General features: G+C 65.1%; 47 protein-coding genes and 1 pseudogene (2 of these 48 only partly in view). 33 read left to right on the top strand and 15 right to left on the bottom strand.

Annotation, left to right across the window (positions count from 1 at the left end):
- Positions 1-398: the start of an AAA family ATPase gene (locus tag P3T42_RS17390; RefSeq protein ID WP_074295535.1), read on the bottom strand. 859 nt of this gene lie to the left of the window's left edge; only the first 398 of its 1,257 coding nucleotides appear in the window; its start codon is at positions 396-398; its stop codon lies beyond the left edge, outside the window.
- A 362-nt stretch (positions 399-760) separates the two neighbouring features.
- On the opposite strand from P3T42_RS17390, the gene P3T42_RS17395 reads away from it, so the two are divergent.
- The 12 genes from P3T42_RS17395 (at position 761) to P3T42_RS17450 (ending at position 13,950) form a co-directional block, all read left to right on the top strand.
- Positions 761-1,867 (top strand): porin, encoded by a 1,107-nt coding sequence (locus P3T42_RS17395; protein ID WP_429306743.1) that lies wholly within the window; start codon positions 761-763, stop codon positions 1,865-1,867.
- Positions 1,868-2,014: 147 nt separating this feature from the next.
- Positions 2,015-3,121, top strand: coding sequence for an NAD(P)/FAD-dependent oxidoreductase (locus P3T42_RS17400; RefSeq protein WP_429306744.1), 1,107 nt, complete (start codon positions 2,015-2,017; stop codon positions 3,119-3,121).
- A 261-nt stretch (positions 3,122-3,382) separates the two neighbouring features.
- Positions 3,383-5,269: an allophanate hydrolase gene (gene atzF, locus P3T42_RS17405; protein WP_429306745.1), complete on the top strand. Its 1,887-nt coding sequence runs from the start codon at positions 3,383-3,385 to the stop codon at positions 5,267-5,269.
- A 28-nt stretch (positions 5,270-5,297) separates the two neighbouring features.
- Positions 5,298-6,395 (top strand): BMP family ABC transporter substrate-binding protein, encoded by a 1,098-nt coding sequence (locus P3T42_RS17410; RefSeq protein ID WP_074295531.1) that lies wholly within the window; start codon positions 5,298-5,300, stop codon positions 6,393-6,395.
- A 36-nt stretch (positions 6,396-6,431) separates the two neighbouring features.
- A complete protein-coding gene (locus tag P3T42_RS17415; protein ID WP_429306746.1) occupies positions 6,432-7,547 on the top strand; it encodes an ABC transporter permease in 1,116 nt (371 codons plus the stop codon).
- The gene (locus tag P3T42_RS17420; RefSeq protein WP_429306747.1) at positions 7,540-8,466 is read left to right on the top strand and encodes an ABC transporter permease; all 927 of its coding nucleotides are present in this window, start codon (positions 7,540-7,542) and stop codon (positions 8,464-8,466) included. Before P3T42_RS17415 ends, P3T42_RS17420 begins: the two co-directional genes overlap by 8 nt.
- A 36-nt stretch (positions 8,467-8,502) precedes the next feature.
- Entirely contained in the window at positions 8,503-9,195 is a 693-nt protein-coding gene (gene biuH, locus P3T42_RS17425; protein ID WP_074295528.1) for a biuret amidohydrolase, read from the top strand.
- A gap of 6 nt (positions 9,196-9,201) precedes the next feature.
- Entirely contained in the window at positions 9,202-10,824 is a 1,623-nt protein-coding gene (locus P3T42_RS17430; RefSeq protein WP_429306748.1) for an ABC transporter ATP-binding protein, read from the top strand.
- A 2-nt stretch (positions 10,825-10,826) separates the two neighbouring features.
- Positions 10,827-11,489, top strand: coding sequence for a cysteine hydrolase family protein (locus P3T42_RS17435; RefSeq protein ID WP_429306790.1), 663 nt, complete (start codon positions 10,827-10,829; stop codon positions 11,487-11,489).
- 2 nt (positions 11,490-11,491) lie between these two features.
- Complete coding sequence (gene hpxZ, locus P3T42_RS17440) at positions 11,492-11,890, top strand: oxalurate catabolism protein HpxZ (RefSeq protein ID WP_429306749.1); 399 nt, start codon at positions 11,492-11,494, stop codon at positions 11,888-11,890.
- Between the two features lie 63 nt (positions 11,891-11,953).
- Positions 11,954-12,691: a GntR family transcriptional regulator gene (locus P3T42_RS17445; RefSeq protein ID WP_429306750.1), complete on the top strand. Its 738-nt coding sequence runs from the start codon at positions 11,954-11,956 to the stop codon at positions 12,689-12,691.
- Positions 12,692-12,990: 299 nt separating this feature from the next.
- Positions 12,991-13,950 (top strand): carboxypeptidase-like regulatory domain-containing protein, encoded by a 960-nt coding sequence (locus P3T42_RS17450; RefSeq protein WP_429306751.1) that lies wholly within the window; start codon positions 12,991-12,993, stop codon positions 13,948-13,950.
- Between the two features lie 49 nt (positions 13,951-13,999).
- Here P3T42_RS17450 and P3T42_RS17455 read toward each other — a convergent pair whose 3' ends face one another.
- Positions 14,000-14,287, bottom strand: coding sequence for a hypothetical protein (locus P3T42_RS17455; protein WP_429306752.1), 288 nt, complete (start codon positions 14,285-14,287; stop codon positions 14,000-14,002).
- Between the two features lie 430 nt (positions 14,288-14,717).
- On the opposite strand from P3T42_RS17455, the pseudogene P3T42_RS17460 reads away from it, so the two are divergent.
- Positions 14,718-14,921 (top strand): annotated as a pseudogene (locus P3T42_RS17460) (hypothetical protein); the annotation flags it as partial.
- A gap of 123 nt (positions 14,922-15,044) precedes the next feature.
- Here the strand turns inward: P3T42_RS17460 and P3T42_RS17465 are convergent.
- Together P3T42_RS17465 and P3T42_RS17470 are read right to left on the bottom strand one after the other, a co-directional pair.
- Entirely contained in the window at positions 15,045-16,988 is a 1,944-nt protein-coding gene (locus tag P3T42_RS17465; RefSeq protein ID WP_429306753.1) for a putative bifunctional diguanylate cyclase/phosphodiesterase, read from the bottom strand.
- 194 nt (positions 16,989-17,182) lie between these two features.
- The gene (locus P3T42_RS17470) at positions 17,183-19,012 is read right to left on the bottom strand and encodes an ABC transporter ATP-binding protein (protein WP_429306754.1); all 1,830 of its coding nucleotides are present in this window, start codon (positions 19,010-19,012) and stop codon (positions 17,183-17,185) included.
- 263 nt (positions 19,013-19,275) lie between these two features.
- On the opposite strand from P3T42_RS17470, the gene P3T42_RS17475 reads away from it, so the two are divergent.
- Positions 19,276-20,250 carry a J domain-containing protein gene (locus tag P3T42_RS17475; protein WP_074295518.1) on the top strand — a complete coding sequence of 325 codons (975 nt, stop codon included), beginning with the start codon at positions 19,276-19,278 and terminating at the stop codon, positions 20,248-20,250.
- A 78-nt stretch (positions 20,251-20,328) separates the two neighbouring features.
- On the opposite strand, the gene P3T42_RS17480 is transcribed toward P3T42_RS17475, so the two are convergent.
- From P3T42_RS17480 to P3T42_RS17490, 3 genes are all read right to left on the bottom strand, one after another.
- A complete protein-coding gene (locus P3T42_RS17480; protein WP_429306755.1) occupies positions 20,329-21,411 on the bottom strand; it encodes a lipocalin-like domain-containing protein in 1,083 nt (360 codons plus the stop codon).
- 152 nt (positions 21,412-21,563) lie between these two features.
- Positions 21,564-24,131, bottom strand: a complete 2,568-nt coding sequence (locus tag P3T42_RS17485) for an FtsX-like permease family protein (RefSeq protein ID WP_429306756.1) — start codon at positions 24,129-24,131, stop codon at positions 21,564-21,566.
- On the bottom strand, positions 24,124-24,840 hold the full coding sequence (locus P3T42_RS17490) for an ABC transporter ATP-binding protein (protein ID WP_074295515.1): 717 nt from the start codon (positions 24,838-24,840) through the stop codon (positions 24,124-24,126). Before P3T42_RS17490 ends, P3T42_RS17485 begins: the two co-directional genes overlap by 8 nt.
- 195 nt (positions 24,841-25,035) lie before the next feature.
- Here P3T42_RS17490 and P3T42_RS17495 point away from each other — a divergent pair, with 195 nt between their 5' ends.
- Entirely contained in the window at positions 25,036-25,479 is a 444-nt protein-coding gene (locus tag P3T42_RS17495) for a PRC-barrel domain-containing protein (RefSeq protein ID WP_429306757.1), read from the top strand.
- Positions 25,480-25,497: 18 nt separating this feature from the next.
- On the opposite strand, the gene P3T42_RS17500 is transcribed toward P3T42_RS17495, so the two are convergent.
- From P3T42_RS17500 to P3T42_RS17510, 3 genes are all read right to left on the bottom strand, one after another.
- Positions 25,498-26,262 (bottom strand): flagellar brake protein, encoded by a 765-nt coding sequence (locus P3T42_RS17500; RefSeq protein ID WP_429306758.1) that lies wholly within the window; start codon positions 26,260-26,262, stop codon positions 25,498-25,500.
- 356 nt (positions 26,263-26,618) lie between these two features.
- Entirely contained in the window at positions 26,619-27,926 is a 1,308-nt protein-coding gene (locus P3T42_RS17505; RefSeq protein WP_429306759.1) for an MFS transporter, read from the bottom strand.
- 127 nt (positions 27,927-28,053) lie between these two features.
- Positions 28,054-28,980, bottom strand: a complete 927-nt coding sequence (locus tag P3T42_RS17510; RefSeq protein ID WP_429306760.1) for a LysR family transcriptional regulator — start codon at positions 28,978-28,980, stop codon at positions 28,054-28,056.
- A gap of 236 nt (positions 28,981-29,216) precedes the next feature.
- Here P3T42_RS17510 and P3T42_RS17515 point away from each other — a divergent pair, with 236 nt between their 5' ends.
- Both P3T42_RS17515 and P3T42_RS17520 read left to right on the top strand, forming a co-directional pair.
- The gene (locus tag P3T42_RS17515) at positions 29,217-29,426 is read left to right on the top strand and encodes a hypothetical protein (RefSeq protein ID WP_074295511.1); all 210 of its coding nucleotides are present in this window, start codon (positions 29,217-29,219) and stop codon (positions 29,424-29,426) included.
- A 324-nt stretch (positions 29,427-29,750) separates the two neighbouring features.
- Complete coding sequence (locus P3T42_RS17520; protein WP_429306761.1) at positions 29,751-30,176, top strand: organic hydroperoxide resistance protein; 426 nt, start codon at positions 29,751-29,753, stop codon at positions 30,174-30,176.
- A gap of 146 nt (positions 30,177-30,322) precedes the next feature.
- Here the strand turns inward: P3T42_RS17520 and P3T42_RS17525 are convergent, their stop codons facing one another.
- The 3 genes from P3T42_RS17525 to P3T42_RS17535 form a co-directional block, all read right to left on the bottom strand.
- Positions 30,323-30,559: a tautomerase family protein gene (locus P3T42_RS17525; RefSeq protein ID WP_074295509.1), complete on the bottom strand. Its 237-nt coding sequence runs from the start codon at positions 30,557-30,559 to the stop codon at positions 30,323-30,325.
- A gap of 66 nt (positions 30,560-30,625) precedes the next feature.
- Positions 30,626-31,336, bottom strand: coding sequence for an SDR family NAD(P)-dependent oxidoreductase (locus P3T42_RS17530; RefSeq protein WP_074295508.1), 711 nt, complete (start codon positions 31,334-31,336; stop codon positions 30,626-30,628).
- A 154-nt stretch (positions 31,337-31,490) separates the two neighbouring features.
- The gene (locus P3T42_RS17535; RefSeq protein WP_074295507.1) at positions 31,491-32,432 is read right to left on the bottom strand and encodes a LysR family transcriptional regulator; all 942 of its coding nucleotides are present in this window, start codon (positions 32,430-32,432) and stop codon (positions 31,491-31,493) included.
- Positions 32,433-32,540: 108 nt separating this feature from the next.
- Here P3T42_RS17535 and P3T42_RS17540 point away from each other — a divergent pair, with 108 nt between their 5' ends.
- The 11 genes from P3T42_RS17540 (at position 32,541) to P3T42_RS17590 (ending at position 48,987) form a co-directional block, all read left to right on the top strand.
- Positions 32,541-34,052, top strand: coding sequence for a CoA-acylating methylmalonate-semialdehyde dehydrogenase (locus P3T42_RS17540; protein ID WP_429306762.1), 1,512 nt, complete (start codon positions 32,541-32,543; stop codon positions 34,050-34,052).
- A gap of 23 nt (positions 34,053-34,075) precedes the next feature.
- The gene (locus P3T42_RS17545; RefSeq protein ID WP_429306763.1) at positions 34,076-35,176 is read left to right on the top strand and encodes an NAD(P)H-dependent flavin oxidoreductase; all 1,101 of its coding nucleotides are present in this window, start codon (positions 34,076-34,078) and stop codon (positions 35,174-35,176) included.
- A 157-nt stretch (positions 35,177-35,333) separates the two neighbouring features.
- Entirely contained in the window at positions 35,334-37,055 is a 1,722-nt protein-coding gene (gene poxB, locus P3T42_RS17550) for a ubiquinone-dependent pyruvate dehydrogenase (RefSeq protein ID WP_074295504.1), read from the top strand.
- A gap of 59 nt (positions 37,056-37,114) precedes the next feature.
- Positions 37,115-37,345 carry a YtcA family lipoprotein gene (locus P3T42_RS17555; RefSeq protein WP_074295503.1) on the top strand — a complete coding sequence of 77 codons (231 nt, stop codon included), beginning with the start codon at positions 37,115-37,117 and terminating at the stop codon, positions 37,343-37,345.
- A 26-nt stretch (positions 37,346-37,371) separates the two neighbouring features.
- Positions 37,372-38,445 carry a multidrug transporter subunit MdtN gene (gene mdtN / locus P3T42_RS17560; RefSeq protein WP_429306764.1) on the top strand — a complete coding sequence of 358 codons (1,074 nt, stop codon included), beginning with the start codon at positions 37,372-37,374 and terminating at the stop codon, positions 38,443-38,445.
- The gene (locus P3T42_RS17565) at positions 38,442-40,604 is read left to right on the top strand and encodes an FUSC family protein (protein ID WP_429306765.1); all 2,163 of its coding nucleotides are present in this window, start codon (positions 38,442-38,444) and stop codon (positions 40,602-40,604) included. Before mdtN ends, P3T42_RS17565 begins: the two co-directional genes overlap by 4 nt.
- Entirely contained in the window at positions 40,604-42,145 is a 1,542-nt protein-coding gene (locus tag P3T42_RS17570) for an MdtP family multidrug efflux transporter outer membrane subunit (RefSeq protein ID WP_429306766.1), read from the top strand. The genes P3T42_RS17565 and P3T42_RS17570 overlap by 1 nt, the downstream gene beginning before the upstream one ends.
- A 166-nt stretch (positions 42,146-42,311) precedes the next feature.
- Positions 42,312-42,725, top strand: a complete 414-nt coding sequence (locus P3T42_RS17575; RefSeq protein ID WP_429306767.1) for a MucR family transcriptional regulator — start codon at positions 42,312-42,314, stop codon at positions 42,723-42,725.
- Between the two features lie 165 nt (positions 42,726-42,890).
- Positions 42,891-43,946, top strand: a complete 1,056-nt coding sequence (locus P3T42_RS17580; protein WP_429306768.1) for a helix-turn-helix domain-containing protein — start codon at positions 42,891-42,893, stop codon at positions 43,944-43,946.
- Positions 43,947-44,236: 290 nt separating this feature from the next.
- Positions 44,237-45,874 carry a LuxR C-terminal-related transcriptional regulator gene (locus P3T42_RS17585; protein ID WP_429306769.1) on the top strand — a complete coding sequence of 546 codons (1,638 nt, stop codon included), beginning with the start codon at positions 44,237-44,239 and terminating at the stop codon, positions 45,872-45,874.
- Positions 45,871-48,987, top strand: coding sequence for an ATP-binding protein (locus tag P3T42_RS17590; RefSeq protein ID WP_429306770.1), 3,117 nt, complete (start codon positions 45,871-45,873; stop codon positions 48,985-48,987). The genes P3T42_RS17585 and P3T42_RS17590 overlap by 4 nt, the downstream gene beginning before the upstream one ends.
- 15 nt (positions 48,988-49,002) lie before the next feature.
- Here P3T42_RS17590 and P3T42_RS17595 read toward each other — a convergent pair whose 3' ends face one another.
- Positions 49,003-52,062 (bottom strand): ATP-binding protein, encoded by a 3,060-nt coding sequence (locus P3T42_RS17595; protein WP_429306771.1) that lies wholly within the window; start codon positions 52,060-52,062, stop codon positions 49,003-49,005.
- 210 nt (positions 52,063-52,272) lie between these two features.
- On the opposite strand from P3T42_RS17595, the gene P3T42_RS17600 reads away from it, so the two are divergent.
- The 3 genes from P3T42_RS17600 to P3T42_RS17610 all read left to right on the top strand — a co-directional run bounded on the left by P3T42_RS17600 (position 52,273) and on the right by P3T42_RS17610 (position 54,701).
- The gene (locus P3T42_RS17600; protein WP_429306772.1) at positions 52,273-53,073 is read left to right on the top strand and encodes an acetoacetate decarboxylase family protein; all 801 of its coding nucleotides are present in this window, start codon (positions 52,273-52,275) and stop codon (positions 53,071-53,073) included.
- A gap of 96 nt (positions 53,074-53,169) precedes the next feature.
- Positions 53,170-53,544 (top strand): tautomerase family protein, encoded by a 375-nt coding sequence (locus tag P3T42_RS17605; protein WP_429306773.1) that lies wholly within the window; start codon positions 53,170-53,172, stop codon positions 53,542-53,544.
- Between the two features lie 455 nt (positions 53,545-53,999).
- A complete protein-coding gene (locus tag P3T42_RS17610; RefSeq protein ID WP_074295495.1) occupies positions 54,000-54,701 on the top strand; it encodes an AIM24 family protein in 702 nt (233 codons plus the stop codon).
- Between the two features lie 76 nt (positions 54,702-54,777).
- Here P3T42_RS17610 and P3T42_RS17615 read toward each other — a convergent pair whose 3' ends face one another.
- The gene (locus tag P3T42_RS17615; protein ID WP_074295494.1) at positions 54,778-55,470 is read right to left on the bottom strand and encodes a GntR family transcriptional regulator; all 693 of its coding nucleotides are present in this window, start codon (positions 55,468-55,470) and stop codon (positions 54,778-54,780) included.
- A gap of 318 nt (positions 55,471-55,788) precedes the next feature.
- Between P3T42_RS17615 and P3T42_RS17620 the strand changes: the two genes are divergently transcribed.
- Together P3T42_RS17620 and P3T42_RS17625 are read left to right on the top strand one after the other, a co-directional pair.
- Positions 55,789-56,850, top strand: a complete 1,062-nt coding sequence (locus P3T42_RS17620; RefSeq protein WP_429306774.1) for a proline racemase family protein — start codon at positions 55,789-55,791, stop codon at positions 56,848-56,850.
- A 46-nt stretch (positions 56,851-56,896) separates the two neighbouring features.
- Positions 56,897-57,671 carry the 5' portion of a dihydrodipicolinate synthase family protein gene (locus P3T42_RS17625; protein ID WP_429306791.1) on the top strand. The gene runs 140 nt beyond the window's last position, so the window shows 775 of its 915 coding nt (coding positions 1-775); it begins with the start codon at positions 56,897-56,899; its stop codon lies beyond the right edge, outside the window.

Raw genomic sequence — 57,671 nt, forward strand, 5'->3', positions numbered from 1 at the left:
ATGCGGACTGAGTGGCCGGTTGGCGCGGAGGCGGCATCGGTCGGGCTAGCGCCGAATGCTTCGCCCGCGCTCCCAGCATTGCGCCGCGCTGCCGCCGCGCGTTGCAACGCCGGCATGAACGCGGCACGCTGCTGGGCATCGGCTTGCGGCGACGCGCCGCGCGCCTCGAACACAAAGCCTTCGCGATGCCATTTCTTCAGCTTCGCAAGCAGGTTCTCTTCATCCACCACCAGATCGATATCGACCGACGCGTTGCCTTGTGCGGTTTCGACGCCGTGTTCCAGGCGATAGGTTTGTGGCCGATCCGCCACGGTGACGCGCCACCATTCGGCGCCGGTGTCGGTGTTGCGCAGGTACAGGCCAAGGCGTTCGTCTTCGGTCAGTTCAGGGGCGTTCATCGGGGCGAGTCGTCAGGTTCAGCCATGCCGGCTGGGAGCAAGCATCTATCTTATCGCGGACACCTGGCGCGACGCCTGCCGGCCGGCAGGTCGGCCATTCACGAAGAGGGAGCATGCGTCGAGATCGCCAGAGACAAATGACATTTGCGTCAAACGAAATATACTGTCAAAGACGATTCACCTATAGTGCGAGCGCGCGTTTCCCCGGCTTTCTGGACGCGGTCCGGCGTCATGGTTTCGCTTCACTTAAGCAATTCGAACAATTCAGGCATTGATCCGGTGCTTTCCACCATTCTCTGTGTCCAGTGTCGCGACTGATGGCCCATGCGGGACGAAACCACGATATGGCATAAGGCAAAACAATGAGACTACGCACACAACTGATGGCCACTTTGCTGGTGGCAAGCCCGCTCGCGCATGCACAAAGCAGTGTCATTCTGTATGGACGGCTGGATGCCGGCGTTCAGTATCTGAATCACGTGAGCAACGGCAACGGCGGCACGGCCAATAGCTGGAGCGCCGAAGGGGGCGACTGGGGCACCAGCATGCTGGGCCTCAAGGGCAATGAGGACCTGGGTGGCGGGCTCAACGCCATCTTCACGTTGGAAACCGGCTTGCAGGTGATGAACGGCACGACGAGCGGCGGCCGGCTGTTTTCGCGCCGCGCCTTTGTGGGCCTGAAGAGCGACGAGTGGGGCACGCTGCAGGCGGGCCGCAACCTGTTTATCGACAGCGACGGCGTCTGGGAATTCGATCCGATGGTCCAGCAGGCGTTTTCGTCCGCCTCACTCGTGCGCGGCCGCAACTGGCAGCAGACCAGCAACAACATCGAATATCACAGTCCGGTGTTCGCCGGTTTCGACGTGCAAGGCCAGTATGCGTTCGGCAATCAGCCGAACGGTTTCAACAACGGCGCAGCGGGTGAGTTCGGACGCTCGGACGGCATCATGCTGTCGTATCACTCGACGCTATTCGACGTACGCGGCATCTACGACGAACTGCGCGACAACAACGGCCAGTTCACGAATATCTTCACGAGCTCGCGCGAGTTCTTCGTGGGCGCGAACGTGCACTTCGACTCGATCAAGATCCAGGGCGCCTATACCCACTACGCCGCGCCGGACACGCCGGACGGCCTCGCGGACAGCGCCAATTACTACTGGCTGGGTGCGACGTACAACGTGAACACGGCCTGGGCCCTGACGGCAGCGGGCTTCTATGTGGACGTGGGCGACGGCGGCGGCGACGCGCTGCACGATCCGTCCGGTCACGCGACGATGTACACGCTCGGCACGACCTACAACCTGACCAAGCGGACCTTCCTGTACGGCACGGTAGCTTACGTGGACAACAGCAAGCAGGCCAATTTCTCGCTGCTCGCCAATCCGCGCGAAGGCACCTCGAGCACGAGTCCGCTGCAAGGCGAATCGCAGACGGGCGCCTACGTCGGCATCATGCATCAATTCTAAGGGCAACACGCGGTGCGGACGGCGCTGTCCACACCGCGCGTGGTGTCTTCGTTGCCGGGATGCGGTTGAGTCTGTATGGTGGATGAGCTTGTGCGGGCTGACGCACCTTCATGCACGCTTAGGCCTGCTCAACACCAGGGACAACGAATGACTTCCAACGCTGCTTTGCCCGATGCACCGAATGCATCCGCTGCACCACCGGCATCGCAAACATCGCCTGCCTCGCAGCACGCGGTCCGCACCGATGTCCTGATTGTCGGCGCCGGTCCCGTTGGACTGTTCGCCGCGTTCGAGGCCGGCGTGATCGGGCTGTCATGCCAGATCGTCGACGCGCTCGGCGAGGTAGGCGGTCAATGCATCGAGCTGTATCCGGACAAGCCGATCTACGACATCCCCGCCATTCCGTCGTGCACCGCCCGCGAACTGGTCGAGCGTCTGCTGGAGCAATGCCGTCCCTTCGATGTGCCGATTCATCTCGGTCAACGCGTCGAGTCGGTCGAGCAACGCGCCGACGGCCGCTGGACGGTCAAGACAGGCGAGGGCCTCGAATTCGACGCGGCGGCCATCCTTCTCGCCGCGGGCAATGGCGCGTTTGCCCCGCAGCGGCTTGCGCTGGAAGAGGCCGTGCCGCTGGAAGGGCGTCATGTGCATTACAGCGTGCGCAATCTCGCGGACTTCGCCGGTAAGAACGTGGTGGTGGCAGGGGGCGGCGATTCCGCACTCGATTGGGCGCTGGCCCTGCGTTCGGTGGCGGGCAAGCTGACGCTGGTGCATCGGCGCAACGGCTTCAGTGCGGTGGATTCGAGCGTCGAGAAGATGCGCCGCGCGGTGGAGGCGGGGGAGATGACGTTTATGGTCGGAGCCATAGCCGGGCTGAATGCTCCCAACGGCACGCTCGAATCGCTCGAGATCCGCCAGGTGGGCGGCGCCACACAGATCGAGGCGGAGCACGTCGTCGCGCTATATGGACTCGTCGCGGACCTCGGGCCCATCGCGAACTGGGGCTTGAGCCTGCATGCCGGGCGGATCGACGTCGATACTTCCAATTATGAAAGCTCACGGCCGGGCATCTTCGCGGTGGGCGATATCGCCAACTATCCGAACAAGCAAAAGCTGATTCTGTCCGGCTTCCATGAGGCGTCGCTGGCCTTGCGCAAGGCTTATACATATGCGTATCCGGAGCAGAAGCGCGTGCATGTGCATTCGAGCTACGACGCCAAGCTCGCGGCACGGGTGGCGACGAGCGCGGAGTAGGGGCAAGGGGGGCTTGCGGCGTGCAGCGTCGAGCTCCCCAACGATCCGTCGCGGTTCACGATCGCCCCGTTGTGGGGAATGACGCACAAACATAGGCCTCGCCTCATAGCGCCAAACGGGCGCCGGCGCATGGTCTGACGCACCAGCCACCCGTCGCAAATGCCCGCTGCATAAGCCTTTGCGCCTTCGAGCGCACGCTACCAAGGTCAATTGGCATGAGACCTGCTATTTGAGTTCAAACTTGTATTCAAGATTGAACTCATGACTACCACAGGTACCGCCCGCACCGTCTGTTCGATTAGCCAGCTAGCCGCGCGCTATGCGTCGGGCAGGTTCACGCCCAGCCAGTGCGTCGAGGAAACGCTGCAGCGGATCGACGCAGTGGATCGCCCCGAAGTCTGGATCCACCGTGTCAGTGCCGAGGCGCTCTACGCCCGCGCCGCGCAACTCGAAGCGCTGCAGGCCGAAGCGGGCGCGGCGTTGTTTGAGCGGGCGCCGCTGTTCGGCGTGCCGTTCGCGGTGAAGGACAACATCGACGTGGCGGGCATGCCCACCACGGCCGCCTGTCCCGCGTTCGCCTATACGCCGGCGGAATCGGCGTTTGTCGTGCAGCGTTTGCTGGAGGCGGGCGCCATCCTGATCGGCAAGACCAATCTGGATCAGTTCGCGACCGGCCTCGTCGGGGTGCGCTCGCCGTACGGCGCCGTGCGTCAGGTCGAGTTTCCCGAACGGGTCTCGGGCGGTTCCAGTTCGGGCTCGGCGGTCGCCGTCGCGGCGGGCTGCGTGGCGTTTTCGCTAGGCACGGACACTGCCGGCTCCGGCCGCGTTCCTGCCGGCTTCAATGAACTGGTCGGCCTGAAGCCATCGGTCGGGCTGGTCAGCAAGCGCGGCGTGGTGCCGGCTTGCCAGAGTCTCGATTGCGTGTCGATCTTCGCGCACGACGTGGCCGACGCCTGGGCCGTACTGAGCCAGTTGGCGGGCTTCGACCCGCTGGATAGCTACTCGCGCCGCGTCCCGCCCCTGGGCTTGAGCACGGCGCCGTTGCGTATCGGCGTGCCGGCCCGCGCCGAGTTCTACGGCGACGCGTTCGCCGCCGACGCGTTCCACACCACGCTCGATACGCTGCGCAAGCATCTCGCCCCTTCACCGGCGCTGATCGACCTCGCGCCGTTCACTCAAGTCTCTGCGCTGCTCTACGACGGCCCGTGGGTCGCCGAACGCCGTGCCGCGGTGGGCGAGTTCTTCGACACGCAGCGCGACGCGATCGACCCGGTGGTCGGCGGCGTGATCGGGAAGGCCGACCACTACAGCGCGGTCGACGCCTTCGCTGCGCAATACCGTCTCGCCGCGCTCAAGCGCGCGGCCGAGGCGGTCTTCGACGACATCGACGTCCTGATCGTGCCCACCACGCCGACGCATCCGACCATCGCCGCCGTCAAGGCCAATCCGGTCGAGCTGAACAGCCAGCTCGGCTACTACACGAACTTCGTCAACCTGCTCGATCTGTGTGCGCTGGCGGTGCCGTGCGCAAGACGCAGCGACGGCCTGCCGGCCGGCGTCACGCTGATCGCGCCGGCGGGCGCGGATCATCGGCTGGCGGTGTTGGGCGCGCAGATCCAGAAGCTCTTCTTCGACGACGTGCACGCGCCCGACCTGCCACAGCGCCCGTTGCCGACCGACGAACCGTCCATCACGCTCGCCGTGGTCGGCGCGCATCTGCGTGGCCAACCGTTGAATGGGCAACTGCTCGAAGCAGGGGCGCGCTTTATCGAGGCCACCGAGACCACGCCCGACTATCGGCTATTCGCGCTGGCCGGCACGACGCCGCCCAAGCCCGCACTGGTTAGGATGCCGGATCATCCAGTCGACGCCGACGCCAGCGCCAGCGCAAAAAATCCCACGCAACCCATCGCCGTCGAACTCTGGCAGGTGCCGCTGCGCCTGTTCGGCGCGCTGGTCGCGCAGGTGCCGGCGCCGCTGGGCATCGGCACGGTGCAACTGGCGAACGGCTTGAGCGTCAAGGGTTTTATCTGCGAACCCGCAGCCATTACGGCGGCAACTGGCGCACGCGACATCACGCACTTCGGCGGCTGGCTGGCCTATCTCGCGAGCCTTGCCGCCTCTCCCTCCGTTGCTGTTTCTTCCTAACCGTCAACCCCACGAGACCGGATCCGTCATGAGCAATCGTCGTCACTTTCTTAAGAATGCCAGCCTGCTGACGCTTGGTGCGGTGCTGCCGTTCGAATCGGTATTCGCCGCCGGCAAACTGACCGTCGGGGTGATCTACGTCGGCGCGCGCGGCGACTATGGCTATAACCAGGCCCAAGCCCAGGCCGCCAACGTCATCAAGTCGCTCCCCAACGTCAAGGTGGTCGAAGAAGAGAACGTGCCGGAGACCATCGCGGTGCAGAAGTCCATGGAAGCGATGATCGAGCAGGACGGCGCAACCCTGATCTTCGCCACCTCGTTCGGCTATTTCGATCCGCACGTGCTGAAGATGGCCGCCAAATATCCGAACGTGCGCTTCGCGCATTGCGGCGGCCTGTGGAAGCAGGGCAACCCGTCGAACATCACCAGCTACTTCGGTTATATCGACGAATGCCAGTACCTGAACGGCGTCGTGGCCGGCCACATGAGCAAGAGCAAGAAGCTCGGCTTCGTCGCCGCCAAACCGATCCCGCAGGTGCTGCGCAACATCAATGCGTTCACGCTCGGCGCGCAGTCGGTCGATCCGTCGATCACCACGCACGTGATTTTCACGGGCGACTGGTCGATGCCGGTCAAGGAAGCGGAATCGGCCAACAGCCTCGTCGATCAGGGCTGCGATGTGCTGACCTGTCACGTGGATGGTCCGAAGGTCGTGATCGAAACGGCCGAGAAGCGCGGCGCGATGAGCTGCGGCTATCACGCGAGCCAGGCCGCGCTGGCGCCCAAGGGTTATCTGACCGGTGCGGAATGGGACTGGGCCACGCCTTACAAGGAACTGGTGGCGGGTGCGCAAACCGGCAAGCCGCAACCGAACGTGCTGCGCGGCGGCCTGAAGGAGGGCTTCGTGAAGATGTCGGCGTATGGCGCGAAGGTGACGCCCGACGCGCGCCAGAACGCGGACGGCGTGAAAGCCAGGATGATGTCGGGCGAATTCGTGATCTTCAAAGGCCCGATCAAGGACAACAAGGGCGGCGTGGTGGTCGCGGACGGCACCACGCACGTGCAGACCGACTACACGCTCGAAAGCATGAACTACCTGGTCTCGGGTGTGGTGGGCCAGATCTGATGCACTCGCGGTCCGATCATTTCTCAAGGAGCGGCCATGCGTCCTAATGCGAGTTCTGCCCGGCTGATGCTCGGCGCGCTGCCAGCGTTGCCCACGCTGTGTGCGCTGGCGGGCACGCTGTTGCTGTTCTGGCTGTTCCTGCTGGTGCAGGGCGCGCCGGCGCTCGATGCGATCGGGTTGATTTTTCAGGGCGCGTTCGGTTCCTCGTTCGCGTGGCAAAGCACGCTGCTGCGCGCGTCGCCGCTGATGTTGACGGCGCTGTGCGTGGCGCTGCCGGCTCAGGTTGGGTTGATCGTGATTGGTGGCGAAGGCGCGCTGGCGCTCGGCGGGCTGGCGGCCGCGGTGGTGCCGCAGTGCGTGCCGGCCGGCACGCCGTGGCTCATCGCCACGCCGTTGATGGCGGTGGCCGGCATGCTTGCGGGCGGCGTCTGGATCGGCGCGATCGGCGCGTTGCGGCAATGGCGCGGCGTCAACGAGACGATCAGCAGCCTGCTGATGTCGTATATCGCGATTGCCTTGTTCAAACATCTGGTGGAGGGACCGCTGCGCGATCCGGCGAGCCTGAACAAGCCTTCGACGCTACCAGTGCCCGACGCCATGACCATCGGCTCGCTGCCGGGGCTGGAGGTGCACTGGGGGCTGCTATGGGGCGTGCTGGCCTGTATCGCGGCGTGGGTGTTCGTCAGGCACAGCACGAAAGGCTTCGCCATGCGGGTGGTCGGCGGCAGCAATCGGGCCGCGCGGTTGGTGGGGTTGCCGGTCGGGATGCTGGCGCTGGCGGCCTGTTCGATGGGCGGCGCCGCAGCCGGTCTCGCGGGGATGTTCGAAGTCGCGGCGGTGCAGGGCAGCGCGAATGCATCGCTGCTGGCGGGCTATGGCTACAGCGGCATTCTGGTGGCCTTCGCCGCGCGGCAAAACCCGTTGGCCATCGTATTGTGCGCAGTCCTGATTGGTGGCATCGAGGCAAGCGGCAGTCTGCTGCAACGGCGTCTGGATCTGCCCGATGCGACCACGCTCGTGCTGCAGGGCCTGCTGTTCGCCAACCTGCTCGCGTGGGAAGCGCTGGGTGGCCGCATCGTGGCATGGCGCGTGAAACTGCAGGCGCTGGCCGTCACCGAAGTGCCGGTGCAACTGGAGAAGACTCATGCCTGATATGCACTCGCCTGTCGTGATCCTGCTGCTCTCCTTGCTGGCCGGCGCGATTCGCGTCAGCACGCCGTATCTGTTCGTGAGTCTCGGCGAATGCCTGACGGAGAAGGGCGGCCGCGTGAATCTCGGTCTCGAAGGCATTCTCGTCTCCGGTGCGATGAGCGGTTATGCCGCTTCCTATCTGAGCGGTTCGCCGTGGCTCGGCGTGCTGGCGGCGGGCATCGTGGGCCTGCTGTTCGGCTGTCTGCATGGGCTCGTGTGCTCGCTGCCGCGCGTCTCCGACATCGCCTTCGGCATTGCCCTGATGCTGCTCGGCACCGGCCTCGCGTTCTATCTCGGCAAGCCGTTCATCCAGCCGCAAGCGCCGATGCTGCCGTCGATCGACCTCGGCAGTTGGGCCGTCTCGCCGCAATTGCGCAACGCGCTGCATATCAGCCCGCTGTTCGTGATCGGCATCGTGCTGGCGTTTCTGCTGCAGTGGGGCTTGCGCAGCACACGCTGGGGCATGACGCTGCGCCTCGTCGGCGATCACGCGGAGACCGCGCGGGCGATGGGCTATCCGCTGACGCGCATTCGCATTGCCGCAACGGCCGTTGGCGGATTTTTTGCGGGCGTGGGCGGCGCGTATCTGTCGCTGGTCTACCCGGGGAGCTGGAACGAGGGCCTCTCCAGCGGCCAGGGCTTGATGGCCGTCGCGCTGGTGATTTTCGCGCGCTGGCAGCCGCTGCGCTGTCTGTTTGCCGCGCTGCTGTTCGGTGCGGCCGGCGCGCTCGGCCCCGCCTTGCAGGGCATCGGCGTGACGAGCGGCTACTACCTGTACAACGCCGCGCCTTACGTGCTGACGCTCGCGATCATGATCGTCAATTGCCGTCCCGACCGGACGCTCGCCGGTGCGCCGGGCGAACTCAGCCTCACGCGCTGACGCGCATGTCGATGCCAACCTGAAGAGTCCACCACCATGAACCGATTCATCGAAGCGAAGCCTTACCCGTGGCCCTATGACGGCAACCTGCGGCCGGACAACACGGCGCTGGTCATCATCGACATGCAGACCGACTTCTGCGGTCACGGCGGCTACGTCGACAAGATGGGCTACGACCTGTCGCTCACGCGCGCTCCGATCGAGCCGATCAGCAACGTGCTCGCGCTGATGCGCACCCAGGGCTTCACGATCATTCATACGCGTGAAGGGCATCGTCCGGACCTGTCCGATCTGCCGGCCAACAAGCGTTGGCGCAGCCGCCGCGCGGGCACCGAGGGGGTGGGCATCGGCGACGACGGCCCGTGCGGCAGGATCCTCGTGCGCGGCGAAGTGGGCTGGGAGATCATCGACGAACTCGCGCCGTTCCCCGGCGAAATCATCATCGACAAACCGGGCAAGGGCTCGTTCTGCGCGACCGATCTGGAGCTGGTCCTGCGCACGCGCGGTATCGTCAACCTGGTGCTGACCGGCATCACGACCGATGTCTGCGTCCACACCACCATGCGCGAAGCGAACGATCGCGGCTTCGAATGCACGGTGCTGGCCGACTGCTGCGGCGCGACCGACAAGAGCAACCACGACGCCGCGCTGCACATGATCACGATGCAAGGCGGCGTGTTCGGCACGGTGTCCGATTCGCGCGCGCTGCTCGCCACTCTCGGACGCTGACCGATCATGTCGACTCCCGCTCCCTACAACCAGCCGCAAGACGCGGCCACGCATGCGCTGGGTGTCGAAGTCCTCGGCGCCACGAAATCGTTCGGCTCGTTTCGCGCGCTCGACAAGGTGTCGATCAAGGTCGCGCCCGGCACCATCCACGCGCTGCTCGGCGAGAACGGCGCGGGCAAGAGCACGCTGGTGAAGGGGCTCGTCGGCTATGGCCTGCTCGACGAAGGACAGATCACCGCAGACGGACGCGAAGTGAAGATCGCCTCGCCGCGCGATGCCCAGGCGCTCGGCATTGGCATGGTGTATCAGCATTTCACGCTGGCAACCGGTCTGTCCGTCGAAGAAAACCTGCTGCTGGCGCGCGGGCGTTTGTCCTGGCGAATCGACTGGAAGCGCGAGCGCGCCGCGTTGACGGAGTTCATGACGCGCATGCCGTTCAGGCTGCCGCTCGACGCGCCGGTCGCGGGACTTGCCGCCGGCGAAAAGCAGAAGCTGGAAATCCTCAAGCAGCTCTATCTGCGCCAGCGCTTTCTGATTCTCGACGAACCGACCTCGGTGCTCACGCCGCAGGAAGCGGACGAGGTGCTCGGCCTGATGCGCGATCTGACGACGCGCGGCGAACTGACGGTGCTGATGATCACGCACAAGTTTCGCGAGGTGATGGCCTATGCCGACGACGTCACAGTCCTGCGCAAAGGACGCCAGGTCGGCACGACGGCGGTCGCGCAGACCGACCGCGAACAACTCGCGAACTGGATGATGGGCACGAGCTCGATCGTGCAGGCCGAGGCCTCGCGCGAAGAAGCGCCGGTATTGGCGGAGATCCGCGTCGAGCGGGCCGCGCGCAAACCGGTCGATCCCGAGGCGGCAATCCGGCTCGAACTGCGCGACCTTTCGGTGCAGGACGACCGCGGCCACACGGCCGTGCGGCATGCGACGCTGGCCGTACGCGCGGGTGAGATTCTCGGTCTCGCGGGTGTGTCGGGCAACGGCCAGAAGGAACTGGTCGAGGCGCTGGTGGGCCAGCGGCGCCCCGTGGCAGGCGAGATGCAGATCGCCGGTGCGCCGTATCGCGCCACACGTGAGGAGATGACCACGCGGCGCGTCTTCTCGATTCCCGAAGAGCCGCTCAAGAACGCCTGTGTGGCCGGCATGAGCGTCGCGGAAAACCTGGCACTCCGAGATTTCGACCGCACGCCGGTCTGCCGCAGCGGCTGGCGGCTCGATCGCAAGGCGATGCGCGAGCGCGCCACGGAGTTGATCCGCGACTTCAACGTGCGTCCGCCCGTGCCGGACCGGATGATCGGCACGCTCTCCGGCGGCAACGTGCAGCGTGCGGTGCTGGCGCGCGAACTGGGCCAGCCGGTGGATGTGCTGATCGTCGCGAATCCGGTGTTCGGTCTCGATTTCGCGTCGGTGGCGGATATTCACGCGCGGCTGATCGCGGCGCGCGATGCGGGCGCGGCCGTGCTGCTTGTCAGCGAAGATCTGGATGAGTTGCTGGAACTGGCCGACCGTATCGCCGTGATGGCGGAAGGCAGACTGGTCTACGAAACGCCGGCGGCAGGCGCGGAGCGCGCCGTGCTGGGACGGCACATGGCGGGGCATATGGACGAGGCGTTCCACTAATGATGAGCATCGAAGTTAAGGCGTTACCTTCGCCGTTCGTATTCGAGCCGCAGCACACCGCGCTCGTGATCATCGACATGCAGCGCGATTTCATCGAGCCAGGCGGCTTCGGCGAGTCGCTCGGCAACGATGTCTCGTTGCTCGCGGAGATCGTGCCGAGCGTCGCCGAACTGCTGGCGCTCGCCCGTCGCACGGGCTTGCTGGTGGTCCACACGCGCGAATCGCATGCACCGGACCTGTCCGACTGTCCACCGGCGAAGCGCTTGCGCGGCGCACCGCAGATGCGCATTGGCGAGCCTGGACCGATGGGCCGGATTCTGGTGCGCGGCGAACCCGGCAATGCGATTATCGACGCGCTGGCGCCCGTGGAGGGCGAACTGGTGATCGACAAGCCCGGCAAAGGTGCGTTTTACGCCACGCGCTTAAGCGAAGCGTTGAGCGCACGCGGCATCACGCATCTGCTGTTCGCCGGCGTCACGACCGAGGTCTGCGTGCAGACCTCGATGCGCGAGGCCAACGACCGCGGCTATGAATGCCTGCTGATCGAAGATGCCACCGCCAGCTACTTCCCCGCGTTCAAGCAGGCGAGTCTGGAGATGATTCGTTCGCAGGGCGGCATCGTGGGCTGGACCGCACCGTTGGCCGCATTGAAAAAAGGACTGTGAGGATGGAAGTCAACAAGCCGGAAATCGTCGCCGAAGTGACGGCGGCATTTGTCGAATACGAACGGGCGCTGGTCGCCAACGAAGTGGACACGATGAACGCGCTGTTCTGGCATACACCCGAAACCGTGCGCTACGGGATTGCCGAAGTGCAGCACGGCGGCGACGCGATACGCGCGTGGCGCGCGTCGTGCGAACCGGTGCCTGCGTCGCGGCGGCTGTATCGCACCGTGGTCACCACCTTCGGCGCCGACTACGCCACCGTCAGCACCGAGTTCACCAGCGACGCCACCGCGTTGCTCGGCCGCCAGATGCAGAGCTGGGCACGCGTGGGAGCCGCGAGCGAGGCGCACCACGGTTGGAAAATCGTCGCCGCCCATGTGAGTCTTATCGCTGCGCCATGAATGGGCGCCCCGGTGTGCTCTTGAGCAACGCATAATAAGAACATGGCAAGGAGAGGGTGCGAGATGAGTGAAAACGAAACGGGCGACGTGAAGCTGGCAAGCGCGCCGTTTGCGGCCAATGCGCCCAACCCGCTGGCCGAGCAGGTGTACCAGCAACTGAAGAGCGACATCTTCAGTTTCCGGCTGTTCCCCGGCGACCGCTTCTCCGAAAGCGACATCGCCCAGCACTACGGCGTATCGCGCACGCCGATGCGCGATGGCCTGTTTCGCCTGCAACGCGAGGGCTATCTGGAGGTGGGTTTTCGGCGCGGCTGGAAAGTTTCGCAGATCAACTTCGAGCAACTGGATCAGCTCTACGATCTGCGCATCGTGCTCGAACTGGCCTCGCTCGAGCGGTTGACCTCGGGTAATTCACCGCACGCGGCCATCGACCCGCTCAAGGCAATCTGGTGCGTCGCGCCCGAACTGCGCGAGAGCGATCCGGTGACCATGTTCGGCATGGACGAGAATTTCCACCGTCAACTGGTGGCCGCGACCGGCAATGGAGAAATGCTTCGGGTGCACAACGAGGTCACCGAGCGCATCCGCATTGTGCGGCGGCTGGATTTTCTCAAGCCGCATCGGACCAGCGCGACCTATGACGAGCACTCGACCATGCTGCACCTGATCGAGCGCAACCGCTTGCCGGAAGCCAGCATTCTGCTGCGTGCGCACATCACGCAGAGCAAACTCGAGGTGCGCAAGATCACGGTATCGATGCTTGCTGCGGCACGCGATCAGAAGCTGCCGTTTGTGTCTTAGGGGCGTCGTCGCCGAATAAGGGGCGCAACGTCAGTTGACGCGTCTTGCGAAGTCGCAGCGCCAATGCACCGGTTCGGTTCAATCGCGCTGGAACATGGCGGAGATCGACTACTCCGGGTGGCTCGCAGGGCACAGCGGATTGCTACACTGCGATTGGGTTTCGCTCCGGCTCCGCCCGCAATTTCTCCCCGCAAGACCACGCCTGCCGCTGTTGCTCGTCGTTAGTTAAGCGAAGCGCTCGAAGACGCCCCCGAATCGACCCAACGTTGCGCGCCCGCAGCGTGTCCCGGAGGTAACACATGTCCACGCTCTGTTCCGGCTTGCCGCAAATCGTCCGGTGGGCGCTCGTGTGTGGCGTGGCCGCGCTGGCCTTGAATGCGCATGGGCAACGTTCGGCGGGTGGGTCCGAGGCCGTGCCCTCGCAACTGCTCAGCGACGACGAGCGAATTGATTTCTGCACACAAATGCACCATGCGTCGACGCCGCAGGAGCGCAGCGCGGTGGCCGCGCGGATGCGCGATACCTTGACGCCGCGCGCCAAAGGGCAGGGTGTCGCGCTGCCGCCGTGGGTGCTCGCGGGACGGCCTGCCAGCGAGGGCAGCGACATACCGGGTCTGAGTTGCCAGGCCGGCGCCGCGCGGCCGCGGATGCCCACGGCCGTGCCCGCACCGGTGCCTGCACCCGCGCCGGTTCGCGAGGTGCCTGAACGCAAGCCGCCGCAGCACGAAGTGGCTACGCGCGAACCGTCCGGCCGTTCGCCTGCGAGCCGCGAACCGTCGACTCACGCGTTGGCGGCGAATCAATCCGCCGCGCAGAGCATGCCGGCTACGGCTACGGCCACGCCTGCGACTCCGGCAATGCCACCCCCCGACACCTCGGCGCGCAATACCTCGCCCAACGACATACCGGTCGCTCACGACAACCACGGCATCGCTTATGTCACCGGCGGCGTAGGCCAGGACGAAGTCGCGGCGTTTCGCGGACTCGCCTCCGGCTACAACATGCGGGCGACCTTCATGACGGGGTCCGGCGAGTATCTGTCGGGGGTGGCGGTGCAGGTGGCGAGATCGGACGGCACGGTGGTGTTCAACGCGACCTCGGATGGGCCGTATCTGTTCGCCCGGCTTCCGCAGGGACACTACCGTTTGACGGCCATGCTGGATGGCGCGCCGCGCAGTCGCGAACTGTATGTGCCGGCGCGTGGCGGCGTCAGATTGACGTTGGTGTGGCCGATGCTGCACGCAAGCTCGACCAACTAGATCGACGCAACGCGCCGGGCGGTCCGGCGCGCTGCGCGCAAGCGCTAGCTCAACTGCCGTTGTAGACAGTCCGGTTGAGCATCTTGATCTGGCCGTCGGTTTCGGCCTGGTACAACTCGCGCTTCACTTCCTGGCGCGTGAGGCCGGCCGGCGAGCCGGCGGCGGTCTGGCCGCTGGTGTCCATGCCGACGCCGCTGTTGGCGGTGCCGTTGACATTGGCGTCGCCGTTGCCGACGGTCGCTGCCGGTTGAGCGGCGGTGGGGGCATCCTGCGCAAACACGGGCGCGGCGCAAGCAATGGCGGAAACAGCAACTGCAACATAAGCGATTCGGAACATATTCGACTCCTGGAGGAAGGACGTTAGGACTTCGGCTTATTTCTTGAAACACTGCCGAATTCGGGTCTCCACAACGCCAAACCAGTCTACGGCTGCGCTCGGGTCGTCATGCTGACGCCTGGATGGCAAATTGGTCAGATATAAAACCGTTGAATGAAAGGCCGAAAATAGCCGTGCAAGGCGGATGAAAGGGCCAACTCATATTCGGCCTGCCGCTGCGGACGGCTCGTTAGACGCCGCGCTGGAATAAATGCTGAATGGGTAAATCTTTAAATCGCTGCCGGTGGTCCCCTTATTTTTTAAAAACTGAGACGCACGGACAAGTTTTGTCCTTTGAAACGATCAGACTGGCAAAAAGAGAGAAACAGATGGCCATAAAACACAAAGGTCGATTTGCAACGGCTTGGTGTGATATTTCCGGGGACCCATAATGAATCACCATCAGCTTGAAAAAGATATTGAACATCTTGAGCACCTGCTGCCGCGAATCGCCACGGCGGACCGTCCGTTGCCGCTGAGTTACTGGCGGGATCGGGTGGACGGTTTGTCCGGCGTGGTCCAGGTGCCCTCGCAGGTCAGCCGGGTCAACCGGCTCAAGGAAGCGCTGCGGGCACTCGAAGCGTGCCAGCAGGCGTTGCCGCACGCGCAGAGGGAGAGAGGCGGTGCAACTGGCGTGCGTTGCACTTTGCAAGGCGGAACGGGGTAGGGGGCCGCGCAGCGTCACGCCTCGCGTGCGTCGATTCGACCGGCGCTGCGCCTAAACGGCATTGAGCTGAAACGCGAGCATCGCGTCAGCCGGCATCGGCTTGCCGAACAGATAGCCCTGCATCACGCGGCCGCCTAGCGAGGTTAATATTTCGCACTGCGATTCGGTTTCGACACCTTCCACCACGCATTCCAGGCCGAGGTTGCGGCACAGATCCATCACCGAGCGGATGATTTTTGCGGAAGCGACGTCTGTATCGACCTCGGCCACGAAGCTGCGATCGATCTTGATCGTATCGAAGGGCAGCCGGTGGACATAGCTCAGGCTCGAGTAGCCGGTGCCGAAATCGTCGAGCGACACATGGCAGCCCACCTGCTTGATCAGCGACAGCGAGGCGCGCGCCTGCCTGAAGTCGCGCGTCACGGCGGTTTCGGTGATTTCGAAATGCACCCGCTCGGCATCGGTCGGGCTTTCCTGCACGATATCCAGCAGCCGGCGCGCGCGCGGCACCGACGAGATGTCGAGTGCCGAAAGGTTGAACGACAGATACATGTGGGCCGGCCAATGGGAGGCTTCGGCCAGCGCCTTGCGCAGCAGCACCTCGGTGACCACGCGGATCAGATCGGTCCGCTCGGCGATGCGGATAAATTCTTCCGGTCTGACCTGGCCAAGCTTCGGACTGCGCCAGCGGCCCAGGGCTTCGAAGCCCACCACGCTGTGCGCGCCGACGTCGTAGATGGGCTGGAACTCCAGATAGAGCTCGGCGTCGAGGCTTGCGGCCTTGAGCTCCTGAGCGACCAGACTGGCGCGCCGCACGCGGTGCTCGTGCTCGGCGGAAAACACCACGGCAGTGCCGCGACGGCTCTCCTTGCCGACGTAGAGCGCCGCATCCGCGCGCTCGAAGATATCGGAGACGCTGACGCTCGGCGGCGGCAAGCCGGCCCAGCCGATCGTGCCCGACAACTCCGCCGTGTTGCCGCCTATCGTGTAAGGGCGGCTTAACCGCTCGCACAGCGTCTGACCGAGGCGGTCGAGTTCGTCTTCCGTGAGGCGCCGTTGAATAATGATGCCGAATTCGTCGCCGCCCAGCCGCGCAAAAAAGATCGCCGGGTCCGCCAGCTCCAGAAGCCGTGCACCGACTTCCTTGAGCACGAGGTCGCCGCTCGAGTGCCCGTAGATATCGTTCACCTGCTTGAAACCGTCGAGGTCGATCAGGCCCATGTGGAAGGTGGCCGTTTCGCCCGTGCCTTGCTCGGCCAGCGCATTCAGCGACGAAAAGAAACTGCGCCGGTTGGGCAGGCCCGTGAGGCTGTCGATATTCGCGAGGCGGAAGTTATCGTCGCTGAGTTTCTGCGTGACGGCCTGGCTGGCCAGCAGTTCGCGCTTCGAAGACTCCAGGCTGGAGAAGTTTCGATAGTAGAGGTGGACGATCAGGGCGAGCGTAATGCCGACGAACAACATGTCGACCGCCATCGCGACAAACACCGGACGCCCCGCCGCGAACAGGACGATCGTGAACGAGCCGATCACGATGCTCAGCAGCAGGAACGCGGCGGCGCGCAGATGCATCAGGCAGAACACGCATCCCACCACCGTGGTCGCCATGTAGAACGCCACCTGAGCCTGTTCGTAGGCAGGGCCGTAGTGGAACAGCAGCGCGGCCCACGTCGTGAAAGTGACGCCCATCACGCCGGCGAGCCACAAGGTCTTGCGCAATTCCGGCAACGCCTGCTCATGCGTGAGCGTCCGTTGCCGGAAGAACCACCATCGCACGCAGCGAATCAGGCAGAAGGCGCAGAGGGCAAGCGGGGTGTAGACGGCGAGCCAGGCGGGCGCGCAGCCGACGTGCGTGATCGCCACCGCCATGGTGTTGATCACCAGCATGAAATAGAGCAGCGGGATTTGCCGGCCGAAGGCCTGCATCTGCGAGCGCACTAGTTCCGGATCGGTGCCGTCGACCGTGAACGCCCCCCGTATTCGAGCTACCGAAACCATCAGTGCCCCTAACCTGGATTTAGATGTAACACCGTATATCGGCATTTCCCTCCAGGTTCTTCAGCGTTTCTTCGCTGTGCGACGCAAATAGGCGGGGTATTTTTTCAGGGGCGGGCACGCAAACGTTGTCGTGCTGGTGCGGGGAGTTTGCGGCGCCGGTTTGGCGGGTTCTGCCGGTCCAGGCTTTCAGAGGCTTACGCTAGCTCAGATGGCGTGGTTCGCTTGCGCTGACGCATCAGCGTGTCGCGATAGATGCCCGGCTGCTGCGCCAGTTCCGCCGGTGAGCCGTCCTGGGTGACGCGGCCGCGGTTGATCACGAGGATGCGGTCGAAGCTCTGCAGCGTGGACAGACGGTGGGCAATAGCGACTACCGTGCGGTTTTGCATGAGCCGTTCGAGGGCGGTTTGAATCGCTGCTTCGGAGGCCGAATCGAGCGAGGAGGTGGCTTCGTCGAGCAGGAGAATCGGCGAATCCCTGAGGATGGCGCGCGCAATGGCGATGCGCTGCCGTTGGCCGCCTGAAAGCCGCGTGCCGCGATCGCCGGCGATGGTGTTGAGCCCATCGGGCATGGCGGCGATGAAGTCGAGGCAGTTAGCGTCCTCGCAGGCACGCCGTACCTCCGGCTCGGAGGCTTTCGGCACGCCGTAGCGGATGTTCTCGAGCAGCGAGCGGTGAAACAGCGAGGCATCCTGCGGGACCACCGAAATCGCCGCCTGCAGGCTGTCGAGGCTCACCTTTGCGATGTCCTGGTCCGAGATGGCGACACTGCCGCCCGCCGGTTCGTAGAAGTGCTGGATCAGGGCGAGGATGGTCGATTTACCCGCGCCCGATGGACCGATCAGCCCGACCCGCTCGCCGGCCCGGATCTGCAGATTCAGGCCGTTCAACACCGGCCGTCGCCCGGGGTAGGCGAAGGTCACGTCCCTGAACTCGATGGTGGCTTCCCGCACCTGCAGAGGCGGCGCGTCGTGGTGCTCCGGCATGTCGTGCGGCGTCAGCAGGATCGACGAGGCTTCGCCGAGGCGGGCCACGTGTTGCGTAAGATCGACGAAAGCCACCGCCAGATCGCGCGTACCGTGCAGGATCGCAAAGCCGAGCGAGCTGATCAGCACCACGTCGCCGGTGGTTGCGCGATTCATGCTCCAGAGCCATAAGGTCCAGCCGAGCATGGCGGCCGACAGCAGCGCGGTAGCCAGCGCATGCAGCAGGCGCAGTTTCTCCAGGTAAAGCAGGCTGCGGGTGCGCGCCTGAGTTTCCGTGGACAGATGCGCGTCGAAGCGGCGCCGCTCGGATCGCACGGCGCCGAACGCCCGCACCAGCCCCATGTTGCCGATGATGTCGACCAGTTCGCCGTCCACCGACGCCGCTCGCGCCGCGAACGCCTGGTGCCGCGAGGTGCCTTTCTTCGCCAGCACGAAGACCGCGAAGGCGAGCGTGGCGGAGATCGCCACCAGCGCAGCGCTCATCGGCACGCTGACGGTCGCGACCATCGCAATGGCGCCGACCACCGTCAGGCAGGGCGGCAGCGCGGTCCATGAGACGGTGTTTTCGAGCACGTATACGGCATTGGCCGTCGCCGAGATGCGGCTCGACAGGACACCCGGCGGTTTGTCCGCGAAGAACGCGGGTGGATGCGCGGTCAGATAGGCGAACATCTCGCGGCGGATGTCGCCGGTCACGGTCACAAAGACGCGCGCCGCGATCCAGCCGCCGACGCGCCAGAACAGGTTGTCCGCGAGAATCAGCCCGACGAGTATGACGAATGCCCGCATCACGACGGCCGGATGCGCGCGCCCGGACGGCAGGGCGTCAATGAGATTCTTGATGCCGTACTGCGAGGCCAGCGCGCAGCCGACTGCGGCGAGCACACTCGTCAGCACGATCAGATGCGACACTTTGCGCCGGGCAAGGTAACGCCAGAGGAGGCGCAGCGGCTTGCCGGCATAGCGCGACATTTCCCGCGAGCGCGCACGCCGGCGTGCATGGCGGATGTGACGCCGGCGGGTGGGTTCGGGAATGTCCATTGCCTCGTGCTTCGTCGCGGTTGCGGTTGCGGGCCTGACGGAGCACCGCGCTTTTAGCGTGCGGGGCCGGCAAGCGGTGGCCTGGTGAGTGAATCGCCATGAGGGGCGTCAGCAACGCGCGTGCCCGAAGGGGCGATGGCGGTGAACGGGGGCGTTCGATTTACGCGGCTTGCGGCACTTGCCTCACAATCTGTTCCGCTTAAAGCATTTTGTTTTTGAGCCGATATGCTGTCGACACGAGGAAGAGTCCCTCTGGAAAGCCTATGCATACCCATTACGACAATCTCAAGGTCACACGCGGCGCGCCGGCGGAGGTGATTCGTGCCGCGTATAAGGCGTTGAGCCAGCGGTACCACCCCGACAAGAACCCCAGCCCCGACGCACAGCGCATCATGCGCATCATCAACGAGGCCTATGCGGTGTTGGGCGATCCGGACCGCAGAACGGCCTACGACCGCGAACTCGCCGCGCGCGACGGGCAGGCGCCGAAGGTGGCGGGGCCGTCAGCCGGTCAGCCGCAGCAGGGCGCGGAGGTGCACACCGGCGGTGCGGGCGCGGACTCGCCGCCGTTCGCGGCGGGCCATCAGGGCCACCAAGGCTACCAGTTCAACCCAGGCTCCCAGGCCGCCTACGAAGCGGCGGCCGCCTTTTACACGCAGACGAATAAACGAGGGCTCTCGCGCAAGGCCATTGCTGCGTTGGTCCTCGTCGTGCTGTTGTGCGCTGCCTGGTTATGGCATATCAACCAGCGTCAACCGAGCGGCCGGCGCGAGGCTATCGCCGCGCAGAATGCCGGCCCATCGGTCACATGGACCAATCCGGTCACCCACGCGAGCGCCGACATCGACGGCATCTGGAAGCTCTCGGTGACGGGCGCCGACGACGGCCAACCGGTGTACACCTTCACCGAAGCAAACGGCAGCGCGGCGATCGTTTTCGCGCGAGAGGATCTGCCCGGCGTCGGCTTCAACAAATACATTCCCGCCTACCTGCGCAACAACGCCGCCACCATGCCGCTCGGCGCGCCCGGCATCCGCGAGACTACGGATGGTCACGAGAGCTGGTCCACCGACGGCCACCTCATTGCGGCTCCGTCCATGAGGACGCACGTGGAATTGCGTCATATCGGCACGTCGTTCTGGCGTCTCGTGATCGTGCAGGCCCAGCCCTACGAGGCCACGGACGACGCCACCCGCACCCTGAAAGCGCGGCTATGGGCAACGCTCGCCGGGCTTTAACGCACGCCTGGCACAGCGCACAGTGCACTGTGTCCCGTGCTGCGGGCACCGTAGACACTGCCGGCACGCGCGGCGCGATTACCGCGCCGCTTTCATCGTATTCTGCAGCGTGAGCGGCGCCTGGTATCCCGTCAGTTCCAGATACCCGTGTCCGACGCCTTGCCCCGCGCGCTTCACTGTCACCGCGCCTTCCCAGTAGGCCGAGCCGGTGGAATCGCGGGTGTCCATTTCCTGATCGTCCAGCAGCGGCTCCAGTTGCCACGTGAGCGCGCCCGTCTTCACGGTTTCCGCCACCGGATAGACCGTGTCGGTGCGCGGTGAGCGCCACGTCCGCTGCGGGATGAAATCCACCTGAGCCGGATCGAAGGTGGTGAGCTTGCCGTTCGCGTCGCGCAATGCCGCGTGCGCCCAAACCGCACCGCCATTGCGGCCACGAACCTTGAAGGCCATCAGCGCCGAGCCGTCCGGGAAATTGGCGCCGAGCCAATCCCAACCCGCCGAATCGGGACTCAACAGCGTGCTCGACCATTCGTGGTCGAGCCATGCCACGCCGCTTACTGGTGTGTTGGCCCCCGCGGCGGCCACACCGCCGGTACCGCTAGCCGAACGCGCCGGTCGCGTGACGCTGCCGCTCACGCGCAGTTGCGGCTCGCTGTAGTAATAGCTCGCCTCGCCGGCAAGCGGACCTTTCTGCGAGTAACCCTGCTGACCTTGAAGCAGCGGTGTCTGGGTGGGCGTGAGCGAGAGGTTCAGCGCGAACTCGCCGGCCTGGGCCAGCACGCTGTAGTGGCCGTCGGTTGCGCGCACCATGTGCCAGCTATCGAGCTTGACGTCGGTGTTGTCCAGTTTCGCATAGGCGAGACCGAAGCCCTGCCGCGCGACCTTCTGGTCATGCACCAGCTTGCCGAAAGCCGGATCGCTGAGCGCGGCATGCGCGATGATCAGTTGCGTCGGCGCGAAGGCGCTCGGGTCCGTTGCGTCATGCTCCGTGGCCGAGCGGAAGAATGTGATCTGAAAGCCCAGCGGCTTGCCGTCCGGCGTGTTGAGCCAGCCAGTGGCGTACCACCATTCGGTCCGGAACGTGGGGTGTGCGCCTGTATCCGTCGGGAAGGCCAGCGGATGTCCCGGCGCGACCGCGGCAAATTGGGGAGGCGCTGCCATGGCGGCCGTGCCGAAGCCAATGACAGCGCATGAGACGGCGCATGCGCACAGCGCAGGACGTGCGCGCAATACCGTTCGGAGTGCGATATTGATCCGCTCATTGACGGCACGCATGAAGCCGCGACACGAAGCAATCAAGCTTGCCGTCCGCATCACCAATCCTCCTTCACAGCGCGCACCGCATCCACCGAGACGGCGCGGCGTCCTGCGACCACGGCCGTCGCGCACGACGCGACCAGCATGACGCCGGCCACCAGGCTCAACACGAGCCACGGCATATGCAGCGACATGCTCCAGTGAAACGACTGCGGATTGACCACGAACACGAGAATCAGGCTGATGGCAAAGCCGAGCACGAACCCCATGACGATACCCAGCGCCGTCAGCATGCCGCCTTCCTTGGCGAGGATGGCGAGTATCTGGACGCGTGTCACGCCCACGTGACGCAGCATGCCGAACTCACGCGAGCGGGCGAGCGTCTGCGCCGAGAACGTCGCCGCCACGCCGAACAGGCCGATCACGATGGCCACCGCCTCGAGCAGGTAGGTGACCGCGAAGCTGCGGTCGAAGATGCCCAGTGAGCGGGCGCGAATCTCGCCGGGCTGGGAGAACTCCAGCGCGCGGCCGAACGGCAGCGCGCGCAGGGCCATCATCACCTGCTCGACGCTTGCGCCGGGTGCGACGGTGATGGCGACGTCGGTCGCGCCGGTGTCGTGGGTCAGTTGCCGATAATCGGCGAGCCGCAACTCGATCGCCCCCGTCTGACGCACGTAGTCGCGCCAGACGCCGGCCACGACCAACATGCGGTTGCGTCCGCCGAGCGGCAATTCGACATGCTGTCCCAGCCGGTAGCCGTATAGGTCGACCATGGCCTCGGAGACCCAAGCCGGCGTCGCGCCGCGCAAGGCCGCTTCCGGCAATACCGGCCCGGACATTTGCAGGCTGGCGCCGGGATCGGCGGCGTCGATTTCGCGGGCCAGCACGACGACTGCGGGACGCGCGGGGTCCAGCGTCAGTTGCGACGTACGGGTGAACGCTGCCGTTTTGATGCCCGCTATGGCTGCCATTTTTGCCTGATCGTCGAGGCTCAGCACGCCGGTGTCGCCGCCTGGCGCCACGCGGGCGTAAAGGTTGGCGGAGAGCAGATGTTCGAGCCATTCGTCGACGGAGACGCGGAAGCTCGCCACCATGATCGCCATGGCAACGATCAACGCGAAGCTCGACAGCACGCCGCTCATCGCCACCGAGGCCTGGCCCGGCGCATTGGCAAGCCGTGCCAGCGACAGCGCGCTGGTCGTCCCCGCGCCGCGTCCCGCACGCGAACGGCCAATCGCCGTGAACAGCATGGCTGTGCAACGGGGCATCAATGCAATGCCTCCCACCAGCAGTAGGGCGACGGCGATATAGCCGAGAATGGGCGCCTCGAAAACCGGCGGCATTTGCGTGAGTACGCCGGCGACGACGAGGCAACCCAGCGCGGGCCATGGCGTCGCGAGCTTCGCTAAAGCGCCTTCCTCACTACCTGCCTTCAGCGCGGCGGCGGGGCGGGCGCGAGCCGCCTCCAGCGCGGGCGCGAGACTGCCGAGTATCGAGACGCCGATGCCCAGGACGAGAAAGATCGCGCTCGGCAGCGGCTCGAAACCGACGCGCGGACGCACGCCAGGGAAATAACCGCCGCCAAGATCACTGCCGAAAAAATGCAGCGCCGCGCTGGCCAGCGCATAACCGAGCGCGAGACCCGCAACCGAACCCAGCACGCCGAGCAATGCGCCTTCCATCAGGATCTGGCGCAGCAACTGGCCGCGCGTGAAACCGAGCACGCGCAGCATGGCAAGCTGCGAGCGGCGCCGCACGACGCTCAGCGCCTGGGTCGAAAACACCAGAAACGCGCCGGTAAACAGCGCCACCAAGGCGAGCACATTCATGTTGATGCGATACGCGCGGGACAGCCGGTCGGTCCGGCTGTCGACGTCGCGCGGTTCGGAGATCACCCATTGCCGGCCAAGCCGCGCCTGCAGATCGCGCCTGAAACTTTCCCGGTCGACACCGCGCGCCAGCTCCAGATCGACGCGCGAGAGTTTGCCGAGCCGCCCGAAGCGCCATTGCGCGGCGGCGATGTCCATCACCGCGATGCGTTGACCTGGCCGCGCCCTGACGATACCGCCGGCCACCCGGAACGGCACGCTCGCGGTCCCGCTTAGCAAGCCGATGTGCTGGCCGATCCCCGTGTTCAACCATTGCTGGGCTGCGGGCGATAGAAACACGGCGTCGTCGGCGAGCGTATCCATGGGGCTGTGCGAAGCCGGCACGCCGATGAGATCCGGCGCAATCTGGCTGGCTTTGAAGATGTCGATGCCGAGCACTTTCAGCGGCATATTCTTGCCCGGCACGGTGGCGTCCAGTTCGAGGACCGGACTCGCCAGCGCCACGCCGGGTTCATCGGCAAGCTTTGGATACCACGCTTCGTCGAAGGTTGGCTGCGCGCCGCGCACCTGCAGGTCCGCCTGACCCGAGAGACTGCGCGCGGCGGCCGAGAACTCGTTGAACGCCGCGCTGTTGATCAACTGCACCGCGTAACCGAGCGCGACGCCGAGCGCGATCGTCGCCACGGCCACAATGGCGCGGCCCCGCTGGCTGCGCCATTCCGCTTCGAGCAGCCAGCGCGCGAGCCGCGTGCGACCTGTCGCGTGGGCGGACTGCGACGGCGCGACGTCACTCATGAGGCGAACGGACCCGCTGGACGCTGCCATGGTCCGCGGCATGCAGACCGCCTTCGCTCAGGATCAGCACGCGATCCGCGACGGCCGCGGCCGCCTCGGAGTGCGTCACCATCATGGTCGCGGCGCCGTTTGACTTGGCCTCCGAGCGAAACAGCGCCAGCACTTCGTGGGCGGTATCCGGGTCGAGATTGCCGGTGGGCTCGTCCGCCAGAATCAGCCGGGGACGGTGCACCAGCGCGCGGGCAATCGCCACCCGCTGCAACTCGCCGCCGGACAACTGGCGTGGGAAGTCGTCGCCGCGTCCCGCGAGGCCGACCGCCGCGAGCATGTCCAGTGCGTGCGCCGCCGGCAGGTTGTTGAGCAGCAGCGGCAACGCGACGTTTTGCGCGAGCGTCAGATGCGGCAACACGTGAAACGCCTGGAACACGAAGCCGAGCTTCTGGCGGCGCAGGCGGGTGGCGGCATCGTCGTCGAGACCGGAGACCCGTGTGCCGTCGATCAGGACGTCGCCGCTATCGGGCGCGTCGAGTCCGGCAATCAGGTTGAGCAGGGTCGATTTGCCCACTCCCGAGTCGCCCATGATTGCGACGAACTCGCCCGGGTCGAGCATGAAATCGAGTTCCGCGAGGACCACGCGAGCCTGCCCGTAGGCTTTGCTCAGTTTTCGGCATTCGAGCGCCGGGGCAGGGCATTCATCGCCAACGCGCATGAGGGGTGATCGATCCAGGAGATGAGGGGTGTAAGCCGAACGGCAGCGTGACGGCGTCGGGCGAGCCGGACAGCGAAGGCCCAGAAAGCATCTTAACCGGCGCGTCGGATTTGTGTTTGCGGCACAGCACGCCGGGGGTGGGCATGGCACGTGCTACCCGGTGTCTATCCAGGACTCTCATCAACGGTAGGGATCATGATGCTGAAAATGAAAGCGAAGACGCTCGTCTGCAGCGGCATTCTCCTGTTCGCCTGTGCATTGCCGGCCGCCCGCGCACAGCTTGCCGGCATTCAGCCGCTGGGCAGCACGGTCGAAGAAAACAACGACCTGCTGCACGGCTGGAGCGTGCGCAAGGCGCTGGTTAACGAACCGGTTTACAACGACAATAACGACAAGGTCGGCAGCATCTACGACCTGATCATTGCGCCGGATCGCAAGGCTACCTATGCGGTGCTTTCGGTAGGCGGCTTTCTGGGAATGGGCATTCACTACGTCGCGATTCCGGTCGACCACTTCGAAATCCGCAACGGCAATCTCTTTCTGGCTGGCGCCACCAAGGACGCTTTGAAACGGGTTCCGGAGTTCGAGTACAACAAGCTCGAAAAGGCGACCAAGCCCAGTAAGGTCAGCTCGCAATAGGCGGCCCGCACCTGCCGCTCAGTCGCGCGAAACCAGAGCCTGGCGCTTCGTCTCCAGTTGCGTGATCACCCGCTGCAGCATACGCTCGGCGAGACCGGGCAGCGCAACGAACCGGCATCCCATGACGAAGCGTCGTTCGCCGCTCGCGTTGAGGGTTTGGCGCGGCGCGACGATTTCGAGGTCCAGTTTCAGTGTGCCGTAGTCGCCCAGTCGCACCGTCACACCCTGCAGGATGCTACCCGCTTCCAGCGATCCGAAGCGGGCGTTGGCGGTTCTCAATGCGACGCCGCCCAAGGACAGATCCTGCAGTTCGACCATGAACGCGTCGCCGTCGGCATAGCGTCCGCCGGCGGTGTATGGGTCGAGAACCGGTGTCTGGACGCGAAAATATTCGCGGCGCTGCACGCAATACAGGACGGCCGGGAACGGTGCTTCGAAGGCAAGCCGCCCGTCGAAGACAATCGGTTCGGCGCGCGCCGTGATGAACTCCGTTCGAATGCCGCCGGGCAGGCTGCGGAAGACGAGCCGGTTCGAGGCCGGCAGGGCGTGGTTGTCTGCGGCGACGCCGCCTGCGTCGAAGATCAGACGCGCGTTGCGTGAATCGACGTCGAGCAGTTGGGTGACGATTTGCCGTCCGCCGAATTCCACCGTCACGAAGTCCTGACCCGACACCAGCTTGCGCAGACAGACCGCAATCTGCAGCGGATGGTGTTGCGCGAAGTCCGGGTGAATCTCGCTGGCTGCTTCGGCGAGGTCGGAATCAAGGAAGAGGTCGGCAATCATCGTAGTGTCCGTGGACGTGGTGGCCTTGGCCCGGCCGGTTATTCGATGAGCGCTGGCGGTATGACGTGTCGGCGCCCGGTCTCTGCAGGCTGTACTGCAGGGACCGTGCCAACTGTTCCGAGGACGCTGCGGGCGGCGCGGCGTCGGGCGCCGAGCCGCTTGGGGCGGGGGTTTGCGGGGAGATGGGGTGAAGCGGCGTCGCGGGTGTTAGCGGGAGCCGCTACGTAACGATGCGGGTCTTGTTACGGCCACGTGAGGCGCTACGGCAGGTGCTCAGGAAGGAATGCCGGAGCGACGGTCTGGGTAAAACCAGCGGTGAAGGAAAGCGAGCGGACGATGCATGCCGCCCGCCTCCTTCACGACTTCCGCGCCCATTGCGCGAGTCCCGCGCAGGCCACAAGCAAAGTCCCCGTGACGAAGAACACCGAGTGCAGACCAAGCGCCACGCCGATCTGCCCGCCAATCAACGGACCGACAACCTGCCCGCTGAATTGCGCGGATTGCAGATAGCCGAGCATCTGACCGGTCTTGCTTTCGTCGACCGAATGCCTGGCGAGCTTCGCGATAGACGGCAGCAGACCCGCGAGGGTCATGCCCATCAGCATGCGCAAGCCGGCCAGTTGCCACCACTGCGTGACGAAGGCCTGCGGGATCATCACGAGACCGGTCAGCACAAGACACCCGATGATGACGTTCCAGCCGCCGATACGATCCGCCAACGCACCGAGCCGTGCCGCCGTCAACATGCTGCCCAGCGCGGAACAGGCCATCACCACGCCGGCGATGCGGGCCAGGTGAGCGGCGGGCACGCCCAGCGCGCCGATATAGACGGTGATGATCGGTTCGATCGACATGTTGGCGAGCAGAACCATCATCGCCGTCACCAGCAAGGCCGCCACGACGGCGTAGTTGGTCCGTTTGATCGCGACGGCGGCCTCGCTGGTCGCACGGGTTGCCTGGGCGCGCTGTTTTGCCTGATCGGCGGGATTGAAGTCCTCCTTGACGACGAAGATCGTGAGCAAGGCAGCGACGGCGATGATGGCACCGCCCGCGAAAAAGGTGCCGCGAATTCCGATCCATTCAGGCAGCAGGCCGCCGATCAACGGTCCAACGAGGTTGCCCGCGAGCGCCCCGGTCGAGAGTATTCCCAGGGCCCAGCCGGCTCGCTCGCGTGGCGCCTGCGAGCCGACCATCACGGTGGAGGCCGACGAGTAGCCGCCCACCAGTCCGGCGATCAGACGCAGGGCCACCAGCTCGTGAACCGTATGCACGACGCCGATCAGCGACATGACGATGGCCATGCCGATCGCCGCGCGCACCAGCATGGGCTTGCGGCCGTAGCGGTCGGCGAGACGGCCCCAAAGCGGCGCCGTCACCGCGGTGCCGAGGAAGGTCGCGCCAAACGCGATTCCCGACCACTGGATCACCGCCGACTGCGAGTCGACGCCCAACTGGCGCACGTAAAGCGGCAGGAACGGCAACAGCATGCTCAGGCTGACGAGCGTGGTGAACGAGCCGAACACGCAGACCGCGAGATTGCGTTTCCAGTGACGCTCATTGCGCTCGGCGTAACTGAGCGAGGCGGTTGATGTGGGGGAGGTGGGAGAGGTTGGGCATGCCGTCCGCCGGCCCGGGCCCAACATGCAATCAGCAGATTGATTCATTTCGTCCTCAGCGCGGCAAACAGATTGACCACCGGATTGAATGGAGCCAGTCTAGATTGAACCGATTGAGGAGAGAATCCGCTCGTACCGGAAGACATTCTTCCGGCGCGCGATTCAATGGATGCGGCTAGCGGGTCGCAACAGGCGCTTGCAGTTGCTTGAAATAGCGGCGTAGCCGTGGGGTCGCGAAGTCGACGAAGGCCCGCACTTTCGGCACGGACAGCCGCCCTTGAGGCGTGAGGAGATGGACGGGCAGGGGGGCATGCTCGCTGTCGCGCAGGACGATCTCGAGCGTGCCTTGCTTGACCTCCTGCGCTACGTGATAAGAGAACACGCGCGTGACGCCATGGCCCGCGACCGCCGAGGCAACGGCTGCCCGAATCGTGTTGACGATGAAACGCGGCGTGAATTGCACGACGAGCGGAATCGTGGCGTTGCCCACCGGCGGAAAGCTCCAGGAGTCCAGGCCGAAGTGCGTCATCGAGATGATCTGATGCTGGGCGAGGTCGCCCGGTTCGTCGATACGGGGATGCGTGGCGAGGTAGCGCGGCGAGGCCGCGACAACCCGCCGGACCTCGCCGACAGGAATCGCGATCAGCGTCGAGTCCGGCAGATGCGCGATGCGCAGCGCGACGTCGATGCCTTCGTCGATCAGGCTCGCCGGACGGTCGAGCAACTGCAGACGGACGGAGACGTCCGGATAACGGTCGATGAAGTCGTCGAGGATGGCGCGCAGCACGTCCTCGCCGGCGGCGACCGGTGCCGTGACCGTGAGCAGACCGCGCGGCGCAGAGCGTTCGTCGGCCACCAGCAGATCGGCTTCCTCGAGCTCGGTGAGGATCCGCCGGCACGCGGACGCATAGCGCTCGCCGGCTTCGCTCAACTTGATGGTCCGGGTGGTCCGGTGCAGCAGCGCGGCACCGGTGTGCTCTTCGAGGAAGGCGATCGCCCGGCTCACCGCCGCAGGCGAGCGGCCGAGCCGGCGCGCCGCACCGGCCAGGCTGCCTTCGTTCAGCGTGGCGACGAACACCTTCATCGCATCGATTCGGTCCATGTGGCGTCAGAGAGTGTGCGGCCGGAGCCGATGCCGAAGTCTACCGTCCGCGTCATGTTTTGTATCTGGGGAGGGTCGGATGGGTCGAGACACCGCGCAGGCGAGCCACCACCGCCATTGTGCTGGAATCGAAAACAGTGAATTCGCCGTGGCCGCGTTGATGTCCAGCACGCAATCCCTAGAATGAGTGCAGCAGGATTGATGCGCGTTCAGCGCAACTTCGAACAGGAAAGATCATGAACCACAATTCATCGAACTCGCGAAACACCGGCCGCAATGGCGCTGAGAAGGATACGCGCCTTGACATTCAGCCCGTCGGGCAAGTCACGCCCGCGCTGCACCAGACGCAAAAGCCTGCGCGCAACTGGGCCTGGTTGCATAACACGGAAACGTATGACTGGATGGACTCGCACAGTCCATTTTCCACGCGCGATTCGTTTCACTGACACGTGACGTCGCCGCCTGAGAGTGTCTTCGTGACAATCCGTACGGAATGCGAAATATAGACGCGCCTGTACGTACAACGCGCACGACGCGCACGACAGACATATCCACGACACAATTGGGTTCGACCCAAACATCAACAAGGCGATTTCCTGCACGAAGCGCGTGCCGGAAATCGCCTTTCATTTGGCCTCTTCCAGAATTTGGTGTTGAATAGCGAAAGCGCTGAGCGCCGCCCTCGCAGGCAACACAGTGCGTGTGCCTGCCGCTTTGCGTATGTCAGTCGCGATACTTCACATCCTCGCCCAACATCCAAGGAGCTGGAAATGTCACTTGAACAGGTTCTCTACACCGCCCATGCAACTGCCACCGGAGGCCGCGACGGCCGCGCGGTGGTGCCGGACTCGGGACTGGATCTTAAGCTGACCACCCCGAAGGAACTCGGCGGTGGCGGAGGGCAGGGCGCCAACCCGGAACAGCTCTTCGCCGCCGGCTACAGCGCCTGCTTCATCGGCGCCATGAAGTTCGTCGGCGCGCGCGACAAGATCGCCGTGCCGGCGGATGCTTCGGTGGCTGGAAGCGTGGGCATCGGCCCGATCCCCAATGGCTTCGGCATCCAGGTCGAGCTGAAGATATCGCTTCCCGGCGTGCCGCGCGAAACCGCCCAGGCGCTGATCGAGAAGGCCCACATCGTGTGTCCGTATTCGAATGCGACGAGGAATAACATCGATGTGACGCTCACGCTGGTATAAGCGCGCATGGCTGGGCTGGCCGTCTGTGGGATGGGCGGCCAGTCGCATCCTTCCTTGCGTCAACTCTGAAACAGCGGCGCGACGCTCCGTACCGCCTGAGCGTTGCGCTCAAAGGCCCGTTGGCCGGCGCATGATCGATCCCGCGCTCACGCCTGCTTCAACGCTCGCTGCCTGCGAAAATCTTCAACCGGCAACCCGCCCCAGCCCCAGTTCCCAGTCTCCACTTCCTCTATCACCACAAACGTGGCTTCAAGCGGCTTGTTCAGCACGTCTAGCAGCAACTGGCTCACACCTTTGATCAACTGGGCCTTTTCATCCGCCGTGACGGAATCGGCTCCCGGCTTCGTCCCCTCGCGGGTGACCTGAATCGTAACGATAGGCATCGTGCTCTCCTTGAGCAGGGTTGACGAACGGGGCGCCATTAGCCGGCGCCCCATCGCGCAAGCGACTTAATGGCCGGCGCTCTGGCCGCCGTCGACGTGGAGGATTTCGCCCGTGACGAACGGCGCGGAATCCAGATACAGGATGGCGTTCACGACATCGCTCATCTCGCCCATATGACCCATCGGATGAAGCGCGCCGAGTGCCTCATGCGTTTCCACGGCGTGCATCGGCGACTTGATGATGCCCGGCGCGACCGCGTTGGCGCGGATGCCGCGTTTCGCGTATTCGATCGCGAGCGAGCGGGTCGCCGCGTTCAGGCCGCCCTTGGTCAGCGAAGCGAGTACCGAAGGCACGCCTTCGATCGCCGAGTCCGCAAGGGTGGTGCTGATGCTGACGACGTGACCACTCGAGTTCTTCTCCATCTCCGCAATGGCGAGTTGCGTGATGTAGAAGAAGCCGTTCAGGTTCACCGCGATGATCGAGGCGTAATCCTCAGCCGTGTACGAGGTGAACGGTTTGGCGATGAAAATCCCGGCGTTGTTGACCAGCGTGTCGATCCGGCCAAAACGCGCCACGCCTTCGCTGATGACGCGGCGAGCGGTGTCCGGATCGCCGATGTCGCCGGCCACCGTGAGAATGTTGGGATCTTCCGACGGCTTGATGCTGCGCGCGGTGGCAACCACGCGATAACCGCGTTCGCGGAACGCCTTCACGATTTCAGCGCCAATGCCTTGTGATGCACCTGTAACGACAACGACCTTGTTTGACGTGTTCATGCTAGACCTCAGAATAGGTTGGTTCGGCTTTTTACCGGTCGGGCCTGCGGCTCCGATAGGTGCCTAATCTAGGCGCATTGGCGTCAAGTTCGAATACCCGGCGCGGACAAACACTTGTGACGCGCAGGAACAAGTTAAGGCCGAGGAGGGTGCATTACAGCGGAAAACCGCCCGCAAAACGCTCCCGCAGGTAGCTGACGAACAGGCTCACGGCACGCGGCACATGCGACGCGTAAGGCCGCAGCACATAGAGCTGCTCGGCGAACGCTCCCGTGACGCGCCACTCCGGCAACACCACGACGAGCTTGCCGGCCCGCACGGCGGCCTGCGCCGTGAAGTCCGGCAGCAGCGCAATGCCCATGTCGTCCAGTGCCGCATCGCGCAGCGTTTCGCTGTTGTTGGCGGAGAACGGCCCGTTGACCGGCAACGTGACCGGGGCGCCGCCCGTCTTGCGCGCGGTCCTGCGCTCGAACGACCACATCCCGCCGCCGGTCGGGCGCGGATAGAACAGGCAGTCGTGGGCGGCAAGGTCTTCGGGCGCAACGGGCGTGCCGCGCTTGCGCAGATAGGCGCGCGTCGCCACGATCGTCGATTGGGTCTGGCAGAGTTTCCATGCAACGTGCGAGTCGGGCGCTTCCGCGCTATGGCGAATCGCCAGATCGAAGCCTTCGGTGGCGAGCGAGGCAAGCCGGTCGGAGACCTCCAGCTGAACCCGGACCTCCGGATTGGCCCGCAAAAACGCCGGGAGTTCAGGCACCACCTGCTGCCGTGCAAAGGCAACCGGCGCCGTCACCCGGATCAGGCCGCGCGCCACGCCGGCCAGTTCGCGCACGCTGGAAAAGCTGCTGGCGATCTGTTCGTAGTGGCCGCGGGTGTCCTCGACGAGCCGCTGGCCCGCTTCCGTGAGGCGCACGCTGCGCGTGGTGCGCTGCACCAGCGAGATTCCCGCGGCGCGCTCCAGTTCGGCAATGCGCTGGCTCATGGCCGCCTTGCTGACGCCGAGGCGGGCCGCCGCCGCGGTATAGCTGCCTTGCTCGGCGAGGACGCTGAGCCAATGCAGATGCACCCACAGGCCTTCGATTTTTTGGCTATCCATACACTGATTGTTCACTATAGAAAACAATGAATTCAATGATAGCGCCTTTGCAGATGGGTCGCCGGCTCCTAGACTCAGGTGATCGACCATCAACGATCAGGAGCCTCCATGCAAGCCTTCAACGACACCGCAGACGTCGGCCATTTCATCCACGGTCAGCGCGTCGCCGGTAACGGCAGCCGTACCCAGCCGGTCTTCAATCCCGCAACGGGCGCGCGGCCGCGCACGCTGCGTCTGGGCGAAGCGGCGGATGTGGAGGCCGCGGTCGCGAGCGCGAAGGCCGCCTTTCCGGCGTGGAGCGATACGCCGCCGATCCGCCGCGCGCGGGTCATGCTGCGTTTCCTCGAATTGATGAACAAACACCGCGACGAGCTGGCGGCCATCGTCACGGCCGAACACGGCAAGGTGTTCTCGGATGCGCAAGGCGAAGTGTCGCGCGGTATCGACGTGATCGAATTTGCCTGCGGCATTCCGCAACTGCTTAAGGGCGACTACACCGAGCAGGTGTCGACGGGCATCGACAACTGGACCACGCGCCAGGCGCTGGGCGTCGTCGCCGGCATCACGCCGTTCAACTTCCCGTGCATGGTGCCGTGCTGGATGTTCCCGGTGGCGATCGCCGCCGGCAACACGTTTATTCTCAAGCCGAGCGAGCGTGACCCGTCGGCGTCGCTCTTCATGGCCGACCTGTTGAAGCAGGCAGGCTTGCCCAACGGCGTTTTCAACGTCGTGCAGGGCGACAAGGTGGTGGTTGATGCATTGCTGACGCACCCGGACGTGAAGGCCGTGAGCTTCGTCGGTTCGACGCCCATCGCCAACTACATCTACGAGACCGGCGCGAAGCAGGGCAAGCGCGTGCAGGCGCTGGGCGGCGCGAAAAACCACATGGTGGTGATGCCCGACGCCGACCTCGACCAGGCCATCGACGCGCTGGTCGGCGCAGGCTACGGCTCGGCCGGCGAGCGCTGCATGGCGATTTCGGTGGCGGTGCTGGTGGGCGACGTGGCCGACAAGATCATGCCGCGCCTCGCCGAGCGCGCCCGCAGTCTGGTGGTGAAGAACGGCATGGAGCCGGATGCCGAAATGGGCCCGATCGTGACGCGCCAGGCGCTGGAGCGGATCGAAGGTTACATCGCGCTTGGCGTCGAGGAAGGCGCCAAGCTCGTCGTCGACGGCCGCGGTTTGAAGGTGCCGGGCCACGAAGACGGTTTCTTCACCGGTGGTACGCTGTTCGACCACGTCACGCCGGAGATGCGCATCTACAAGGAAGAGATTTTCGGACCGGTGCTGGCGTGCGTGCGCGTCAAGGACTTCACGGAAGCCGTCGATCTGATCAATGCACACGAGTTCGGCAACGGCGTGGCCTGCTACACACGCGATGGACACGTGGCCCGCGAATTCGGCCGCCGCATCGAGGTGGGCATGGTCGGCATCAATGTGCCGATTCCGGTGCCGATGGCATGGCACGGCTTCGGCGGCTGGAAACGCAGCCTGTTCGGCGACATGCATGCCTACGGCGAGGAAGGGGTGCGCTTTTACACCAGGCAGAAGTCGATCATGCAGCGTTGGCCCGAAAGCACGGAGAAGGGTGCGGAGTTTGCGATGCCGACGGCGAAGTAAGTCGAACCCAAAAAGGAGCCGACATGACCCATCAGACTGACAACCGCGCGCTGCTGCGCTTGCTGGGCATCGACAAGCCGATCGTTCAGGCGCCCATGGCCGGTGTGAGCACACCGGCGCTGGCGGCGGCCGTATCGAATGCGGGCGGCCTCGGTTCGCTGGGCGTCGGCGCCATGAACGCGGCAGGCGCCCGCAAGGTGATCGTGGAGACGCGGGCGCTGACCGCGAAGCCGTTCAACATCAACGTGTTCTGTCATCGTCCTGCCACGGCCGATGCCGATGTCGAGCGTCAATGGTTGAGCTGGCTCGCGCCGCAGTTCGCGCAGTACGGCGCCACGCCGCCGGCAGCGCTGTCCGAGATCTACACGAGCTTCGTGGCGGACCCCGCCATGCTCGAGGTGTTTCTCGAAGAGAAGCCGGCAATCGTCAGCTTTCACTTTGGCCTGCCGTCGGCCGAAGCGATCGCCGAACTCAAGAAGGCCGGGATCAAACTGCTCGCCGCGGTGACCAATCTGCAGGAAGCGGCGCAGGTTGCCGCAGCCGGCGTCGACGCGATCGTCGCGCAAGGCATCGAGGCCGGCGGCCATCGCGGCGTGTTCGATCCCGAGGCGACGGACGACCGGCTCGGCACCTTTGCACTGACGCGTCTGCTGGTCAGGGAATTCGATCTGCCGGTGATCGCGGCGGGCGGCATCATGGATGGCGCCGGGATCGCCGCCGCGCTGGCCCTGGGCGCCCAGGCGGCGCAACTGGGCACCGCGTTTGTTGCGTGCCCGGAAACCTCGATCGACGACGGTTACCGGCGGACGATCCTGAGCGAGGCGGCACGCCGCACCACTTTCACCGCGGCAATTTCCGGGCGCGTGGCGAGAAGCATGGTCAACCGGTTCACGGAACTCGGCAGCGGCCCGCAAGCCCCGCAGCCGCCCGCGTATCCGATCGCCTATGACGCCGGCAAGGCGCTTCACGCTGCCGCCAAAGCCAAGGGTGAGTTCGGCTACGGCGCGCAGTGGGCAGGGCAGGCCGCCGCGCTCACACGCGCGTTGCCGGCAGCCGAACTGTTCGCGCAGCTCGAGCGCGAGATGAAGGAGAGTGTCGTGCGGCTGGCGCAGTGGGTGAATTGAGGTGCATACCGTGCTAAATCGCAACCAGGCCGTGCGATTTGAACAGCGTGGACAGGTGAGGCGCGGCACTATCACCTGACACGCGGCACGTCGGCTCGAACGGGCAGTACGTCACGCGATCGCATTCATCCACCTGGAATCCATCTGGAGGTGCTGCATGACTACTGCAGCTGACTACCTGGTCGCCACGCTCGCCCATGCCGGCGTCAAACGCATTTATGGCGTCGTCGGCGATTCGCTGAACGGCGTTTCCGATTCGCTGCGCCGCTCCAGCGAAATCGACTGGATTCACGTTCGGCACGAGGAAGGCGCGGCGTTCGCCGCCGGCGCCGAGGCCCATCTGACCGGCGAACTCGCGGTCTGCGCGGGTAGCTGCGGGCCGGGCAATCTGCACCTGATCAACGGCTTGTTCGACTGTCACCGCAGCGGCGTACCCGTGCTGGCGATTGCGGCACACATTCCCAGCAGCGAAATCGGCATCGACTATTTCCAGGCCACGCACCCGGAAGTCCTGTTCAAGGAATGCAGCCACTACGTCGAACTGGTCTCGAACGCCGCGCAACTGCCGCAGATCCTGACCCGTGCAATGCGTGTCGCGGTGGCGCGCCGCGGCGTGGCGGTGGTCGTGATTCCCGGCAACGTGGCGTTGTCGCCGTTGCCCGCCGAAGTCGCGCCCTGGGTCGTGCCGACCACGCCGCCCGTGCTGCGTCCGAACGACGAGCAGATCGCCGATCTCGCGGGCCTGCTGCGCGCGGCATCGAGCGTCACGCTGATGTGCGGCGCCGGCTGTGCCGGTGCGCACGACGAAGTGGTGGAACTGGCGAAGCGCCTCAAGGCGCCGATCGTGCATTCGCTGCGCGGCAAGGAGTACATCGAGCACGACAACCCGTACGACGTCGGCATGACGGGCATGGTCGGCTTTGCCTCGGGCTATGCGGCAATGAAGGCCTGCGACCTGTTGCTGCTGCTCGGCACGGACTTTCCGTACCGGCAGTTCTACCCGGAGAACGCCAAGATCGTGCAGATCGACGTGCGCCCCGAAGCGCTCGGCAACCGCTGCTCGCTCGAACTCGGGTTGCTCGGCACCGTCAAGGACACGCTCGCCGCGCTGCTGCCGGTGCTCAACGAAAAGACCGATTCGACCCACCTGGACCGCGCGCTCGAGCATTACGGCACCGCGCGCAAAGACCTGGATGCGCTCGCCGAAAGCAATCCGTCGAGCACGACGATTCATCCTCAGTATGTGACGAAGCTGGTCAGCGAGCTCGCCGCGGACGACGCGATCTTCACCTGCGACGTCGGCACGCCGATCGCCTGGACCGCGCGCTATCTCAAGCTGAACGGCAAGCGCAGGCTGGTCGGCTCGTTCAATCACGGTTCGATGGCCAATGCCATGCTGCATGCCATCGGCGCGCAGGCGACGTATCCGGGGCGCCAGGTCGTGTCGATGTCGGGCGACGGCGGCTTTGCCATGATGATGGGCGAATTCCTCACGCTGGTCCAGGCCGGCTTGCCTGTGAAGGTCGTCGTCCTGAACAACGGCACGCTCGGCTTTGTCGAAATCGAAATGCGCGCGTCGGGTTTCGTCGACACCGGCACCGAGCTGATCAACCCCAACTTCGCGAACATGGCCGAGGCGATCGGCGTCAAGGGCATTCGCGTCGAGCGGCCGCAGGACCTTGAAGCCGCCCTCACCGCGGCGTTCGAGCACGACGGTCCGGCGCTGGTCGACGTGGTCAGCGCGCGTCAGGAGCTCATCATGCCGCCGAAGACCACCGTCGACGAGGCGTGGCATTTCGGGCTCTTCATGATGAAGTCGGTGATGGACGGGCGCGGCCGCGAACTGATCGATCTGGCGAAAGTGAATCTGACGCGCTGATGAAAGCAGGCTCAAAAGCGGCCTTAAGCGCGGGCCTAAAAACAGTCCTAAGCCTGCCGATGTCGATGCTGCTCACAGCGTGCTCAGGATCGCCGTCGGTGGGCGTGCTGGGCGCGTATTTTCCCGACTGGCTGTTCTGCGTGACGGGCGGCGTGGCACTGACGGTCATCGTGCATGTGCTGGCGTATCGCCGCGGCTACGGCGGCTGGCTCACGCCTCCGGCGATCGTCTATCCCGCGCTGACCGTGCTCTTTTCGATCGTCCTCTGGGCGGTTGGCTTCAACTTGTGACAGACAGTGCCAACATGGGTTCTAACATGAGCGCGGCAAACTCCGGCGCAGCGAAGCGCCCCCGAACCTGGCCCGCCATTCTGCTGATCGTGCTGGCGGTGGCCGCGATCGTCGCGGTGATCTGGCGCGTCGACACCGCGCCGCGCACCGACGATGCCTATGCGTATGCGGACACCATCGGCGTGTCGCCGGAAGTGAGCGGCAAGATCGTCACGCTGGCGGTGCGCGACAATCAGGCGGTCAAGCAGGGCGATCTGCTGTTCCAGATCGATCCGCGTCCGTATCAGTACGCGTTGCAGCGCGCCCAGGCGGCGCTCGTGCAGCTCGACGCGCAGATTCCGCTGACGCAGCGCAGCGTGAACGCGCAGACCTTCGGCGCGACGGCGGCCAGATCGGCGGTGGGGCGCGCCCAGGCGGCGGCGAACCAGGCGAGCGATACGCTCGCGAGAATGCAGCCGCTGATCGGCAAGGGCTACATCTCCGCCGACGACCTCGACCGCGCACGCACCGCGCAGCGCTCGGCGCTCGCGGAACTGGCCTCCGCCGAGGCCCAGGCACGCCAGGCGCAGGCGGCGGTCAGCAGCGTCGATGCGCTCGTCGCGCAGCGCTCGGTGTTGCAGGCCGAGATCGCCACGGCGCAACTCAATCTCGAGTACGCGACGGTGCGCGCGCCGTTCGACGGACGCGTCGCGGAACTGCGCACGACGGTCGGGCAGTACGTGTCCGCGCAAAAACCGGTCTTCACGCTGATCGACACGCGGCACTGGTACGTGATTGCCAATTTCCGCGAGAACGAACTCGGGCAGATCCGTCCCGGCACGCGGGCGACGGTGTATCTGATGAGCAATACCGGCATACGCTTTAGCGGTACCGTCGACTCGGTCGGCTTTGGCGTCGATCCGCAGGACGGCGGCGGCACCGCGAACGGTCTGCCGAACATTCAGCGCAGCATCAACTGGGTTCACGTCGCGCAGCGCTTTCCGGTGAAGATCCTGGTGGATCGTCCCGATCCGCAGTTGTTCCGCATCGGCACCTCGGCGGTGGCGGTGGTGCGTCCTCGCGAGCATGCCGCGGCAGCCGCAGGCGGAGCGCAGTCATGACCGCTGTCGCCCGCTTGCGGCGCGAGCTTGCGTTGCCGCGCCCATTCGCGCGTTTCGTGGGGTTTCTACAGCGCGAACTGGCGATGTTCCCCGGTCGCGGCAACGTAACGCTGCGTTGCGTGCTGGGCAGCGCAATCGTGATCGTCGCTTCGATGACGCTGCAGGTGCCCGAACTGGCTCTGTCGCTGATGGTGGTGTTCTACGTCACCCAGGCCAACGTGGTGTTGACGCGCGTGATCGCGCTGAACCTGGTGCTCGGCTCGACCTGTGCGGTAGCCGCTGCCATTGGCCTCTATGTCTTGACCTTCGACTACCCGCTGCTGCGCATCGCCGTCGCTAGCGCGATATTTTTTTGCAGCGTGTACCTGATGCGGGCCGTCACGAAGTTTGGCCTGGTGTTTTTTATCGTCGCGATCATCGTGATCTACGCGCAGAGCTTTGTCGACCTGACCGACAACGCGGAACAACTGGTGCGCAGTTGTCTGTGGGTCTGGTCCGCGGTCAACTATCCGGTTGTGGTGGCGCTGATCATCAATACGGTTTTGCTGCCCGCCGAGCCTGAGCGGCAACTGCGCGCGGCGATGCACCGGCAACTCGCCGCGGTTCAGGCGCGCCTCACCGCGCTGCTCGAACCGTCTGCCGAGCCTGTTGCGACGCCGGCCGCGCTCGATGCGAGCGATCTGCAGCAGGGCGCCTTGTCGTTGCAGAAACTGCTGCGCTTCTCCACGATGCGCACGCGCTACAGCGAGCATGCGGCTGCGGCGATGCTGGCTTCGGTGACGGCCGTCTCGCGCTTGTACGAAGCGGCCGCCGGCTTGCCCGCCACGGCGCAACCGTCCGGTGACGCCGGGCTCGCCGCGATCCGCAGCGTGCGCGGCGAAGTTGCGGCGCTCGACGCCGCCATCACCCACGATGCGCCATTGCCACGGGTGAGCGCCGCGCAGCGCGATGCCGAAGCGCCGACGATTCCCGCCGTCGCTTCGATGCGGCGCGCCATCGAAGCGCTCGCCGATGCCACCCGCTCCAAGGCGGCGCAAGCAGCGACGCCGCCGTCGCCGCCGGCCCCGTTGCTGTCACCCGATGCCTTCTCCAACCCGCGCTACGCCCGCTTCGCATTGCGCACGCTGATGTCGGTCCTGATCTGCTATGTGTTCTACAACGCGGTGAACTGGCCCGGCATTCATACGATCATGCTGACCTGCCTCGTCGTCGCGCTGCCCAGTCTCGGCGCCTCGAGCCGGCACGGTCTGCTGCGGGTGAGCGGTGCACTGGTCGCCAGCGCGCTCGCGCTCTTCATGGTCGCCTTCGTGATTCCGCAACTGGAAAGCGTGACGGGCCTGCTGCTGATGAGCTTGCCGGTGATTGCGCTGGGGGCGTGGGTGTCGGCCGGTTCCGAGCGGATCAGCTACGCCGGCTTGCAGCTCATGTTCACGTTTTCGCTCGCCCTGCTGGAGCAGTTTGCGCCGCCGTCCGATCTCACCGAAATCCGCGACCGGCTGGTGGGGATTCTGCTGGGGGTCGGCGTTGCGACCTTTATCCAGATGTCGGTGTGGCCGGAAGGCGAGGCCGACGCGCTGCGCACGCAACTCGCCAAGGTGCTTCGTACGATCGCGGCTGTCGCTCGCGGCCATGCCCAGGCGGCTGGGAGCGACGCACCCGCAGCGCCGGCGCAGCCCGCGTCGACGGCGTGGGCCATGCTGGCCGATTGCGAAGCGATGCTCGCGCGGGTCACGCTCGAACCGGACTGGCGTGAGGGCGAAACGGCCCGCATCACGCTCCTCGCGCAAACGGTGCTGGCGCAGAGCCGCTCGATCCTGCTGGCGAGCGACGCTTTCCACGACCGGACGATGTTCGAGGCCGGACGTACCGATGCATCCGGCACGGATGTGATGCAAGCCTGTGGGGCGCTGCAGCGCGAGCTTGGCGAGTCGCTCGAACAATACGCGCAGCAATTGTCGAGCGAACCGCCGCTTGCCACGCCGCCCGCGCCGCTGGATTCAACCAGGCTGGCGACGAGCGAGCGCGGCGGGGAGGGCAGCGCTGCGCTGCAGGAGTCGGCCACGCGTCTCAACACGGCGCTCACGGGCTTGCCGCAATGGTGGACCGTCGAACTCACGTCGACGCCGTCGAATGATTCCGCCCGGGCGGGGATAGCGTGATGCGCGACGATCATTTTTCGCAAGCGCAGACCGCGCCTCGCCACGCCGCCCGTCCACCGTTGCCGCGCTTCGTGCGCCGCTGGCTGGCGCTGCTGCCGCTCTGTTCATGCCTCGCAGCCTGCGCGCTGATTCATCACGACAGCCCGCCGGCCGCTCTCATCGCACCGGAACAAATCCGTCTGGCCGACGACATCCATCTCGCCGGCGAAGGCTGGCCGTCGGCGCGCTGGTGGGAGGACTATCACGACCCGCAGCTCGACGCGCTGATCGACCGCGCGCTCAGTCATGCGCCGACGCTCGCCATCGCACGTGAGCACGTCTCGCAGGCACACGCCCAGGTGGAACTGATCCGTGCGGGTTCCGACCTGCAGGTGTCGGCGCGCGGCGAGGCCGATCGCGAGCACGTGTCCGGCCATGGTTTCCTGAGCGCCTATGCGCAGCAGGATCCGGCGATCGGCGCTTACGGCCCGTGGTACTGGACCGGGCTGGTCGGCGTGGACGCCCATTACGATATCGACCTGTGGGGCAAGCAGCGCGATCTCGTGCGCGCGGCGCTCGGCGAACAGAACGCGCGTCGCGCCGAGGCGGCGCAGGCCGAGCTGGAGGTGTCGACGGGCGTTGCGCAGCTCTACTACCAGATCCAGATCGTCTATACGAGCCTCGGTCTGCTGCAGCAATTGCGCAGCGTCGACGCGTTCGAGCTGGACACGCGAAGCGCGCGGCACGAACGGGGGCTGGAGGCGCTGACGCAGTCGGCCGAGGCGCGCTCGCAACTTCTCGCGCTCGACCAGCAGATCGCCTCGGCACAGGAACAGATCGTGCAAACCCGCGAGGCGTTGCGCGCGCTGCTGGGCGCGGGCGCGGACGATCTGCCGGCCATCGTGCCGGTGGCGTTGCCGGCGCCCTCGGTCGGCCTGCCGTCCACACTGTCGTTCGAGCTGCTGAACCGCCGCCCGGACCTGCAGGCGCTGCGCTGGCTCGTCGCGGCATCGTTCGACCGCATCGACGCCGCCAAGGCCGCGTTCTACCCGAGCTTCGACATCACCGCGTTCTTCGGCTTCAACGCGCTGCGGATGCGCGATCTGTTCACGCATTCAGCCGAACAGATCAACCTGATCCCGGGACTCTCTTTGCCGATCTTCGACGGCGGCCGTCTGAACGCGGGCCTGCATGGCGCCCGGAGTGCCAGCAACACGCTCATCGAACAGTACAACGAAGCGGTGCTCGACGCGGTCCGCGATGTCGCGCAAACCGGCAGCCAGATCGACGATCTCGAGCATCGCGCGCAACTGCAGCGCGAGCGGATCGACGCCATCCGTTTCGCCAGCGAGAGCGCCGACGCGCAGTACCAGCGCGGTCTCGCCGACCGCAGCACAGCGATGCAGGCCAAGGCGCCGGTCATCGAAGGACAGATCGCGCTGCTGCAACTGAACGGCGATGAAATCGAAGCGGAAATCGTCCTGACGCGCACGCTGGGCGGCGGGTATCGCAGCGACGATTTGCCGGTACTGCCCGCGCAGCCGGCAAGTGCGACGCGCTAGCGCGCGAGTCCGCCCCCGTTCGGGGGATTGACCCGCGTGCTGCGCGCCTCTACCTTTTCCGGGAACCCGCCCAACAGGGAGGCAAGGTCATGGTGTCGCGAATCTGTCCGCTGCTTTCGGGCACCTTACCCATTGACACGGGGCCCTTGAATTCACGAGGCCGGCCGTGAACGAGCGCACCCACCTGATCGAGCTGACCGCCGAAATCGTGGCGAGCTTCGTCTCATGCAACCCGCTGCCGGCCGCCGACTTGCCGGCCTTCATTTCCAGTACCCATGCCGCTCTCGCCGCGCTGCGCGATCCGGGTGAGGAGGCCCGCTCGCCGGGCGAGGCGGCCGTCCCCATCGACGAATCGATCCATGACGACTACCTGGTCTGTCTCGAAGACGGCCGCAAGCTGAAGTCGCTCAAGCGCCATCTGCAGCACCGCTACGGGATGACCCCCGAGCAGTATCGGGCGAAATGGGGGCTGCCCGCCGACTATCCGATGGTCGCGCCCGCCTACTCGGCGTTGCGCTCGACCATCGCGAAGAATCATCCCGCAGGGGCCGTCAAGCCGCGTCGTCCTGCGAAGTCTTGAGGGGAGGCGGGCCCGCGCTCGCGGGTGGCCGTTTCACCCATTGGAGGGATACCGGAGCAGTGGCCGTGTCGCGCATCATGCTCAGCAATGAAAACGGCCCGCGGGTCGGGCGCCGTGAAGCGGTCGGCGCCGCCGGCGTGCGGCGCATCGACACGGAGCGACACCATGTCCAGACAGTCACAGTACGCGGCGAGCCTTGGCCGGGCGGCATCTGCTGATGCCGGAAGTGGCGTGGGCGCAGGTTTCACAACGAACTTCAGTGCGAGCGAACGTTCGATCGTAGGCGTAGAGGAGCGCTGGCGCTGTCCGCCGCTTTCCACGGTCGATGCAGCCACCGCCGACCGCATCCTCGCCGGCAGTTGGAGCTGGAGTGAGGGCGGCGCCGCGCAGCGCGAAGTGTCGAGCGTGGGCGATGAGCGTTTCTATACGGTCGGCATCAGCCTGAGCGCGACCACGCTGAGGTTCCAGCACGACGGCCGGGTCCTCTGCGACGGTCCGGTGATGCCGGGTTCGATCCAGATCACCGCGCCGGGCGCCAGCGTCAAGGCCGTGTATGCAGCGCCGTGCCGCGTCATGCATCTGTTCGTCGCGCCGGACCTGGTGTCGCGGCGTTATGAGGAGGCCGAAGGGCAACTCGCGCGGCCCGATCTCGCGGACCACAGTCCGGGCATTTTTCGCGACATCGCGGTGGAACGGCTGGCGCTCGCGCTGCAGGACGCGAATCCGCTTGCCGACACCTTCGGCCGCATGTATGCGGACAGCGTGTGCGATGCGATCATGGCCCGATTGCTGGCCCGGGGCGCGGACGATATGTCGGCGCGCGCCATGGCCAAGGGTGCATCGCTGCCGAGGTGGCGTTTGCGCCGCGCGCTCGATTTCATGGAGGCCAATCTCGCCAACCCGATCGGCCTGGCCGAAGTGGCGGCCAGCACGGGGCTCACGCGTATGCATTTCGCCGCGCAGTTTCGCTCGACGACCGGTTATTCCCCACACGCTTACCTGCTAAGACGACGGCTCGAGCATGCGCAGATGCTGCTCAGCTCGTCGGAGTTCAGCGTGCTCAACGTCGCGCTCAGTTGCGGCTTCAGTTCGCATGCGCATTTCACGGCGGTCTTCAAGCGCATGATCGGCGAGCCGCCTAATGCCTGGCGCATGCGGATGCGAGGTGGCAGGCTGATGAACGAGCCGCGCGGCGAGGCCGCCGCATGCGACGCCTCGTGACGGCGGCATGTCCGCAGACGAATAGCGCCGACACGCGTTCGTCCCAGCGCAGCTCGCGCGTCGATGCACCGTATAAGCGCCGTATAAACATCGTATAAGCCCCGTCATGACCGGGCCATTACCGAAAAATAACCGAATCATCACGCTTCGCGACGGCGCCAGGGTTAGTCTGGGCGGCATCTTCCTTCGTCGAGCAGTTGCGACGACGGCGTGTTCCGATGGAGCCTCGCATGAACGATGTGGTTGCGCACGAAAGCTTTTCGAAATCTGCTCGAACGCCAAGTGGAGCGATGCCATACGCTGCGACCGAGACGGCCGCGCGGCATGCCATTTATCCGCCGGTGAGCATCCGCATCGGCGAAGCACGGCCAATGACACGGAACGGCGGCGTCCGTCCCGGCATCGGCTTTGCAAAACTCCGGCTCGATCTCGAACGGGCGTGGCAGGCCGTCATGCACCTCGATTGCCGCGAGGCGCTCGTCATCGCGGAGCTGATCGAACACCACGCGAACAGGCTGTCCCCCACAGTAGCGAAGACGTTGCGCTGCGAGCTTGCGGCGCTGCGCGCGGCGGCGCTCGTGTTGCAGGACGACGAGGCGGCTGCTTTACCCGCCGCACTGGCGGCACGCGGGCCTGGCGTCAGCGCGGTCACCGCGCACATCGCGTTGACGGTGTGCCGCAGCGTGTATTGGCGGCTCGGCGAGCTGGAGCGCTTCCACGCGGTGGAGCGCGTCAAGCTGGATACCCAACTGGGCCGGCGGCAGGCGCTCGCCGCGCTGTTCGATCTGGCCTTGGACGCCGCCGTCGCACTCGATCAAATGCGCTTCAGCGCGGCGCGTTTGCTGGCCGCACATGCGCTTGAGATTGGCCGCCGCTTTATCGGCAAGCAGGTTCCCGCGGACGCGTTTCCCGCCTGCATCGTTGCGCAGGTGCTCTACGAGCAAGGCCAGGTGGACGACGCTGAGGCGCTGATCGTCGCCCGGCTGGCCACGCTCCGCGAAAGCTGTACGGTCGAAAGTGCGTTGCGTGCGTATGGGCTGCTCACGCGTATCGCCGCGGGCCGGCGGCAACACGGCCGGGCGCTGGTGATTCTCAGTGAGGCCGAGGCGCTTGGCGCGCGGCGCGCCTGGCCGCGACTGCAGGCGGCGAGCCTCGCGCAGCAGATCGAGATCGAGGTGGGCCGTGGCCGCATCGAGCAGGCCGAAAGCGCGCTGCAGCGTCTCGCCGCACTTGTCGCACTTGTCGGCCTCGCCGATGAAGCGCGCGCCGCGAGCCGCAACGTGAGCTTCGAGATTGCGAGGTTTCACACCGTCGCCCGGGCGCGCGTTGCGCTGGCCTGCTCGCCGGCTGCCGTCGATATCGCCGCACTGCGCGAAGTGCATCGCGACACGGTATGGCGGGGCGGTCTCTATGCGGCGGTGCCGATTGCCCTGTTGCTCGTCGAGGCCTTGCTCGTGACCGGCCAACGTGGCGAAGCAGTCGAGGTACTCGTCGGACTGCTGAGGCTCGCGCCCTCGGTCGGGCTGCATCAAACGCTGGTGGATTGCAGTGCGCGCGTCGCCGAACTGATCGAGGCGATTGTGCAACAACGCATCGTTGCGGTCAGCGATACCCGCGAACTGCTGCCGTACGCGGGCATGCTGCTGGTGCACCGGCAACGCGACGCGAGCGAAACCCATGAGCCGTTCGCGGCACGACGCCCGCACGCGGGTGCGGGACTCAGTGAGCGCGAGCGCCTGATCCTCGCGCTGATGGGGCGCGGGCTGTCCAACAAGCAGATCGCGGTCGAGCTGGGCATTGCTCCCGAAACGGTGAAATCGCACGCCAAGCATCTTTACGCCAAGCTGTCGGTCAGAAACCGGACCGAGGCGGTCACGCTCGCGAGCCGCCTCGATTTGCTCCGGATGCCGAGGAGTGATGCTGCTTGAACCCTGACTTTCGCGTTCGCACCTTGCTGCAGTTTTCCGGCTTTCAGCTCGACCTGGCCAATCACTGCGTGTGGCGGCTGAGCCCGGTGCAATCCGCCACGCGCATCGACCTGCGGCCTAAAACCTTCGCAGTGTTGCGCCACCTGGTCGAACATCCGCAGCAGTTGGTCTCATCCTATGCGCTGCTCGAAGCGGTATGGCCGCACGTGCATGTGCAGCCCGAAGTACTCAAAGGACATGTGGCGGCGATCCGCCGCGCGCTTGGCGACGACGCGGACGCGCCGCGTTACGTCGCAACGATTCGCGGCCGGGGCTATCGCTTCATCGCCGCGGTCGATACGTTTGCAGCGGGCGGCCAGTCAGGCTTCTTCGCGCGCCGGGCGGAGCGTTTCGTGGGTCGCGCACCGGAACTCGACGCCTTGCTAGCAGCCCATCAGCGTGCTCGCGCCGGCACGCGGCAGATCGTGTTTATCGCCGGCGAGGCGGGGATCGGCAAGACGGCGCTCGTCGACGAGTTTCTCGCCGAGGTGTCACACGGCGACGCGCGCGTGCTGGGCGGCGGCTGCATCGAAGGCTACGGCGGCACCGAACCGTACTATCCGGTGCTCGAAGCGCTGGGCCGTTTATGCCGCGGTGCGGGCGGCACCGAGGTCACGCAGGCGCTCATCGCGATCGCGCCCACCTGGGCCGTGTTGATGCCGGCTCATGTGCCGGCCTCCATCCGCGAGGCGTTGCTCGCGCAGACGCTCGGCGCCGGACGGCAGCGCATGATGCGCGAAATGTGCGATCTGCTGCAGGCGCTGGCGCGAGAGCGCCCGCTGGTGCTCGTGCTGGACGACCTGCATTGGGCCGATTTCTCGACCATCGACATGCTGTCCGCGCTCGCACGGCTCGAAGGATCGCTGCGGCTCATGCTGGTGGCGATTTACCGTGGCGAAGAGGCCGCGTCCCTGCAGCATCCGGTGATGAAGCTCAGTCATACGCTGTCGCTGCGCGGCGCGTGCGAGATGATCGCGCTGGCGCCGCTCAAGCCCGATTCGATCGGCACGTGGCTCACGCATGGCGCGAGTCTGAACCCGCTCGACGAAGAGCTGGCGCATCTGCTCGCCGAACGCTCCGGCGGCAATCCGCTGTTCATGCAGGCCATGCTGGAGCATCTGCATGAGCAGGGATTGGTGGAGCCGACCTCCGACGGCTGGCATCAGCGCGCGCCGGCCGCGCAGTTGCGCGACGCGCTACCGCGCACGGTCGCCCAGGTCATCGAGATACGCATTCGGCGACTGGCGACCCGGGCACAGCGCGCGCTCGAAACGGCAAGCGTGGCGGGCTTGACGTTTGCCGCCACGACGACGGCCGAAGCCGCCGGGATGAGCGTCGAGGCGTTCGAAGATCTTTGCGATGGCCTGGCCCGGCGCGGCCAGTTCATTCGTCGTGCTGACATTCGGACCTTGCCCGACGGTTCGAGCCTGCAGTCGTTCCGGTTTGCGCATGCGCTGGTTCGCAGTGTCTTCTACGACCGTCAGGGCTTGACGCGGCGCTCGGCGTCGCACCGGCTGATCGGCGAGCGTCTCGAGCAACTGTTTGCGCCGGGGCAGCGCGGCAGTATCGCAGGGGAGCTGTGCTGGCATTTCGCGGACGCGCAGCAGTGGGAGAAGGCGCTCGACTATGTGCGGATCGCCTTGCAGACCGCGAAGGTGCGCTGTGCCTATCGCGAGGCCCTCGCGGCGCTCGATCAGGCCGACGCGCTACTCGCGCACTTGCCGGCGGACTTGCGCGCGCTGCGGCGCGTCGAGTTTGTCGAAACACGCGCAGCGCTACTCGCAGCCGCTCACGATCCGCTGGCGGTGAGCGCCTATCGGGCACTGCATGAGCAGGCTACGCGGCTCGGCAAGATCGAAGTGCAACTGCGCGCGCTGCTCGGTCTCTCGTATGTTCTCAGCTGGAACGATCAGGTTCGCTCGGTGGCCTACCTCGACGATGCGCTCAGCTTGAGCGCGTCGCATCCGGACCGGCGCGTCAGCGCCTCGACGCAGATCGCATGTCACGTGCGGCGAATCTGGACGCAAGGCTGGAGCGCGGCCGACGCGCGCCATTGCATGGATGCGCTCGCCACCTTGCGCGAGGTAGGCGATCCGGTGTCCATCGCGAAAGCGCAACTGGAGCAGAGCATGCTGCAGATGGTGTCGACGCAGTACCGCGCCGCGCTGAACAACGTGCAAACGGGCTATCAGGTGCTGTACGACCATGCAGTGAGCCATCCGGGCTTCGACATCGCGCGTGCGATGTGGATGATGCGGCTCGGCGTGCCGTGGGCGCAGATGTCGCTAGGCGAACTGGGCCGCGCGTTCGACGAATTCGATCGGGGCATCCGCGTCTTTCACGACAACGGCAACTACTTTGCGGCGCGCACCCTGCAGGTCTATCGCGGCTGGCTGCTGATTCATACGATGGACTTCGAGACCGTGATCGAACTGGACCGGCAATTCAGCGCGGCGGCGGACCGCCCTGGATCCGATGCCGAAGTGCGTGAGCGTGCTGCCTTGCTGCCGCCGCAGCAGCACGGCTGGACGGTTCTCGCCGGTCTCGCTCATGCGGGCCTGGGCGAAAGCACCGCGGCCGCAGCGCGTTTCGCCGAAGCCGAACGGCTGATGGAGCACGAGCCGACCATGTTCGACTGGTACTGGCGGCTGGCGCTCGAATGGGGCTGCGCGGACCTCGCGATGGCGGGCGGCGACCACGAGGCCGCGCAGTATCGCGCTCGCCGCTTCCTCGCCGGCGCGCTCGCGACGGAGGAGCGCACCTGGCAGGCGCTGGCGTGGGACACGATGGCAAGAGCGTCGCTGCACGAAGGCGATCTGGAGCATGCCAGGCTGCATCTGGAGGCTGCGTTTGCGGCGACCGAAGGCTTCGAGACGCCGCTGGCGAACTGGCGTCTGCAGCGCACGGCGGCGCAGTGGCATGAGGCGCGCGGCGATACGCAAGCCATGTCGGCGGCACGACAACGCTGCATCGAATTGCGCACCCGTCTTGCCGGTTCGACCTCACGGGATGCGGGCGATGGCATCGGCCGCCGTCTCGCGGACCTCGCGGATCTCGTGGACCTGACTCCCTGATTCCCCGATTGCGCGCTAGCCCTGGATCGCGGCTTCCAGCGTGTCGCGCAGGCGACTTCCGTTGGGCAAGCTGGCGGCAAGCGCCGCCTGTTTGCTCGCTGCGAGTTCGGCGTGACGGGCGGCCGTTGCCGCGTCGCCGCTCAGGCCATACGCCTCGCTCGCCGTGCGATGAATGCGCCAGTCCGCGAGCGGAGTCTGGAAATGCTGGGTGGCCGCCATGGCCTTGTCGATGCAATGCAGGGCGTCCTTCACGGCGCCAAGCTGCAGCGCGACGCGCGCCTGCACTTCCCACGACAAGCCATGCCACGTCCGCTCTTGCGTTGCGGTCGCGAGCTTGACCAGACGCGCGGCATGCGTCATCGCTTCGTCAAGCGCGCCCTCCGCGAGCGCAAGGTTCGCGAGTCCCCATTCGAGCGACACCCGCCAGTACCAGTCGAAAATCACCGGCTCGTTATCCATGCGCTGCATCACGTCGAGCAGATGAACGCGCGCCGTGCGGGTGTCGCCGAGGCCGAGGTAGGCCAGTCCCTTCAGCAGAATCCCGAGCCGCTGCTCCGCGGGAAGCGTGGAGCGGCGCGTGGCCGTCTCGCTCGGGATGTCTGCGAGCACCTGCGTGCAGGACTCGAGCATGGCGTCGAAGTCGAGCGCATGGAATTGCAGCCAGCAGCGGTACAGCGTGAGCGTATCGGCGCCGTACTGATTGCCATTCGCCGCATACATGCCGATCACCCGGTCGAACGCCTGCTGTGCGTGGCCAAACTCGCCCAGGTACAGCAGCGTCCAGGGCACGCCGAGATTCACCATCCATGTGGCGCGCGCCATGTTGAACTCGGGCCGGTTCTCGTCGTTATCGACGAGGAACTGGTAGCTCGCGAGAATCGTGTCCTGAGCCTGCTGATAGCGCGCCGATACCATCAGCACCATGGCGTATTCGCACTGCGACCAGGCGGTCGTGAACGGATCGGCGCCGCCGCGCAAGGCATCGAGCGCCACCTCGCACTGGCGGATATCGTCGGCATTCCAGCCGCGGACCCACATTCTCCAGACGTAGCAACTGATGCGCGTGCGCGCCTGTTGCTGCGGATCGGTCTGCCGTTCGCTCAGCGCGAGCGCTTCGTCGATGATCCGGTTGCAGCGCAGTTGATCGCGCCAGCTATACGTGTAAGCGAGGCTCAGCAGCGCACGGCTCTGAATGTCGATCAGGCCCAGTTGCGCGGCGCGCGCCGCCAGTTGCTCGCATGTCTCGCGCGCCCGCCGGTCGTGCGCCGCGGTAAAGATCGACGCTCGCCCTTCAAGAAACTCCGCTTCCGCGGCCACACGTGCATCGTGCGGCAGATTGGCGGCCAGCATCATGGCGCGATCGAGCACGGCAAGGGCGTCGTTATAGGCGAGGCGTTTTTTCGCCGTCTGGATCGCGATGCGCAGATAGCCGAGCGCGCGCGACCATTGCCGCGCTGCCGCGAAATGCTGGGCCAGTTCGGCGGCGACGCTGCCGCGCGCTTCCGGCGCGCAGCGCGCTTCGAGCGCCTCGGCAATCCGCAGATGGGAATGCGCGGTGCGCAGCGCGCCCTGACGTTCATAGAACGTCTGCCGGTACATGGTGTGGCGGAACGCATAGGTGCGCGCCGCGTTCATGGGGTCGAGCGGCGCAGGCGCCTCACGTCGAATGAAGCTCTCCTGCCGGCACAGCGCTTCGCACACCTCCTCGACGCTTTCCTGGTTCAACTGCGCGGCGGCAGCCAGGGCGGTGGCGTCGAAGTTGAGCCCCGCCACGCTGGCGGCTTCGAGCACGCGTTGTTGATCGCCGGTCAGCCGTTGAATGCGATGCTCGATGACCTGGCTCAGCGTCAGCGGCACTTCGAGCCGCACTTCGGACGGCGACACATGCAGCTTCCAGCCCTCCGGCGTGGTCCTGGCAATGCCTTGCGCGACCAGATGATCGAGCGTCGCCACCATGAAGAGCGGATTGCCGCCGGAGCGCTCGCATACGAGCTGCGCGAACTCGCTCTCGCGCGCGTGCTGCGTGCTGGCATTCAGGTATTCGGCGATCGCGTCTTCGGTCAGCGGCTCGAGCACGATGTCGTGGCAGAGCTTCTGCAAACCGAGGTCGCGGTTCAGGCGGCACAGCGGATGCTGCACGACTTCCGCATCCTCGGGCCGATAGGTGGCGACGACCATCAGGCGCGCATGGTTGCGATGACGGGCGAGGGCGGAGAGCATGTCGACCGTCGAATAATCCGACCAATGCAGGTCTTCGAAAACGAGCGCAAGCGGTCGTTGCGCCGAGAGTGCGGCGAAGAACTCGCAGATCTCGCGCAGCATGCGGCCACTGACCGCGCCGACCAACTGGCGTTGCAGTGCAGCGCGATGCCGCTCCGGCACCGAACCGGGAAGCTGCGCGGCCCAGGTCGGCGCGATCGAGATCAGGCTGCGCATGATGGGCGCGCCGGCGTCGCCCCGCACCAGTTGCGCGAGGGCTTCGAGCACGGGGTAGTACGGCTCGGTGCCGCCGTAGCCTTCCACGCAGCGTCCAAGCGAGGTCAGCACCTCGCCGCGACCGTCGAGGGATTCGAGGAACTGGTTGACAAGCGTGGTCTTGCCGATGCCCGGTTCGCCGGCGACGAACACAATGCGCGACTCGCCTGTGCTGGCCTCGTCGAATAGCGTTTTGAGCTTGTCTAGCTGAGACGTGCGTCCGACGAAGCTGCTGTGAGCGGGCGGCTCTACCTCAGTGGCATGCGTGGCATGGACGGGCGCCCGCGCGCGCAACGGCGCGATGAACCGGTAGCCGCGGCCGCGCTGCGTTTCGATGAACCTGGGGTTGGCGGGGTCGTCGCCGAGCGCGGCCCGGATCGACAGCATGTGCCCCTTCAGCACTTCCGGTTGTACCAGGACCTTTTGCCAAAGCGCGTCGAGGAACTCGTCGTGCGTCACAAGACGGCCGGCGTTGTCGACCAGATACTGAAGCATGTCATAGGCACGCGGCCTGAGATTGAGGCGGCGTTCGCCGTCGGATGTCGATTGCCAGACACATTGATTGGCCCGGTCTAGCCGGAATGGCGGGAAATCGCTCACGTTTGTCTCCGACCTCACGGCCCGTTCGTACTTGCAATCTAGCGGATTCTATACCCGCAATATGACCGCGAAAACCCACGATGTACCGGCATGACCGGGCGTCGTCCGGCAAGTCTTCGCCCCCGTTTGGGGGATAGGACGCCATGATGCCTTCGACAATAATGCTTTATGGCGATGACTTCCGGTCGCCCCAACCGAGGAGAAAACGAAATGCCTAAAGCGTTTTCAGTTCCTGTCACTCCGCAAGGTAAGTCGGCCCTGGCGACGTTGCCGCCGTGGCACTACTCGAGCGACTGTCTCGCCATCGAATACTGGGCCGACCCGAAAGCGATCGCCGCGCTTCTGCCGCCGGGCGTCATTGTGGACGAGCAATCGGCCGGGCGTGCCTTCTTCTGGTTTCTGGATTGGCAGTTCACAGGTTCCAATGACGAATTGACGGACCCCGCCCGCTATCAATACCGCGAGGCCTTCGTTCTGGTCGAGGCCGTCTTCGACGGTATGCCGGTCAACTACTGCCCGTACATCTTCGTCGATAACGACGCGGCCATCGCTCGCGGCTGGGCGCAGGGGTTTCCGAAGAAGCTCGCCAGCGTCTACCAGACCCGCAGTTTCTCCGCACCGAGTCTGGCCGCGGCGCCGCTGGCCAAAGGCAGCCGCTTCGGCGCCAGTGTATCCGCGCACGGCGAACGGCTGGCCACCGCCCGGATCCAGCTCGACGAACCTGTCGCAAACCCTGCGAGTGTTTTCAATCGGCCTACGACGATGCGCCGTTACTTTCCGCAACTCGCAGCGGGTCTTCAGGAGAAACCGCCGGTCGATGAACTCACCATGTCGCTCACGGACAATCTCGCGATCGTGGACGTCTGGACCGGCTCGGCGGAACTGAAGATTCCTGAAGTCGACGGCGAGGACATGCATCTGATTGCGCCACTGCGCGTCGGCCGCGGTTACCGGCTCGGCATGGCGTACTCCGTGACGGACCTGCGCATTCTCAAGAACTACGCCGCTTGAGGATTGGTGACGGCCCCCTGACCGATCAGGGGGCGTTGGCTCGACCGTCTTCGCGAATGCCCGTCAAACGTCTCGTCTCTATAGGAGCCGCTCACCATGCCGCTCTACACCTTGATCACCCAGCATGGCGTACTCAGCAGCGAGGCCAGGTCGAAGCTCGCGGTCGAACTGACCGACCTGCATTCCGACTATTCCGGTGTGCCAAAGAATTGGGTGCATGTGGTCTTTCAGGAATATCCGCCCGGCAATGGCTTCACCGCCGGAGAAGCAGCGGCCACTGCCGCGCTGACGCTGCTGATCCGAACCGGCCGCTCGCCCGAGTATAAGCGCGGTTTGCTACAGCGTCTTTGGACGTTATTTCAGACCGCGACGGGCGCCCCCGATGACCAGATTGTGATCGGCATTCAGGAGGTGCCGCCCAGTCAGGCGATGGAGATGGGACAGATCATGCCGGAAGTCGCCGGCGAATAGAGGAGGGCAGGTGCAGCGCCTGCCTTGGATGCGCGTGCCGCTCTGTTGACCGTATCGCGATGTCAGTTGGCTGTCCCGGTTCAGATTGGGTAGAGCCGTTGACAACGCCTGTGCGTGGGATCTCGCGGCACGGATACGTTTATACTCACTTTCGATTCGAGTTCAAGGTCGCGCGCGATGCAGTTCGGATACGTCGCGGCGCGTACCGGCACGAGCTCGTCCGCGATCCGCTTATACGACGAGGCGCCAGGCTACGTCAAAGGGCCCTGACGCGGGCTATGAGGCGAAGCCCTTGCAAGCCGGCGTATCCATCATAATGAAAACGAAGCCCGCGGCGATCCGAAATGCGCTGGCCGCCGCTTACCCCGTCAAGGCCGATACGAAGCGCGCCCGGCCGGACTGACTGGCCGGTTCGATACACGTCTGACACGACGATTCTTAGCCCAGGACAACCCATGAATCAGTTACCCCGACTCTTGCCTACCGCGGCGGCCGACGAAAGCTTCGGCGGCGTGACGTATCACATCGGCGGTGAGCTCGTGCCGGTTTTGTCGGTCGACGTATCGAACCAGCCGGTCTATTTCGAGCACCACATCCTGCTCTGGAAGAACTCGAACGTCCGCATCGGCATCCGGCCCGTCAAGGGCGCCGTCAAACGCATGCTCGCCGGCATGCAGGTGTTCGTCACCGAGGCGAGCGGCAACGGCATCATCGCATTCAGCCGCGACGGCGCCGGTCACGTGGTGCCGATTCATCTACGGGCGGGCGAGGAACTGCACGTGCGGGAGCATCAGTTCCTGGCCGCCACGGCGAATATCGAATACACCTTCGAGCGGCTCCGCGGCATCACGAACATGCTGTTCGGCCAGACCGGTTTCTTCGTCGACAAGTTTCGTGGCCACGGCGGCGAAGGCGTGCTCTGGCTGCATGGATACGGCAACGTCTTCGAGAAAGTGCTGGCTGCCGGAGAGACGATCGACGTCGAGCCGGGTGGATGGCTCTATAAGGATCCGCAGGTCCAGATGGACACAGTGGTTGACCGGCTTTCGAGCGGTCTCTTTGCGGCAGGGTTCAACTTTACGGTGAACCGGTTCACGGGTCCAGGGCGGGTGGGAATCCAGTCCATGTATGTGAACAACGCGACGAGCGACCGGTAGGGTCTTACCGTTACCGCTGCTCGATGCGCTCCCAACGGGATGACACTTGCCGCCCCGCTGTGAACGATCGACACGGCTATTCGGCTTCCCGACCGCTCTGGCGCGACACCAGATTCTCCGCGACGGACACGATCTGCTCCATGGCGGTATGCAGGTGTTCGCGCAGCAGGCGTGCGCCAAGGCGCGTATCGCCGGCACGCGACGCGTCGACGAGTTCGACGTGCTCGCGATGGGTATTCTCCCGAATCGGCACATTGACGACCTGGAAGCGAAAGAAGCGCTCGTTGCGGTCATTCAGCCGCTTGAGCGTTTCGATGGCGAGGTTCAGGCCGGAGGGCAGATAGAGCGTTTCGTGAAAACGCCAGTTCAGCGGCCCCCACGTCGACTCCGTGGCGCGGTCCATCTGGTCCACGATGGCAAGCGCCGCATCCCGCGAGGCCTCAGTGGTGGCGGGGATCGCCCTGGAAAAAATCCAGGGTTCCAGGCGCAGCCGCATTTCAAAGGTTTCGCGGACCTCGTCGACCGAAATCCCGCATACGTAGGCCCCTTTGTGGGCAATCACCGTCACCAGCCCCTCGCCTTGCAGCCGCGTAATCGCTTCCCGCACCGGCACGCGGCTGACGCCGAGCTCCTCGGCCAGCGCTTCCTGTCTCAATGCTTCGCCTGAGCCAAGCTCGCCACGCAAGATTTTTCCCCTGATCGCTTCGAGGACCAGGTCGACGGTGGTCGAGCGGACGATTTTTCCTGGCCTCCTTGCTCCGTCGGGCACGGACGCCTGGTCGGACGGGAGTTCGGATGTGTTTGGGGAAGCGGACAGGGGGCGGTGCATAAGACGGTTTTCAAAAGTGGTATTACATCATGCCACAACTGGATGCTGTATCCATTCTCCCGTTCGCACCGAATCGCCGCCGGGGCCCCGTCCGCTCTCAATGGGCGGCTATCCGGGCGCTGCCGCCCAGCGGCCAAGGCCCCGAAAATATGCAAAAGGCACTTGACTGTCCAAATTGGACGCAGCATATTGGATACAATCTCCAGTGTGCGAGGTGGAATTTCGCACCTGGTCATGCAAACGCGTCGTGGGGAATTTATGCGCTGGAACAGGGTACTGAACGTGGTCAACTGCCACGCGGAGGGGGAAGTCGGCAACGTGGTGACGGGCGGTGTGTTCGACGTCCCGGGCAAGAGCATGTTCGACAAGATGATGTATCTCGAGGAGCACCTGGACGAACTACGCAAGATATGTCTGTTCGAACCGCGCGGATCGGCCAATCAAAGCGTCAATTTCATTCTGCCGCCAACCGATCCACGGGCGCAGATGGGCTACGTGATCGCGGAATCCACCGAATACCCCGCCATGTCGGGCTCGAATACGATCTGCGTGGCCACGGTGTTGCTGGAAACCGGCATTCTGCCGATGACCGAACCGGTGACGAACCTGGTTCTCGAGTCGCCGGCGGGTTTGATTGGCGTGCGCTGCGAGTGCAGCAACGGCAAGGTCACGAAAGTCCAGTTCACCAACCAGCCGGCCTTCGCCAATCATCTTGACCGGCACATCGAAGTGGAGGGTGTGGGTACCCTTCTGGTCGACGTCGGTTATGGCGGCATGACGTACGTGCTGGTCGACGCTCAGGCGCTGGGTTTCGGTATTACGCCCGACGAAGCACGCGAGCTTTGCGAACTCGGTCAACGCATCAAGACAGCGGCCGCGGAGCAATTGCCGTCGCCGCATCCGCTCAATCCGCTCATCAAGGGCATTACGCAAACGGAATTCGTGCTGCCGCTGCGCCGCGAATCCGGTGTCCTCAAGTCTCGCAACACGGTCATCGTTTCGCCTGGCCGGTGCGACCGCTCGCCGTGCGGCACCGGAACGTCTGCGCGGCTTGCGGTGATGCACGCGAAAGGTCAGATCCAGGTCGGCGAGACCTTTGTGCATGAATCCATCATCGGCTCGCTGTTCGAAAGCCGGATCGAATCCGTTACCCACGTGGGCCCGTATGCGGCCGTGGTGCCGGTCGTCGCCGGGCAGGCGTGGATCAGCGCCATCTCACAGGTAGGCGTCGATCCGAGCGACCGTTTCCCGACGGGATTCACCCTGTCCGACACCTGGCTTGAGGCCGTGGACGACAAGCTCATCAAATCCCGGCTTTAAGTGTAGGGCTGGGCAATGTCCGACCGAGGACATCATTCATTAAGGACTGGAAATTATGTGGAAAGGCGTTTATCCCGCGGTAACGACGAAGTTCAAGCCGGACGGCAGCCTCGATCACGATGAGATGGCGCGAAGCTTTTCCCTTCAGCTCGATGCAGGCTGCGACGGGTTGATTGTGTGCGGTTCGCTCGGCGAGGGGCCCATGTTGTCCCACGCCGAACGGATCGAAGTGCTCGATGTCGCGCTTGCTGTGGCCGGCACGAAGCCTGTCCTGATGACCGTGGCCGATGCGTCGACCCAGGCATCCTGCTCGCTGGCCCGCGCGGCGCAAAAGAGCGGTGCGGCAGGGCTGATGGTGGTGCCGAGCATGGTCTATCACACCGACGAACGCGAAACCGTCGCTACGCTGAAGGCGGTTGCCGCTGCGGGCGGCTTGCCGGTCATGATCTATTCGAACCGCCTGGCCTACCGTGTGGATGTCACACACTCAATGCTTGAAACGTTGGCTGGCGACGATCACTTCGTGGCGATCAAGGAGTCTTCCGACGATATCCGCCGCACCACTGAAATCCTCAATGCCTTCGGTGAACGCTACGACGTCCTGACCGGCGTCGACAACCTCGCATTCGAGGCATTGACCGTTGGTGCGCACGGATGGGTCGCGGGATTGTGCTGCGCGTTCCCGGCCGAAACGGTCGCGATCTACAAGCTCGTGAAGGCTGGCCGCTACGACGAGGCGCTCGTCATTTACCGCTGGTTCCGTCCGTTGCTCGATCTTGATGTCAGTACGTACCTCGTGCAGAACATCAAGCTCGTCGAAG

The organism is Paraburkholderia sp. GAS38, assembly GCF_050434965.1.
Lineage (GTDB): Bacteria > Pseudomonadota > Gammaproteobacteria > Burkholderiales > Burkholderiaceae > Paraburkholderia > Paraburkholderia phenazinium_A.

Bases quoted from the DNA above. Each gene is read 5' to 3' on its own strand.
- P3T42_RS17475 (WP_074295518.1), top strand. From the start codon at position 19,276: ATGCATACCCATTACGACAATCTCAAGGTCACACGCGGCGCGCCGGCG.
- P3T42_RS17565 (WP_429306765.1), top strand. From the start codon at position 38,442: ATGACCGCTGTCGCCCGCTTGCGGCGCGAGCTTGCGTTGCCGCGCCCA.
- atzF (WP_429306745.1), top strand. From the start codon at position 3,383: ATGACTACCACAGGTACCGCCCGCACCGTCTGTTCGATTAGCCAGCTA.
- P3T42_RS17610 (WP_074295495.1), top strand. From the start codon at position 54,000: ATGAATCAGTTACCCCGACTCTTGCCTACCGCGGCGGCCGACGAAAGC.
- poxB (WP_074295504.1), top strand. From the start codon at position 35,334: ATGACTACTGCAGCTGACTACCTGGTCGCCACGCTCGCCCATGCCGGC.
- P3T42_RS17510 (WP_429306760.1), bottom strand. From the start codon at position 28,980: ATGGACCGAATCGATGCGATGAAGGTGTTCGTCGCCACGCTGAACGAA.
- P3T42_RS17500 (WP_429306758.1), bottom strand. From the start codon at position 26,262: ATGATTGCCGACCTCTTCCTTGATTCCGACCTCGCCGAAGCAGCCAGC.
- P3T42_RS17515 (WP_074295511.1), top strand. From the start codon at position 29,217: ATGAACCACAATTCATCGAACTCGCGAAACACCGGCCGCAATGGCGCT.
- P3T42_RS17395 (WP_429306743.1), top strand. From the start codon at position 761: ATGAGACTACGCACACAACTGATGGCCACTTTGCTGGTGGCAAGCCCG.
- P3T42_RS17465 (WP_429306753.1), bottom strand. From the start codon at position 16,988: ATGGTTTCGGTAGCTCGAATACGGGGGGCGTTCACGGTCGACGGCACC.
- P3T42_RS17420 (WP_429306747.1), top strand. From the start codon at position 7,540: ATGCCTGATATGCACTCGCCTGTCGTGATCCTGCTGCTCTCCTTGCTG.
- biuH (WP_074295528.1), top strand. From the start codon at position 8,503: ATGAACCGATTCATCGAAGCGAAGCCTTACCCGTGGCCCTATGACGGC.
- P3T42_RS17450 (WP_429306751.1), top strand. From the start codon at position 12,991: ATGTCCACGCTCTGTTCCGGCTTGCCGCAAATCGTCCGGTGGGCGCTC.
- P3T42_RS17525 (WP_074295509.1), bottom strand. From the start codon at position 30,559: ATGCCTATCGTTACGATTCAGGTCACCCGCGAGGGGACGAAGCCGGGA.
- mdtN (WP_429306764.1), top strand. From the start codon at position 37,372: ATGAGCGCGGCAAACTCCGGCGCAGCGAAGCGCCCCCGAACCTGGCCC.
- P3T42_RS17495 (WP_429306757.1), top strand. From the start codon at position 25,036: ATGATGCTGAAAATGAAAGCGAAGACGCTCGTCTGCAGCGGCATTCTC.
- P3T42_RS17530 (WP_074295508.1), bottom strand. From the start codon at position 31,336: ATGAACACGTCAAACAAGGTCGTTGTCGTTACAGGTGCATCACAAGGC.
- hpxZ (WP_429306749.1), top strand. From the start codon at position 11,492: ATGGAAGTCAACAAGCCGGAAATCGTCGCCGAAGTGACGGCGGCATTT.
- P3T42_RS17430 (WP_429306748.1), top strand. From the start codon at position 9,202: ATGTCGACTCCCGCTCCCTACAACCAGCCGCAAGACGCGGCCACGCAT.
- P3T42_RS17605 (WP_429306773.1), top strand. From the start codon at position 53,170: ATGCCGCTCTACACCTTGATCACCCAGCATGGCGTACTCAGCAGCGAG.
- P3T42_RS17535 (WP_074295507.1), bottom strand. From the start codon at position 32,432: ATGGATAGCCAAAAAATCGAAGGCCTGTGGGTGCATCTGCATTGGCTC.
- P3T42_RS17445 (WP_429306750.1), top strand. From the start codon at position 11,954: ATGAGTGAAAACGAAACGGGCGACGTGAAGCTGGCAAGCGCGCCGTTT.
- P3T42_RS17540 (WP_429306762.1), top strand. From the start codon at position 32,541: ATGCAAGCCTTCAACGACACCGCAGACGTCGGCCATTTCATCCACGGT.
- P3T42_RS17455 (WP_429306752.1), bottom strand. From the start codon at position 14,287: ATGTTCCGAATCGCTTATGTTGCAGTTGCTGTTTCCGCCATTGCTTGC.
- P3T42_RS17620 (WP_429306774.1), top strand. From the start codon at position 55,789: ATGCGCTGGAACAGGGTACTGAACGTGGTCAACTGCCACGCGGAGGGG.
- P3T42_RS17585 (WP_429306769.1), top strand. From the start codon at position 44,237: ATGCCATACGCTGCGACCGAGACGGCCGCGCGGCATGCCATTTATCCG.
- P3T42_RS17555 (WP_074295503.1), top strand. From the start codon at position 37,115: ATGTCGATGCTGCTCACAGCGTGCTCAGGATCGCCGTCGGTGGGCGTG.
- P3T42_RS17600 (WP_429306772.1), top strand. From the start codon at position 52,273: ATGCCTAAAGCGTTTTCAGTTCCTGTCACTCCGCAAGGTAAGTCGGCC.
- P3T42_RS17545 (WP_429306763.1), top strand. From the start codon at position 34,076: ATGACCCATCAGACTGACAACCGCGCGCTGCTGCGCTTGCTGGGCATC.
- P3T42_RS17485 (WP_429306756.1), bottom strand. From the start codon at position 24,131: ATGAGTGACGTCGCGCCGTCGCAGTCCGCCCACGCGACAGGTCGCACG.
- P3T42_RS17415 (WP_429306746.1), top strand. From the start codon at position 6,432: ATGCGTCCTAATGCGAGTTCTGCCCGGCTGATGCTCGGCGCGCTGCCA.
- P3T42_RS17400 (WP_429306744.1), top strand. From the start codon at position 2,015: ATGACTTCCAACGCTGCTTTGCCCGATGCACCGAATGCATCCGCTGCA.
- P3T42_RS17480 (WP_429306755.1), bottom strand. From the start codon at position 21,411: ATGGCAGCGCCTCCCCAATTTGCCGCGGTCGCGCCGGGACATCCGCTG.
- P3T42_RS17505 (WP_429306759.1), bottom strand. From the start codon at position 27,926: ATGAATCAATCTGCTGATTGCATGTTGGGCCCGGGCCGGCGGACGGCA.
- P3T42_RS17410 (WP_074295531.1), top strand. From the start codon at position 5,298: ATGAGCAATCGTCGTCACTTTCTTAAGAATGCCAGCCTGCTGACGCTT.
- P3T42_RS17490 (WP_074295515.1), bottom strand. From the start codon at position 24,840: ATGCGCGTTGGCGATGAATGCCCTGCCCCGGCGCTCGAATGCCGAAAA.
- P3T42_RS17570 (WP_429306766.1), top strand. From the start codon at position 40,604: ATGCGCGACGATCATTTTTCGCAAGCGCAGACCGCGCCTCGCCACGCC.
- P3T42_RS17435 (WP_429306790.1), top strand. From the start codon at position 10,827: ATGAGCATCGAAGTTAAGGCGTTACCTTCGCCGTTCGTATTCGAGCCG.
- P3T42_RS17580 (WP_429306768.1), top strand. From the start codon at position 42,891: ATGTCCAGACAGTCACAGTACGCGGCGAGCCTTGGCCGGGCGGCATCT.
- P3T42_RS17470 (WP_429306754.1), bottom strand. From the start codon at position 19,012: ATGGACATTCCCGAACCCACCCGCCGGCGTCACATCCGCCATGCACGC.
- P3T42_RS17520 (WP_429306761.1), top strand. From the start codon at position 29,751: ATGTCACTTGAACAGGTTCTCTACACCGCCCATGCAACTGCCACCGGA.